The sequence below is a fragment of the Kitasatospora sp. NPDC036755 genome, from assembly GCF_040636595.1.
In the GTDB taxonomy this organism is placed as follows: domain Bacteria; phylum Actinomycetota; class Actinomycetes; order Streptomycetales; family Streptomycetaceae; genus Kitasatospora.
This window is the reverse complement of sequence record NZ_JBEZUT010000008.1, coordinates 1-54,511: the sequence shown is the minus strand read 5'-3', so window position 1 is coordinate 54,511 and position 54,511 is coordinate 1. Positions and strand designations below refer to the sequence as shown.

At 74.4% G+C, this 54,511-nt stretch carries 29 protein-coding genes; 19 read left to right on the top strand and 10 right to left on the bottom strand.

Translation table 11 applies throughout. The features are described from left to right. Positions 1–359: 359 nt before the first annotated feature. The gene (locus AB0E96_RS02545; protein ID WP_359817575.1) at positions 360–1,934 is read left to right on the top strand and encodes an exo-alpha-sialidase; all 1,575 of its coding nucleotides are present in this window, start codon (positions 360–362) and stop codon (positions 1,932–1,934) included. A 96-nt stretch (positions 1,935–2,030) separates the two neighbouring features. Here the strand turns inward: AB0E96_RS02545 and AB0E96_RS02540 are convergent, their stop codons facing one another. Genes AB0E96_RS02540 through AB0E96_RS02530 form a run of 3 tightly spaced genes read right to left on the bottom strand, consistent with a single transcriptional unit; the run spans position 2,031 to position 4,946 of the window. Next, complete coding sequence (locus AB0E96_RS02540) at positions 2,031–2,837, bottom strand: SURF1 family protein (RefSeq protein WP_359817573.1); 807 nt, start codon at positions 2,835–2,837, stop codon at positions 2,031–2,033. A 24-nt stretch (positions 2,838–2,861) separates the two neighbouring features. Further along, a complete protein-coding gene (locus tag AB0E96_RS02535; protein ID WP_359817571.1) occupies positions 2,862–3,482 on the bottom strand; it encodes a TetR/AcrR family transcriptional regulator in 621 nt (206 codons plus the stop codon). A 45-nt stretch (positions 3,483–3,527) separates the two neighbouring features. Continuing rightward, positions 3,528–4,946 carry an MFS transporter gene (locus AB0E96_RS02530; RefSeq protein ID WP_359817569.1) on the bottom strand — a complete coding sequence of 473 codons (1,419 nt, stop codon included), beginning with the start codon at positions 4,944–4,946 and terminating at the stop codon, positions 3,528–3,530. 376 nt (positions 4,947–5,322) lie between these two features. Between AB0E96_RS02530 and AB0E96_RS02525 the strand changes: the two genes are divergently transcribed. From AB0E96_RS02525 to AB0E96_RS02465, 13 genes are all read left to right on the top strand, one after another. Beyond that, a complete protein-coding gene (locus AB0E96_RS02525; RefSeq protein ID WP_359817567.1) occupies positions 5,323–7,572 on the top strand; it encodes an MMPL family transporter in 2,250 nt (749 codons plus the stop codon). Between the two features lie 169 nt (positions 7,573–7,741). Beyond that, positions 7,742–11,359: an amino acid adenylation domain-containing protein gene (locus tag AB0E96_RS02520; RefSeq protein ID WP_359817565.1), complete on the top strand. Its 3,618-nt coding sequence runs from the start codon at positions 7,742–7,744 to the stop codon at positions 11,357–11,359. Next, entirely contained in the window at positions 11,356–15,357 is a 4,002-nt protein-coding gene (locus AB0E96_RS02515; protein WP_359817563.1) for an amino acid adenylation domain-containing protein, read from the top strand. The genes AB0E96_RS02520 and AB0E96_RS02515 overlap by 4 nt, the downstream gene beginning before the upstream one ends. Positions 15,358–15,569: 212 nt before the next feature. Further along, positions 15,570–16,697, top strand: a complete 1,128-nt coding sequence (locus tag AB0E96_RS02510; RefSeq protein ID WP_359817561.1) for an acyl-CoA dehydrogenase family protein — start codon at positions 15,570–15,572, stop codon at positions 16,695–16,697. A 10-nt stretch (positions 16,698–16,707) separates the two neighbouring features. Continuing rightward, complete coding sequence (locus AB0E96_RS02505) at positions 16,708–17,754, top strand: SDR family oxidoreductase (RefSeq protein WP_359817559.1); 1,047 nt, start codon at positions 16,708–16,710, stop codon at positions 17,752–17,754. Continuing rightward, positions 17,751–18,983: an aminotransferase class III-fold pyridoxal phosphate-dependent enzyme gene (locus AB0E96_RS02500; RefSeq protein ID WP_359817557.1), complete on the top strand. Its 1,233-nt coding sequence runs from the start codon at positions 17,751–17,753 to the stop codon at positions 18,981–18,983. The genes AB0E96_RS02505 and AB0E96_RS02500 overlap by 4 nt, the downstream gene beginning before the upstream one ends. Next, complete coding sequence (locus AB0E96_RS02495; protein WP_359817555.1) at positions 18,980–19,435, top strand: SRPBCC family protein; 456 nt, start codon at positions 18,980–18,982, stop codon at positions 19,433–19,435. Before AB0E96_RS02500 ends, AB0E96_RS02495 begins: the two co-directional genes overlap by 4 nt. A 94-nt stretch (positions 19,436–19,529) precedes the next feature. After that, positions 19,530–21,335 (top strand): condensation domain-containing protein, encoded by a 1,806-nt coding sequence (locus AB0E96_RS02490; protein ID WP_359817553.1) that lies wholly within the window; start codon positions 19,530–19,532, stop codon positions 21,333–21,335. Further along, entirely contained in the window at positions 21,332–22,096 is a 765-nt protein-coding gene (locus AB0E96_RS02485; protein WP_359817551.1) for an alpha/beta fold hydrolase, read from the top strand. Before AB0E96_RS02490 ends, AB0E96_RS02485 begins: the two co-directional genes overlap by 4 nt. Before the next feature lie 111 nt (positions 22,097–22,207). After that, entirely contained in the window at positions 22,208–23,536 is a 1,329-nt protein-coding gene (locus AB0E96_RS02480) for a salicylate synthase (RefSeq protein WP_359817549.1), read from the top strand. A 52-nt stretch (positions 23,537–23,588) separates the two neighbouring features. Beyond that, entirely contained in the window at positions 23,589–25,364 is a 1,776-nt protein-coding gene (locus AB0E96_RS02475) for an AMP-binding protein (RefSeq protein WP_359817547.1), read from the top strand. Next, entirely contained in the window at positions 25,346–26,599 is a 1,254-nt protein-coding gene (locus AB0E96_RS02470) for a 3-deoxy-7-phosphoheptulonate synthase (protein ID WP_359817545.1), read from the top strand. The genes AB0E96_RS02475 and AB0E96_RS02470 overlap by 19 nt, the downstream gene beginning before the upstream one ends. Positions 26,600–26,638: 39 nt before the next feature. After that, on the top strand, positions 26,639–27,457 hold the full coding sequence (locus tag AB0E96_RS02465; RefSeq protein ID WP_359817543.1) for an MOSC N-terminal beta barrel domain-containing protein: 819 nt from the start codon (positions 26,639–26,641) through the stop codon (positions 27,455–27,457). A gap of 98 nt (positions 27,458–27,555) precedes the next feature. Here the strand turns inward: AB0E96_RS02465 and AB0E96_RS02460 are convergent, their stop codons facing one another. Together AB0E96_RS02460 and AB0E96_RS02455 are read right to left on the bottom strand one after the other, a co-directional pair. Further along, positions 27,556–28,476, bottom strand: a complete 921-nt coding sequence (locus AB0E96_RS02460; protein ID WP_359817541.1) for a M56 family metallopeptidase — start codon at positions 28,474–28,476, stop codon at positions 27,556–27,558. Next, positions 28,473–28,841 carry a BlaI/MecI/CopY family transcriptional regulator gene (locus AB0E96_RS02455; protein WP_359817576.1) on the bottom strand — a complete coding sequence of 123 codons (369 nt, stop codon included), beginning with the start codon at positions 28,839–28,841 and terminating at the stop codon, positions 28,473–28,475. Before AB0E96_RS02455 ends, AB0E96_RS02460 begins: the two co-directional genes overlap by 4 nt. Positions 28,842–29,063: 222 nt before the next feature. On the opposite strand from AB0E96_RS02455, the gene AB0E96_RS02450 reads away from it, so the two are divergent. From AB0E96_RS02450 to AB0E96_RS02430, 5 genes are all read left to right on the top strand, one after another. Then, positions 29,064–30,407, top strand: a complete 1,344-nt coding sequence (locus tag AB0E96_RS02450; RefSeq protein ID WP_359817539.1) for a GH1 family beta-glucosidase — start codon at positions 29,064–29,066, stop codon at positions 30,405–30,407. Positions 30,408–30,701: 294 nt separating this feature from the next. Next, on the top strand, positions 30,702–32,216 hold the full coding sequence (locus AB0E96_RS02445) for a TIGR02677 family protein (RefSeq protein WP_359817537.1): 1,515 nt from the start codon (positions 30,702–30,704) through the stop codon (positions 32,214–32,216). Further along, positions 32,213–33,427 carry a TIGR02678 family protein gene (locus tag AB0E96_RS02440; protein WP_359817535.1) on the top strand — a complete coding sequence of 405 codons (1,215 nt, stop codon included), beginning with the start codon at positions 32,213–32,215 and terminating at the stop codon, positions 33,425–33,427. Before AB0E96_RS02445 ends, AB0E96_RS02440 begins: the two co-directional genes overlap by 4 nt. A 16-nt stretch (positions 33,428–33,443) precedes the next feature. Then, entirely contained in the window at positions 33,444–37,529 is a 4,086-nt protein-coding gene (locus AB0E96_RS02435) for a TIGR02680 family protein (protein WP_359817533.1), read from the top strand. Next, complete coding sequence (locus AB0E96_RS02430) at positions 37,526–38,752, top strand: TIGR02679 family protein (RefSeq protein WP_359817531.1); 1,227 nt, start codon at positions 37,526–37,528, stop codon at positions 38,750–38,752. The genes AB0E96_RS02435 and AB0E96_RS02430 overlap by 4 nt, the downstream gene beginning before the upstream one ends. A gap of 181 nt (positions 38,753–38,933) precedes the next feature. Here AB0E96_RS02430 and AB0E96_RS02425 read toward each other — a convergent pair whose 3' ends face one another. The 5 genes from AB0E96_RS02425 to vioD form a co-directional block, all read right to left on the bottom strand. Beyond that, positions 38,934–39,893, bottom strand: a complete 960-nt coding sequence (locus tag AB0E96_RS02425) for a GNAT family N-acetyltransferase (RefSeq protein WP_359817529.1) — start codon at positions 39,891–39,893, stop codon at positions 38,934–38,936. Continuing rightward, on the bottom strand, positions 39,890–41,290 hold the full coding sequence (locus AB0E96_RS02420; RefSeq protein WP_359817527.1) for an MFS transporter: 1,401 nt from the start codon (positions 41,288–41,290) through the stop codon (positions 39,890–39,892). The genes AB0E96_RS02425 and AB0E96_RS02420 overlap by 4 nt, the downstream gene beginning before the upstream one ends. A gap of 186 nt (positions 41,291–41,476) precedes the next feature. After that, positions 41,477–52,096: an amino acid adenylation domain-containing protein gene (locus AB0E96_RS02415; protein ID WP_359817525.1), complete on the bottom strand. Its 10,620-nt coding sequence runs from the start codon at positions 52,094–52,096 to the stop codon at positions 41,477–41,479. A 102-nt stretch (positions 52,097–52,198) separates the two neighbouring features. Further along, the gene (gene gntD / locus AB0E96_RS02410; RefSeq protein WP_359817523.1) at positions 52,199–53,230 is read right to left on the bottom strand and encodes a guanitoxin biosynthesis L-enduracididine beta-hydroxylase GntD; all 1,032 of its coding nucleotides are present in this window, start codon (positions 53,228–53,230) and stop codon (positions 52,199–52,201) included. 88 nt (positions 53,231–53,318) lie between these two features. After that, positions 53,319–54,446, bottom strand: coding sequence for a capreomycidine synthase (vioD, locus tag AB0E96_RS02405; protein ID WP_359817521.1), 1,128 nt, complete (start codon positions 54,444–54,446; stop codon positions 53,319–53,321). Positions 54,447–54,511 lie beyond the last annotated feature (65 nt).

The window sequence follows — 54,511 nt, the reverse complement described above, 5'->3', positions numbered from 1 at the left end:
GGTGCCACCGATTTCGATCGGTGGCACCGCCGTTCGGCGTTTCGGCCCAAGTCGGCGTGCTTTCAAGGGTGTTGGTGCCAGGCCCGCGGCCGCACCCCGGCCGCCGGGGGCGGGGCCGTCGTTCCGCCGGATTCGGTCGTACGTCTTGTGCGATGTCATGGCCCGGTTCACACTTCCGATTTGCGACCGTGTGAACACCGTGCGTGATCACTTCTCGTTCCTCGTCTGCCGGAGGCGGTCCCCGGCTTCCGCGCGGCCTCCTCCGGCAGGGTCCGGAGAGCGCCGGCCCGTACCGTCGTGCGCCCCCGCGCGCCCACCCCTCGTCGTCCGTACTCCCACCCCACTCGAAGGAGCTCCGGATGAGGCACCCGTGCACCCCCACGCCCCGGCGGCGGTCGTTCGCCGTCCTGGTGGCCGCCGCCCTCGCGCTGGTCGGCCCGGCCTGGAGCGCCGGTCCGGCCGCCGCCGGTCCGGCCGGCGCCACCCAGGCCGCCACCCCGGCCGCCGTCTCCGCCGCCCCCGACGCCGCGGCCCGCGCCACCGCCCTCACCCCGACCGGCGGCGGACCGCGCCTGGTCCGGGTGAGTGCCGATCCGCTCACCGACACCTCCGCCCAGCACGCCACCGAGGTGGAGCCCGACACCTTCGCCCACGGCGGCACGATCGTCTCCTCCGCCCAGGTCGGGCGGTTCGCCGACGGGGGCGCGGCCGGCCTCGGCTGGAGCACCTCGAAGGACGGCGGCGCCAGCTGGCGGTCCGGCATGCTGCCCGGCATCACCGCCTACCAGGGCGGCAGTTGGGCCCGCGCCTCCGATCCCTCGGTCGCCTATGACGCCAGGCACGGCACCTGGATGGTCGCCGGTCTGGTCATCGACGCGGGGCGCAACCCCGTGGGGGTGACGGTCAGTCGCTCCGCGGACGGTCTGGGCTGGCGGGACGCGGTGCGGGCGGTCGGCTTCGACGGCCGGTTCTACGACAAGGAGTGGATCGTCTGCGACAACTCGCCGGTCAGCCCGTACTTCGGCACCTGCTACATCGAGGTGGACGTCCCGTCCTCCGACAACCTGATGGTCATGTCCGTCTCCCGGGACGGCGGCAGCACCTGGTCCGCGCCGGCCGGCCCGTCCGGTGTCAACCTCGGCCTCGGCGGCCAGCCGCTGGTGCGGCCCGACGGCACGGTCGTGGTGCCCTTCTCGACCGACACCACGTCGATCCGCTCCTTCACCTCCACCGACGGGGGCCGCTCCTGGGGCTCCACGGTCCTGGTCGCCGAGGTCTCCTCGCACGAGGTCGCGGGCGGTCTGCGCGACGGCGAGGGCCTGCCCTCGGCCGAGATCGACGCCGCCGGCCGGGTGTACGTCGCCTGGCAGGACTGCCGCTTCCGTGCCGGCTGCCAGGCCAACGACATCGTCTACGCGACCTCGGCCGACGGCACCACCTGGTCCGCCGTGACCCGGGTGCCGATCGACCCCGCCACCAGCGGCGTCGACCACTTCCTCCCCGGCCTCGGCGTCGACCACGCGACGTCCGGCCGCTCCGCGAAGCTCGGGCTGTACTACTACTTCTATCCGGACGCCGACTGCACGGACGCCACCTGCGAGTTGGAGGTCGGCTTCGTCTCCTCCGCCGACGGCGGCGCCGCCTGGAGCGCGCCGCGGACCGTCGCCGGCCCGATGCCGCTGTCCCGGATCGTCGCCACGGCGGGCGGCGCGATGGTCGGCGACTACCTCTCCACCTCCGTGCTGGACGGCAAGGCGGTGGCGGTCTTCGCGGTCGGCAGGGCTCCGACCGGCGGCCGGGCCTACGACGAGGCGATGTACGCCGTCGAGGGCGGCCTCGCCGTCCGGGGCGGCACCGTCCCCTCCAGCACCGGTCCGGTGCTCTTCGACGTGCCCGACCGGGGGCGGCACCCCTCACCGGTGGTCCGCCACTGAGTGCCCGGGCCCGCCCTCCCGTCCCACCGGGAGGGCGGGCCCTTGCGTCCGCCGGCGACGCTCTCCTCGTCGCCGGCGGCTCCCCGCCACCGGGGGTCAGGTGGCCGGGGAGGGCTCGTCGAGGCCGAGCGCCCGGTCCCGGGCGACCTCGGCCTCGCGCTGCGCCAGGCGGAACCCCATGAAGACGACGAAGCCCGCGAAGACGAACCACTCCAGGGTGTAGCCGAGGTTCTGGAAGGCGCGCAGGGTCAGCCCGCTGCCGTCCTCCGGCCGCAGGCCCGCCACCGAGGTGAGGCCGTCCGGCGCGGCGTCGGCCGCCACCCAGCCGTCGTACACCGGGTAGGGGAGGAGGTTGACCAGGGCGGCCGGGCTGATGGTGCCCAGCTGCCCGGCCGGCAGGCCGCCGGCGATCGCGCCGCGCTTGCCGGCGTCCTCCGGTCCCTGGAGGCGCCCGGTGACGGTGACCGGGCCGGCCGGTGCGGGGGGTACCCGGTCGGCGGCCGGCGGGCCCGGGGCCCAGCCCCGGACCACGGCGACGGCGGGGCCCTCGGCGGTGCGCAGCGGGGTGAGCACGTAGGAGCCCTCCTCGCCCCCGAGGACCCGGGACGGCACGAGCACCTGGTGGGCGGCGTCGTAGCTGCCCGTCGCGAGGACCGTGCGCCCGACCGTGAGCGTGGTGACCATCGGCTGGTCCCGGGTCAGCAGCCGTTCGATCGGGACGGCCTCGCCGGCCGGGCGGTCGGCGGCGTGATGGGTCGTCAACCGGTCCTGGAACCGGCCGAGTTGCCAGGTGCCGAGCCAGAGGCAGACCGCGACGGCCGCCAGGGCGACGAGGACTCCGGCCAGCCAGCGGGGAGTCGCGAGGAAGCGGTACGCGGGCTCACCGCTCCCGCGCGGGCTCACCGTTCCCACGCGGCCCGCCGGGGCTCAGCCGGCCGGGCGGCGCAGCACGGAGACGAGGGTCGCCTCGAGCGCGTCGAGGGCCTCCTCGGAGGTGAAGCGGCCGGACTCGACCTGGTCGCCGGCGGCCTGGACCAGGGTGTAGACGGAGGTGACGAGCCAATGCGCGGGGAGGTCATCCCGAAACGTTCCTTCCTGCCGCCCCCGGGTGATGAGGTGTTCCATCGCCGAGAGGATGCCGGTGTGGTGGCCGTGGACGGCTTCGGCCGGCAGTGCGTGGCGGGCGGCGTGCAGCATGCGCAGATTGCGGTCGAGCAGTTGCCAGGACGACCGGATGAAGGCCAGGAGGGCCTCGTCGGCCGGGCCGTGGGCGAGGTCGGTGGCGTCGACCATGGTGGCGACCTCGGTCAGGGCGCGCTCCATCAGCCGGCTGAGGAGTTCCTCGCGCGAGGAGAAGTGCCCGTACAGGGTGACCCTGCCGACTCCGGCGGCCGCGGCGATCTCGGTCATGCTCGCGTTGGGGTTCTTGCCGAGGCAGCTGGCAGCGGCGGCGAGGATCGCGGCGATGTTGCGCTCGGCGTCGGCCCGGCGGGGGGCGGCGCCGCCCCGCCGGGCCTTCGCGGCGCCGCTGTGGTGTTCGGATTCCATGAAACGGAGTCTAAAGACCGTGGGCGGGTCCTCTCGGTGGACGTGTCAGTGGACGTGGACGCCTGCGGGCATGTCGGCCTTGCCCTTGGGGATGACCAGCAGCCCGATGACCGCGGCGACCGCTCCGATCGCGGCCAGCGTGCTGTAGGCGGCGGAGAACCCGGTGTCGGTGTGGGCCGCGATGCCGGCCGCCGCGACGGTGGAGACGGTCGCGGCGCCGATGGCTCCGCCGACCTCGTGGAAGGTGTTGACCACCCCGGAGGCGATTCCGGCCTCGTGGTGGGAGATGAAGCCGAGCGCCGTGGTGGTCGCGGAGACGAAGACGGGGATGATCCCGACGGCCCCGATGACCAGGCCGACGATCACGCCCGCGGTGCCGCCGGTCAGGGAGAGCACGAGGGCGCCGGAGGCCGAGACGAGCAGCCCGCCCGCGGCGACCAGGCGCGCGCCGGCGTGGCCGATGAGGTGCGCCGCGAGGTGGGCGCCGACCGCCGTCGCCACGGCGACGGGCAGCAGCAGGGCGCCGGTGGACAGGGCGGACAGCCCGCGCACCTCCTGGAGGTAGAGGGAGCCGAGGAAGACGTACCCGAGCAGCAGGCCGGTGGCGATCAGCATCAGGAAGGAGCCGGCGGCGACCGGACGCTTGGCGAGGATGCGCAGGTCCATCAGCGGGGAGGCGGTCTTTCGCTCGACCAGGGTGAACAGGGCGTAGAGCAGCGCGGCGCCGACCAGCGGCACCAGGGTGTCGGCCGAACCCCAGCCCGCGTCACCGGCCTTGATCAGGCCGTAGATGAGCGACCCGGTCGCCGCGGTGGCGAGGACCGCGCCCGGCAGGTCGATCCGGCGCTCGCCGTGGGTGTCGGAGGCGGTCACCAGCCGGGGGATGACGACGAGGATGCCGAGGCCGACCGGGACGTTGATGAAGAAGGCCCAGTTCCAGCCGGGGCCCGCGGTGAGCACGCCGCCGAGCATCGCGCCGACCGCGAAGCCGATGCCGCCGAGGGTGGCCCAGATGCCCAGGGCCTTGTGCCGCTCGGCGCCGTGGAAGGTGCGGGTGATGGTGGCCAGCGCGGCCGGTGACAGCAGTGCCGCGCCGACGCCCTGCGCGAGCCGTCCGCCGATCAGCACGGTCGCGTTCCCGGCGAGCCCGACCACCAGCGAGGCGGTGGTGAACAGGAGCAGGCCGGTGACCAGGAGGCGCCGGGCGCCGAAGGCGTCGGACAGCCGGCCGCCGAGGAGCATCAGGCCGCCGAAGCAGAGGGTGTAGGCGGTGACGGCCCAGGTCAGGGTCTCGCGGCTGAGCCGGAGGTCCTCGCCGATGCTGGGCAGCGCGACGTTGATCACGGTCACGTCCACGATCAGCATGAACTGCGAGAGGCAGAGCAGCGTGAGCAGCAGCCAGCGACGCGGGTCGGGCTCCGCCTGCGGATGGGCGTCCGACGGTGCGTGGGCAGCGTGAGTCATCAGGGGAACCCCTTATCTCAGACAGGTGTGTATGAGTTAAGGGATACCGCAGGACGGCCAAGTTGAACAACCCTGTATGAGTTAATGTCTCCCCCCGGAGAGTCCGCCCCCCGGGCGTCCGGGGTGCCGCATCGGCCGGCCCCTGCTTCCGCCTGGTGATTCCGCCCGCGGTCGACCCTTGACCCTATGCGTCATAGTAGTTAAGTTGGACATTGTGTTCGACTTGATGGTGCGCCAGAGGCGCCGTCGAGCTGACGTGACGACAGGTCGGTCGTTCCGCAGGGCCCTTGAGGACTCTCCGTCGCCTGGGCACATCCCAGCCCGGGTCCGAGCGAGCCGCCCCCGCCGCGGGGCCGCGTCCTTGTGAAGGAGCTTCGTGAACGTCATCGCCAGACTGGCCGTGGCCAGAAGGGGATTGATCCTCGCGCTCACCGTGTTCGTCGCCGCCCTGGCGGGGTTCTACGGGGCGGGCGTCCAGCAGCACCTCGCCAACGGGGGCTTCCAGGACCCGTCGTCGGAGTCGATGCGGGTGGACTCCACCCTGGCCGGGGACTTCGGCACCGGGGCGCCCAACCTCGTCGTCATCGTCACCGGGCGCGACGGCCGCGGCCCGGAGGACCCCGCCGTGGTGGACGCCGCGTCCGGCCTGGTCCAGCGGATCCGCTCCTTCGACGGCGTCGTCTCGGCCGACTCCTACTGGACGTCCGGCCGGTCGGCGGCGCTGCGCTCGAAGGACGGCGAGAGCGGTCTCGTCCTGGTCCGGCTCAGCGGGAACGAGGGCACCTACCAGGCCACCGCGAAACGGATCGTCCCCCGGCTGGGCGACGACCGGCTGGACCTGCGGTTCACCGGGATCGCCCAGACCTACGTCGACGTGGAGAAGGTCTCGGCCGACGACCTGCTGCGCGCCGAACTGATCGTCGCCCCGATCACGCTCGTCCTGCTGATCGCCATCTTCGGCAGCCTCGCCGCCGCCCTCCTCCCGCTGCTCGTGGCGGGGGTCGCCGTGGTCTTCACCACCGGGGTGCTCCAACTGCTCACGGAGCTCACCCCGGTGTCGGTCTTCGCGCTCAACGTGACCACCGCGCTCGGGCTCGGACTCGCCATCGACTACAGCCTGTTCGTCATCAGCAGGTTCCGCGACGAACTGGCCGCCGGGGCCGACGTCGGCCGGGCGGTGCGGACCACCGTGCGGACGGCCGGCCTGACCGTCCTGTTCTCCGGCCTCACCGTGGCCCTCTCGCTCTCGGCGCTGCTGGTCTTCCCGATGTACTTCTTCCGCTCGATCGCCTACGGCGGCATCGCGGTGGTCCTGGTGGCGGCGCTCACCTCGGTGGTCGCGCTGCCCGCCCTGCTCGCCCTGCTCGGCCACCGGGTGAACAGCCTCGACGTGTTCGGGCGGTTCCGGCGGCGCACCCCGAGCGGCTTCTGGCGCCGGCTGGCGCTGGGCGTGATGCGCCGTCCGGTCCCGGTCATGACCGTGATCGTCGCCCTGCTGGTCGTGCTGGGCAGCCCGTTCCTGTCCGCCTCGTTCAGCCTCGCCGACGACCGGGTGCTGCCCGCGTCCTCGCCGGCCCGCCAGGCGGCCCAGTACCTGCGCGACAACTTCGACGTGGGCGAGACCAACCCGATCCCCGTCGTGCTGTCCGGGCTGTCCGACGCCGACGCTCCGCGGGCGCTCCCGCCGTACGCCGAGCGGCTGTCCACCCTGCCGGGCGTGCGGCGGGTGGACACCCTGACCGGCTCCTACGCCGACGGGCGGCAGGTCGCGCCGCCGACGGAGGCGTCCGGCCGCTTCACCGGTCCGGAAGGGAGCTGGCTGTCGGTCGTGTCACCGGTCGAGCCGTACTCCAAGCCGGGCCGCGCGCTCGTGGCGGCCGTGCGCGAAGCGGACGGGGCACCCGTCCCGGCCCGCGTGGGCGGGCAGGCCGCACAGCTGGTGGACACCACCCGTGCCACCGGCGACACCCTGCCGACGGCGCTGCTCATCATCGCGGTGACGACCTTCGTCCTGCTCTTCCTGTTCACCGGCAGCGTCCTCATTCCGGTGAAGGCCGTCCTCTTGAACCTGCTGAGCCTGACGGCTACTTTTGGATCGATGGTCTACGTCTTCCAGGACGGTCACCTGAAATGGCTTGTCGGTGAATTCACGAACACCGGCATGATCGATGCGACAATGCCCGTACTCATGTTCTGCATCGCTTTCGGGCTGTCGATGGACTATGAGGTCTTCCTGCTCTCCCGGATTCGCGAGGAATACCTGCGGAGCGGGGACAACACGCACTCCGTCGCGCTCGGCCTGGAGAAGACCGGCCGGGTGATGAGCGCGGGCGCGCTGCTGATCGGCACCGTGTTCGCCACGTTCGCCTCCTCCGGGCTCACCCTGCTCAAACTGCTCGGGGTCGGCCTGGCGCTGGCGGTCGTCGTCGACGCGACCCTGGTCCGCGGCCTGCTCGTGCCCGCCTTCATGCGGCTGGCCGGCCGGGCGAACTGGTGGGCGCCCGGGCCGCTGCGCCGGCTGCACGACCGGTTCGGCCTGAGTGAGCATTCCGAGGAGATTTCGGAGGAATATCGCGACCGGCCGGATCCGATCGCGGGGCGGGCGCCGGCGGAACGCTCGGCCTGACCTGGGTGCGGGCGGCTCCCGCTGCCGGGATCCGCCCGTTCCGGTGAAATTCGTTGACGCTCGACCGGGGCCCGGCTAGGGTTCCGACGGTAGAAATTCCGAGCGAATGGAAATGGCTCGGAACGCGCTATGGAGATTTCGAAAAGTGTCATCACGGGGAGAATGGGAAATGGCGTCGAACCTGCTCAGAGAAATGCCCGGCGAGGGAATCGAACTGCGGATCCCGAGCCGGGCCGAGGGCCCCGAACTGCCGGCCGCGCCGCACTCGGCGGCCGACGAGGAGCAGGCCGCGGTCACCGCCCACGCGGGGCGGATCGGCCGGGAGGCCTGGACGGCCCTGCGCCGCGAGGCGGAGCGCCGGGGGCTCGCCCCGGCCGACGTCCTGACGGCAGTCTGCGCCGAGGTGGTGCGCCTGTGGACCCCCGCGGACGAGTTCACGCTGGACCTGGTGCGGTCCGGCCGGGCGCTGCCACTGACCTTCGACACCCTCCCCGACGACACCTTCACCGCGCGGGTGCGCCGGATCCGGCAGCAGCTCGACCGGGCCGGGGGCGACGCCACGCGCCGGGCGGACGAGCCGGACCGATGTCGTCCGACCTGGCAGGCCACCGAGGAGGCCGGCGGGCTCTCCTTCGCATGGAACGTTCACGAAGCACTGCTGCCCGACGGCCTGCCGGCCGACCTGACGGCGGTCTGCGCCGCCGCCCTCGACCGGCTGGCGACCGACCAGGACGCCTGGGACGGCCGGGCCCGCCTCACCGCGCTGCCGCACTGGCAGGCCGCCGAGCGCGCCGAGGCCAACAGCACCGCCGAGCCGATCCCCGTCACCACCCTCGGCCGCCTGGTCGAGGAACGGGCCGCCGAACGCCCCGACGCCCTCGCCGTGATCGCGGACGACGGACAGCTCACCTACGGCGAGACCGTGGCCGAGGCCCGGCGCCTGGCCCGCCGTCTGACCGCGCTCGACGCGAAGCCGGGCAGCCTGGTCGGCGTCGTCGTGGAGAAGGGCCGGGCCCAGGTGCCCGCCGTCCTCGGGGTCGCCCTCTCCGGCGCCGCCTACCTGCCCGTCGACCCGCAGTGGCCGGCCGCGCGCCGGGCCCAGGTCATGGAGCAGGGCGGCGTGCGGATCGTGGTCACCACTCCCCGGCTGCGCGACGAACTGGCCTGGCCCACCGGCGTCCGGCTGGTCACCCTCGACGACGCCGAGGTGCGCGAGGCCTCCACCGGGCCGCTCCCGACCGGCCCCGCACCGGAGGACCTGGCCTACGTCATCTTCACCTCCGGCTCCACCGGCCGGCCCAAGGGCGTGATGATCGACCACCAGGGCGCCGCCAACACCGTCCAGGACGTCAACCGGCGCTTCCGGATCGGCCCCGAGGACCGGGTGCTCGCCCTGTCCTCGCTCAGCTTCGACCTCTCCGTCTACGACGTCTTCGGCACCCTGGCCGCCGGCGCCACCGTGGTCATGCCCGCACCCGGCCGGGCCCACGACCCCGAGCACTGGTCCGAGCTGGTCCGGCGGCACGGCGTCACCGTCTGGAACTCCGTCCCCGCCCTGATGCGCGTCTGGCTGGACGCCCCCGCCCCGGCCGCCGCGGACGCCGCAACCCCGACCCTGCGGGTGGTGCTGCTCAGCGGCGACTGGATCCCCGTGTCGCTGCCGGACGCGATCCGCGCCGCCCACCCCGGGGCGCGGGTCAACAGCCTCGGCGGCGCGACCGAGGCGTCCATCTGGTCGGTCACCTACCCGATCGGCGAGGTCCCGCCGCAGTGGAGCCGCATCCCCTACGGCAAGCCGATGGCCAACCAGACGCTCCAGGTGCTCGACCGCCGGCTCGACCCGTGCCCGGTCTGGGCCACCGGGGAGATCCTCATCGGCGGCGTCGGCGTGGCCAAGGGCTACTGGGCCGACCCGGAGCGGACCGCCGAGCGGTTCGTCGTCCACCCGGTGACCGGCGAGTACCTCTACCGGACCGGCGACGTCGGCCGCTACCTGCCCGGCGGCGACATCGAGTTCCTCGGCCGGGAGGACACCCAGGTCAAGCTCAACGGGTACCGCATCGAGCTGGACGAGATCGCCGCGGTGCTGCGCCGTCAGCCCGGCGTGGGCGACGCGCTCCTCACCGTCGACACCAACCCCGCCACCGACCGCCGGCAACTCGTCGCCTACCTCCTGCCCGAGGAGCGGACGGAGACGGCCGCCGCCCCGGACGGCGACGCCGCCTGGTCCGCCGCACGGGCGGCCGGCGAGGCCGAGCTCGGCCTCGCCGTGGCCGAACTCGCCGACGACATCGCGACGTTCGAGAACCTCTGGCAGCGGCTTGAGGCGCTCGCCCCCGCGGTCATGGCCCGCGGCCTCGCCCGGCTCGGCGCCTTCACCGCCGCCGGCGACACCGCCACCGCCGACGAGGTCGTCACCCGCAACGGCCTGCGCCCGCTGTACCGCGGCCTGGTCGCCCAGTGGCTCGCGGTCCTCGCCGCCGAAGGCCTGCTCAGCGCCACCGGGGAGCCCGGCCGCTACCGCGCCGAGCGGCCGTTCGACCCGGACGCGCTGGACGCGCGGATCGCCGCCGAGCTGGCCGCGTTCACCGTCTCCGGCCCCGACCGCGTCCTGCTGGACTACTTCACCGAGTGCGTGGACCAGCAGCTCCCGATGCTCCGGGGCACGGTCCGGCCTCTCCAGCTCCTGCTCCCGGACGGCGACTGGCGGGTGACCGAGGCCCTGTACGCCGCGAACCCGGCCGCCCGGCTGCAGAACCGGATCGCCGCCGCCACCGTGCGCTCCTTCGTGGAGCGGTTCCCCGCCGACCGGCCGGTCCGGATCCTCGAACTGGGCGCCGGCACCGGCTCCACCTGCGACCGGATCCTCCCCGAACTGCCCGCCGACCGCGTCCGGTACCACTTCACCGACCTCTCCACGGCCTTCACCACCGAGGCCCGCCGCCGCTACGAGAGCGTCTACCCCTTCGTCAGCTACGGCCTGTTCGACATCGACCAGGAGCCGGCCGCCCAGGGCCTGGCACCCGGCAGCGCCGACGTCGTCGTGGCGGCGAACGTCCTACACGACGCGAAGGACCTGGGACGCGCCCTGGCCACCGTCCGGAGCCTGCTCGCCCCCGGCGGGCTGCTGGTGCTCATCGAGGGCACCGTCAACTCCCCGCTGAACATGATCAGTTTCGCCTTCCTGGAAGGCTTCGGGAACTACCAGGACCAGCGCGAGGCCACCCTGCTCGCGGTCCGGGAGTGGCAGGAGCAGCTGACGGCCGCCGGCTTCACCCGCTTCGCCTCCGTCCCCGACACCGGACCGGCCGTCCGCGCCCTGGTCCAGCACGTGCTGGTCGCGGGCGCGCCCGCCGGGCGGGAGGCCCTGGACCCGGCCGCCCTGCACAAGGTGCTGGGCGACCTGCTGCCCGAGTACATGGTCCCGCACCACTACCTGGTGCTCGACCGGCTGCCGCTGAGCGCCAACGGCAAGGTCGACCGGTCGGCGCTGCCCACGCCCTGGCGCGAACGCGCCCCGGAGGACCGCACGGCGCCGCGCACGGCGCTGCAGGAGCGGCTGCTGGAGATGTGGGTCGACGCGCTCGGCCGCGACGACTTCGGGGTCGACGACAACTTCTTCGACCTGGGCGGCGACTCGCTGCACGCGGTGCGCGTCATCGGCCGGCTCCGCGCCGAACTGGGCATCCGGCAGAGCGGTGACGAGGCCGTCGACCTGCTGTTCCAGGCCCCGACCGTCGCCGAACTCGCCGCCGTGCTCGCCGAGCAGCTGGAGGCGGCCCGGTGACCCGGACCGACCCGGTGTCCCGGCACGCCCCCTTCCCGCTGACCCCGCTCCAGGAGGCCTACCTGGTCGGCGCCTCCCGGCTGGTCGAACTCGGCGGCTTCCTGCCCGCCTACTACGTCGAACTCGACCTGGTCGACTTCGACCCGGCCCGCGCCGAGGACGCGCTGAACCGGCTGCTGCGCCGGCACGACCACCTGCGCACCGTGGTCGAGGACGCCGGCGCCCAGCGGGTGCTGACGGACGACCGGACCCCGCCCGTCCGGCTCACCGTGACCGACCTGACCGGCCTCGACGAGCCGGCCCGGCAGGCCGAACTCGCCCGGACCAGGGAGCGGATGTGCCGCGAGGGGGTGGACCCCACCCACTGGCCGCTGTTCGCCCTCGTCGTCAACCGCCTGCGGCCGCACCGCGTCCGGGTCCACCTCGCGATGAGCCTGCTGCTGCTGGACGGCCGGGGGATCCGCCAGGTCGTCGACGAGTGGCGGGCGTACTACCACGACCCCGCCGCCGAGCTCCCCGCCCCGGCGCTCGGCTACCGGGACTGCCGGCTGGAGCTGCTCGCGCACGAGGACAGCCCCGAGTACCGGGAGCAGTGGCGGTACTGGGAGGAGCGCCTCGACCGGCTGCCCGACGCGCCCCGGCTGCCGCTCGCCGGTCGGCCCGCGGCCATCGGCACGGTGCGCTTCACCCGCCGCACCCACCGGCTGACCCGGCAGCAGTGGCAGCGCCTGTCCGCCGCCTTCCGGCAGCACCGGGTGCTGCCGACCACCGCGCTCTGCCACGTCTTCGCCGAGGTGCTCGGCGCCTGGGCCGCCTCCCCGCACTTCAGCCTGAACCTGCTGCACCAGAACTGGGCGACCACCCGGCCCCACATGGCGGGCGTGGTGGGCCAGTTCGGCGCCACCCTCCCGCTGGAGGTGGACCTGGCGGGGTCCGGCGACTTCTGGGAGCGGGCCCGGCGGCTGCAGCGCCGGGTCTGGCAGGACCTGCAGAACGCCGACGTGGCCGGCGTGCGGATCACCCGCGAACTGGCCGCCCGCCGCGGCTGGACCTCCCGCGCCGCCCTGCCGTACGTCTTCACCAGCATGCTGAAGGCCGGGACCGCCACCGGGCCGGCGCCGACCGGCTCCGGCCGGGGCCGGCTCGCCTGCCGCGAGGTGTTCAGCGACCTGCGCACCCCCCAGGTGCTGGTGGACAACCAGCTCCACGACGGGACCGACGGCGGCGTCGACTGCGTCTGGGACGTCGTCGACGAGGCCTTCCCGCCCGGCCTGCCGGAGCTGATGTTCGAGGCGTACGGGCGGATGCTCGACGAGCTGGCCGGGCCCGCCGGGGCGACGGCAGCGCCGGACCCGGTCTCCGCCGGGCACCACGCCCGGATCGCCGAGCTGAACGGGCCCGTCGCGGCCCCGCCGGCCGAGCGCCTGGAGGACGGCTTCCTGCGCCAGGCGGCGCTGCGCCCGGCCGCCCCCGCCGTGCTGACCGCCCACCGGTCGGTGACGTACGGCGAACTGGAGGCCCGCTCCCGGGCGGTGGCCTGCCGGCTGGGCGCCCTGGGGGTCGGCCGGGGGGACGTGGTCCCCGTCGTCATGACCAAGGGCTGGGAGCAGGTCGCCGCCGCCCTGGGCGTGCTGCGGGCCGGCGCGGCGTACTGCCCCGTCGACGCCGGCCTGCCGGACGAGCGGATCGCCCACCTGCTGGAGGCCTGCTCCGCGCGGGTCGCGCTGGTCCAGTCCCCGGCCGAGGAGCGGATCGGCGCGCTCGGCGAGCGCCCGGTGCTCTCCGTGGACGCCCTCGAACCGGCCGCCGGCCAGACCTGCGCCCGGGTCGGCGATCCGGCCGACCTCGCGTACGTCATCCACACCTCGGGCTCGACCGGCCTGCCCAAGGGCGTCATGATCGAGCACCGGGCCGCGGTCAACACCGTCCAGGACGTCAACCGGCGGCTGGCGCTCGCCCCCGAGGACCGGGTCTTCGGGATCTCCTCGCTGAGCTTCGACCTCTCCGTCTGGGACGTCTTCGGCGCGCTCGCCGCCGGCGCCGCCCTGGTGCTCCCGGAGGCGAGCCGCCGCCCCGACCCGCTCGGCTGGGTGCGGGCCGCGGTGCGGCACGGCGCGACGGTGTGGAACTCGGTGCCCGCGCTCGCCCAGATGCTCGCCGAGGTCGTCGAACAGCGGCCCGAGGCGGGCCTGCCGCCGGTGCGCGCCTTCCTGATGAGCGGTGACTGGATCCCCACCGAGCTGCCGGACCGCCTGCGGTCCGTCTGGCCCGGCACCCGGGTCGTCGCGATGGGCGGCGCCACGGAGGCCTCGATCTGGTCGAACGTCTTCGAGATCGAGCGGGTCGACCCGGCCTGGCGGAGCATCCCGTACGGGGTCCCGCTGCGCAACCAGACCATGCGGGTGCTGGACCACCGCCTGGACCTCCGCCCGCCGTGGGCGGTCGGCCGGATCCTCATCGGCGGCGTCGGGCTCAGCCGGGGCTACTGGCGGGACGCCGGGCGCACCGACGAGCGGTTCATCCGGCACCCCGGGACCGGCGAGCGCCTGTACGTCACGGGCGACCTCGGCCGCTACCGGCCGGACGGCACCATCGAGTTCCTGGGCCGCGAGGACCGCCAGCTCAAGATCCAGGGTTTCCGGGTCGAACCGGGAGAGGTGGAGACGGCGATCCGCGAACACCCCGCGGTGCGGGAGTGCGTGGTCAGCGGCGCGCCCACCCCGGGCGGGCAGCGGCGCCTGGTGGCGCTCGTCGTCCCCCGCGAGGGCGAGGCCCTCGACGGCCGGACGGTCCTCGCCCACCTGCGGACGCGGCTGCCGCACTACCTCGTCCCCGCGCGGCTGCACGTCCTGGAGAAGCTGCCGCTGACGGCCAACGGCAAGGTGGACGTCGCCGGGGCGCTGGCCGAGCTCGCCGCCCAGGCCCCGCCCGCCGGGCAGGCCTCCGCCGCGGCCGGGGGCACCGGCGGCGAGCTGGTCGACCGGCTGTGCGCGCTCTGGGCCGACCTGCTGGAACTGCCCGCGGTCGCACCGGACGACGACTTCTTCGCGCTGGGCGGCAACTCGCTGCTCGCGCTGCGGCTGATCAACCGGGTCCGCGCCGAGCTGGCGGTCGAGCTGCCGTTCGGCCAGGTCTTCGAGGCGGCGACGGTGCGGGCGCTGGCCGGGCGCATCGCGGAGCAGGACCGGCCGGCCGGCTGCCGGGTCGCCCTGGCCGGCGGCCCGGGCGGGACGGCGGGGCGGGAGCTCTTCCTGTTCCACCCGGTGGGCGGCTCGGTGAGCAGCTACACCGCGCTGGCCCGGTCCTGGCCCGGCCCCGTCCACGCCTTCCAGAGCCGGGCGCTCGCCCAGGGCACCACCGCCGTCCTCGACCCCGACGTGGAGACGATGGCGACGGCCTACCGCGAGGAGCTCCAGCAGGTGTCGGCCGAAGGCCCGTACCTGCTGGGCGGCTGGTCGATGGGCGGCGTCCTCGCCCACGAGGTCGGCCGGCAGCTCGCCGAACGGGGCCACGAGGTCCGGGTGTTCATGGTCGACAGCGACCTCACCGAGTCCCGGGAGACCGCCACCGAGACGGCCGGGCACCTGGAGTTCCTCGCCGACCTCGCCGGCGGGCGCCTGCCCGAAGCGGTGCGCGCCGCCGTCCTGGACGCGCCGCCCGCCACGCTGACGGGGACGGCGGCGCGGGCGTCGGTCGCCCACGGGCTGCTGCCCGCCGGGACCGACGTGCGGCAGTACGAGCTGCTGATGCGCGTCCACGCGCACAACCTGGCGGCCCTGGGCCGCCACCGGGCGGACAAGTCCGACGTGCCCACGCTGCTCCTGGTGGCCGGCGCGGTCGACCGCCCGGACCCGGTCCCCGCCTGGCAGGACGTCTGCCCCGGCCTCGACGCCGAGGTCTGGGACGAGGACCACTACTCGATCGTCACCGACGACCGGCCCGCGGCGATCGCCGACCGGGTCGCGGCCTGGCTGGGGGAACCGCTCGACCAGCGGTAGCCGGCCCACGTCCCACCACCGGGTCCCGACCGGGCGGATCTGCCGGCCGGGCCCCGATCGACCCACCTCTCACCAGCGGTCCCGACCGGGCGGACGCCCGGCCGGGGCTCTCTCCACCCTCTCCACCCGACCCTCGGTCAGATCCTGGACCGAGGCGTCCCTCGACCGGAATCCGGTCGAGCCGAACCACCTACACACGGGGGAACTTCACCATGCGGTTCTTGGAAACCGAACGGGCGACCCTTCAGCGGTTCATGCCCGGCCTCGACGCCGACCTCGCCCGGATCCCGCTCGCGGACCTGGAGCGGCCCGGCAACCCCGCGCTGGCCCTGTTCAAGGCCGCGGGCGGCACGGGCCTGCTGATCCCGGCCGAGCAGGGCGGCGCCGGCGCCACCGCGCTGGAGGCGGTCCGCGTCCAGCGGGCGATCGGCGCCAGGACCCCCTCGCTCGGGGTCGCCACCACCATGCACCACTTCTCCGTCGCCAGCCTCGCCGAGGCCGGCCGCGGCGACGGCTGGGAGTGGATGCTGCTGGAGGGCATCGCGACCGGCCGGCTGCTGGTCGCCTCCGGCTTCGCCGAGGGCCGCACCGGGGCGGCCATCCTCTCCCCGGCGCTGCGCGCCGTGCGGCACGGCGACGGCCTGCGGGTGACCGGCTCCAAGAAGCCGTGCTCGCTGTCGGGCTCGATGGACCTGCTGACCGCCTCGGTGGCGGTCGCCGACGAGGACGGCCGCGACCGGATGGCCGTCGTGGTCGTCCCGTCGGACAGCCCCGGGCTGGAGGTCCGGCCCTTCTGGAACAACTTCGTGCTGGCCGGCGCCGAGAGCGACGAGGTGGTCCTCAAGGACGTCGAGGTGCCCGGCCGGCTCGTCGTGATGACCGACAACACCGAGGACCAGCAGCCCGACGCGCTCCAGACCAGCGGCTTCATCTGGTTCGAACTCCTGGTCACCGCCACCTACCTGGGGGCGGCCGGCGCCCTGGTGGAGGGCGTGCTGGAGGCCGCGCGGGCGGACGCGGTCGAGCGCGCGGGGCTGGTCGTCGAGGCCGAGGCCGCGGCGGCCATGCTGGAGGGCGTCGCCCGGGCCGTGGACGCCGGGGAGCGGGGCGCGGAGATGCTCGCCCGGGTGCTGTGCGTGCGCTACGCCGTCCAGGACGCCATCGGCCGGATCAACCGCAAGGCGGTGGAACTGCTCGGCGGCATGGCCTACATCGGGTCGGGCGACGGGGCGTACCTGACGGCGGCCTGCGCCGCCCTGATGTTCCACCCGCCGTCCCGCACCCACATGTCCGGGCAGCTGTGCGACCACTTCGCCGGCCGTCCCCTGCGCGTCGGCTGAGGGAACCGCGATGACTCCCACTTCGAAGCCCGGCCCCGTCGTCCTGCTCACCGGAGCGAGCGGCGTCGTCGGCCAGGCGGTACTGGAACGGCTGACCGACCGCACCGTCGTCTGCCTCACCCACAGCAAGCCGGTGACCGGACCGCGGGTGGTCAACGTCCGCGGCGACCTCACCCGGCCGTACTTCGGCCTCGACCGGGCGGCGTACGAGGACCTGGCCGACCGTGTCGACGCGGTGGTGCACTGCGCCGCGATCACCGGGTTCAGCGTCGACCCCGACCTGACCAACGAGCTGAACGTGCGCGGCAGTTCGGCCGTCCTGGCGTTCGCCCGCCGGGCGTCCGCGCCGCTGCAGCACGTCAGCACCGCCTTCGTGTCCCGGCAGGACCTCGCCCGGGAGGGGTGCGGCGGCGCCCGGCCGGAGATCTACCTGGACAGCAAGCGCACCGCCGAACGGGCCGTCCTGGACTCCGGGGCGGCCGCGAACATCATCCGGCCCTCGGTCGTCATCGGCGACACCGTCACCGGGCGGATCTCGCAGTTCCAGGGCCTGCACGCGATCGCCGGCGCGATCCTGCGGGGCGCGCTGCCGATGCTGCCGCTCCCGCCGGAGACCCGGATCGACTTCGTCCCGCAGGACCTGGTCGCCGAGGTGATCGTCGGCCTGGTCCGGGCGGGCACGACCGGCGGGGAGTACTGGGTGACCGGGGGAGAGGCCGCCCCGACCGCCGGGCGGATCGTCGAACTGGCCCTGGAACTCGGCCGGCGGTTCGGCCCGGAACCGCACGCCCCGCGGTTCGTCTCCGCGGACATGGTGGAACGGCTGATCCGGCCGGTCTTCATCGAGTCGCTGCCGAAGGCACAGCAGCGCCGGTTCGACGACATGCTGGCCATGACCGCCCTGTTCCGGACCGCCGAGCCCTTCCGCAGCGACTACCCGCTCGTCCCCGGCGTGCGCCGGCCCGGCACCGGGGACCTGGAGGACGCCTTCACCGCGTCCATGCTCCACTACGCCCGGGTCAAGGGCCTGGTCCGCCCCCGGGAGGTGGCCGCATGACCACCGGAACCGAACCGGCCGTCGCGGAGCTCTACCGCCGCCACCTGAGCAAGGGCCGGGCCAGTCTCGCCGAGCTCACCGGCGGCGACCAGGAGGTCTCCTCGCACGCCGCGCACGTCCTCGGCGCCGACGGGCGGCGCTTCCTGGACTGCGGCGGCTACGGCGTCTTCCTCCTGGGGCACACCCACCCCGCCGTCGTCGAGGCCGTGGTCGCCCAGGCCCGGTCGCACCCGATGTCGACGCGGCTGCTGCTGGAGCCCACCGCGGCCCGGGCCGCCGCCGCCCTGGCCGGCGTCACCCCCGAGGGCCTCGACCGGGTCCACTTCGTGAACTCCGGCGCCGAGGCGGTCGAAGCGGCCGTCAAACTCGCCCGGACGCACGGCAAACGGCGGCTCGTCTCGGCCATTGGGGGCTTCCACGGCAAGACCATGGGTGCGCTCTCGCTCACCGCCAAGGAGCTCTACCAGGAGCCGTTCCGCCCCCTGCTGGCGGACGTCTCGCACGTGCCGTACGGCGACGCCGCCGCGCTGGCCGGCGCGATCGACGCCGACACCTGCGTGGTCCTCGAACCCGTCCAGGGCGAAGGCGGCGTGATCATCCCGCCGGAGGGCTACCTCACCGAGGTCCAGCGGCTCTGCCGGGCGGCCGGCGCCTTCCTGGTGCTGGACGAGATCCAGACCGGCCTCGGCCGGCTGGGCTCCTGGTGGGGCGCCGACCGCGAGCGGATCAGCCCCGACGTCCTGCTGGTCGGCAAGGGCCTGAGCGGCGGGGTGGTGCCCGTCGCGGCCATGGTGGCCACCGACGCCGCCTACGAGCCGTTCAGCCGGGACCCGTTCCTGCACACCTCGACCTTCGCGGCCTCGCCGATCGCCATGGCCGCCGCCCGCGCCGCCGTACGGACCATCGAGGCCGAGGGGCTGGTCGAGCGCGCCGCCGCGCTGGGCCGCACCCTGCTGGACGGGCTGACCCGGATCGTCGCCGAACGCTGCCCCGGCCTGGTCGCCGGGATCCGCGGGGCCGGACTGCTCATCGGCGTCGAGTTCAGGGACGAGCACACCGCGGGCGCCTTCGTCCTGGAACTGCACGACCGCGGCGTCCTGGTCAACCACAGCCTCAACGCCCACCGGGTGATCCGGTTCACCCCGCCCGCCGTCCTCACCCCGAGCGACGTCGACTGGCTGCTCACCGCCTTCGACGACGCGGCCACCACCCTGGAAGGAACGCTGTGACGCGACAGGTCACCCTCGAGGCGTACGTCCCGGAGACCGACATCGACACGGTCTTCGCGCGGCTGTCCGACTTCGGGCGCTACCCCGAGTTCACCGACGCCGTCCGGGAGGTGAAGGTCACCGAGCGCGCGGACGGCGTCGTCGACACCGAGTGGGCGGTCAACTTCCGCAACGGCGTGATGCGGTGGTCCGAGAACGAGGTCATCGACCCGGCCGACCGCTCCATCACCTTCGCCCAGACCACCGGGGACTTCGCGTCCTTCGACGGGGCCTGGCGGGTCGAGCGGGCCGGCGACCGGGTGGTGATCCGGTTCGACGCCGAGTTCGACCTGGGCATGGCCAGCCTGGCGGCGATCCTCGACCCGATCGCCGAGCGCACCCTGGTCGAGAACCTCCAGCGCATCCTGACCGGCCTGAACGGACCGGCCACCACCTTCGGCGAGCGGACGTGACCGGCCCGCGGGAGATCCCGCGCCCGACCCGGACGGCCGCCGGGCCGTCCACGACCGGCCCTTCCGTCGAGGCCGCACACCCGAGGGACCGCCGATGACCGGAAAGCAGCTCGGAAACCAGCCCGGAAAGCAGCTCGGAAACCAGCCCGGAAAGCAGCTCGGAAACCAGCCCGGAACGAAGCCCGGAACGAAGCCCGGAACGCCCGCCGCGGAGCTGTCGCGGGACGACGTCCGGCGCACCGTGGCCGGCCTGCTCGGCGTGGCCGCCGACACCGTCCCCGACACGGACAACCTGATCCGCCACGGGATGGACTCCATCCGCATGATGAAGCTCGCGGGCGGCTGGCGCCGCGCGGGCGCCGACGTCACCTTCCAGAAGCTGGCCGAACACCCCACCGTCGAGCGCTGGCACGCGCTGCTGACGGCCCGTCCGGCCGCCGGGGCCGCCGGGGCCGCCGATGCCGTGCCGGCCCGGCGGGCGGTCGACCCGGGGGCCGCCTTCGACCTCACCCCGGTCCAGCGGGCCTACTGGATCGGCCGCGGCGACGAGATGACCCTCGGCGGGGTCGGCTGCCACGCCTACCTGGAGTTCGACGGCGGCGCCGTGCGGCCCGACCGGCTGGAGACGGCCGTACGCCGGCTCCTCGCCCGGCACGAGATGCTGCGCGCGCGGTTCCTCGACGACGGACGGCAGCAGATCCTCGACCGGAGCCCCTGGCCCGGCCTCACCGTCCACGACTTCCGCGCGGCCGAGGAGGCGCGGGTCGAGCAGGGCCTGGCGGAGGTCCGGTCCGGGCTGTCCCACCGCCGCCTCGACGTCGCCGCCGGCGAGGTCTTCGACCTGCGGCTCTCGCTGCTGCCCGGCGAGCGCAGCCGGCTCCACGCCAACATCGACCTGCTGGTCGCGGACGTCGCCAGCATCGAGGTGCTGCTCACCGACCTCGCCAAGGCCTACCGCGACCCCGACCGGCCGGCCCCGGCACCCGGGTACGGCTTCGCCCAGTACCTGGAGGACTACCGGGCCTGGAGCGGAACCCCCGGCACGGCCGGCAGCCCGGCCGCCGAGTCCCGCGCCCACTGGGCCGGCCTGATCCCCGAACTGCCCACCAGCGGGCCCAGGCTGCCGCTGGCGAAGCAGCCCGAGGAACTCGCCGCGACCCGCTTCTCCCGGCGCGCCTTCGACCTCGGAGCCCAGGAGTGGGAGCGCATCACCGGGCGGGCCCGCGCGCACGGCCTCACCCCCGCCATGGTGCTCGCCACCGCCTACGCCGAGGTCCTCGGTGCCTGGAGCGCGGAGCGGAACTTCCTGCTCAACGTGCCGCTCTTCGACCGCCAGCCGCTGCACCCGGCGGTCGGCGAACTGGTCGCCGACTTCACCAACCTGGTCCTGCTGAACGTCGACCTGCGCCGGCCGGCCCCGTTCGCCGAGCGGGTCCGCGGGCTCCAGCGGCAGGTCCAGCAGAACGCCTCGCACGCCCAGTACTCCACCCTGAACGTGCTGCGGGACCTGCGCCGGGCCCACGGCGGCCGGCGGGTCGGCGCCCCCGTGGTCTTCGCCTGCAACCTGGGATCCGACTTCGTCGGCCCGGAGTTCCGCACCGAACTGGGCGAGCTGACCTGGATGCTCTCCCAGACGCCGCAGGTCTGGCTCGACCACCAGGTGTACCGGACGGAGGACTCCGTCCGGCTGGCCTGGGACGCCGTCGACGAGCTGTTCCCCGCCGGCCTGGTGGACGACATGCTGGAGGCCTACCGGGACCTGCTGAACCGGCTCGGCTCCGCCGTCGACCTCTGGGACCGGCCCGTCGAGGTCACCGCCGCCGACCTGTGGGACGGCTCGGCGGGCCCCGTCGGTCCCGCCGGAGCTGCCACCGACGCGACGGCGGGGGCCGCCCGATGAGCCCCGCCCTCGCGACGGACTCCCGCTGGATCAGGCGCTTCCACCTGGCCGCGGACGCCCCCGTCCGCCTGCTCTGCCTGCCGCACGCCGGCGGCGCGGCCGGCTTCTGGTTCCCGCTGTCCGCCGCGCTCGCCCCGGCGGTGGAGACGCTCGCCGTGCAGTACCCGGGACGCCAGGACCGCCGGGCCGAACCGGGACTCGACTCCGTCGGGGCGCTCACCGACGGGATCGTCCGGGCCCTGGTGCCGCTGCTCGACGACCGGCCCCTGGCCTTGTTCGGCCACAGCATGGGCGCCGTCCTGGCCTACGAGACGGCCCGGCGGCTGGAGCACGAGGCCGGCGCACCCCCCGCCGCGCTGATCGTCTCCGGCCGCCGGGCTCCCTGCCGGGTCCGCGAGGAGAACGCCCACCTGAAGTCCGACCGGGAACTGGCGGCCGAACTCAGGGAACTGGGCGGCACCGACCCCGGCCTGCTGGACGACCCGGACGTGCTGCGGCTGCTGCTGCCCGGAGTCCGCCGCGACTACCGGGCCATCGAGACCTACCGGCACCGGCCCGGCCGGGAGCCCGGCTGCCCGGTCACCGTCCTGACCGGCGCCGACGACCCCAGGGTGACCGTCGCCGAAGCCGACGACTGGAAGCGCCACACCACCGGCCGCTGCACCCTGGAGGTCTTCCCCGGAGGGCACTTCTTCCTCGGCGAGCACACCGCCGGGATCGCCCGGCTGGTCCTCGGCCGACTGCTCCCGTCCGCGCGGTAGGGCGTGCCCCGCGGGTCCCCGCCGGGTGCGCCCGACAAGACCCGCAAGAGACGCCCGGCCCACGACTTCCCGCCACAGCGTGCCCGTGCGGGCACCGGAAACGAGGCACAGATGAACCCGTACCAGCACACCACGCTCACCGGCGAGTTCGACCCGCTGGTCGCCGCCACCGCGCTCGCCCGCGCCGGTCTCCACGACCGGCACGTCGTCTACGAGCGCGGACCGCAGTGGTGCTACGCCGGCGGCGCGCTCGGCGAGCTCGTCCTCGACGCCGAGGGACTCAGAGTCCGCTGGGGCGGCGAGGAGAGCGTCGAACCGCTCGGCGAACGCCCGCTCGCCCAGGTGGCGGCGGCCCTCGGGCGCCTGCCGATCAGCGACTGGAACGTCTACGGCTGGGCCGCCTTCGAGCTCAGCTACCTGGTCCGCCGCCGGATCGAGGTGCCCTCCGGCACCCCGCTGCTCCACCTGATCGTGCCGCGCACCGAGGTCCGGCTGCGGGCCGACCGGATCCTGGTCCGGGCGGCCGAACAGGCCTCCGCCGAGCGGGTCCGCGAGGTCGTGGAGACCGCCCGGCCCGAGCCGGACGCCACGCCGACCCCCGTCCCGGTCGACGCGTACGGGGCCGAGATGTACCAGAAGGCCGTCGCCGTCGCGGTGGACGACATCCGGCGCGGCGAACTGCAGAAGGTGATCATCTCGCGGCCGGTGCCGATCGCCGGGGCCGTCGACATTCCGGCGACCTACCTGCACGGCCGCCGCCGCAACACCCCCGCCCGCTCCTTCCTGCTCGACCTGGGCGGCTGGAAGGCGATGGGCTTCAGCCCCGAGACGGTGGTCGAGGTCGACGCCACCGGGGCGGTCTCCACCCAGCCCCTGGCCGGCACCCGGGCCCACGGTCTCGGCGCCGAGCGGGACGCCCGGCTGCGGGAGCAACTCCTCACCGACGCCAAGGAGATCTACGAGCACGCCATCTCGGTGAAGCTCGGCCACGAGGAACTGCTCACGGTCTGCGACGAGGACTCGGTCGCCGTCAGCGACTTCATGAGCGTCAAGCCGCGCGGCAGCGTCCAGCACCTCGGCTCGCGGGTGGTCGGACGGCTGGCCCCGGACCGGACCGCCTGGGACGCCCTGGAGGCGCTCTTCCCCGCGATCACCGCGTCCGGCATCCCCAAGGAGCCCGCCTACGAGCGGATCGCCCGGCTGGAGCCCAGCCCGCGGGGGCTGTACTCCGGAGCCGTCCTCACCGCCTCCAGCGACGGCTCGATGGACGCGGCGCTGGTCCTGCGCGCGCTCTACGAGAAGGACGGCCACGCCTGGCTGCGCGCCGGCGCCGGCATCGTCGCCGACTCCGTCCCCGCCCGGGAACTGGAGGAGACCCGCGAGAAGCTCTCCAGCGTGGCCCCCCACGTGATCGCCGCCGCCCCGGCCGACCGGCCCTGACGAACCACCCGCGACGACCCGACAGACCAGCGACGAGAGGGAGGACGAACACATGCTTGCGGGTTTCGTGCCGTGGCCCGAGGAACTGAGCCGGAAGTACCGGGAGGAGGGCTACTGGCAGGACGTCACCATCGGCGGCCTGCTCACCGGCTGGGCGGAGGCCTACGGGGACGGCGTCGCCGTCACCGCCGGCGAACGGCGGGTGACCTTCCGGGAACTGGACGCCTGGGCCGACCGGCTCGCCGGCGGACTGCTCCGGCTCGGCATCTCCCCGGGCGACCGGGTCGTCCTCCAACTGCCCAACGTGGTCGAGTTCCTGCCGGTGTTCTTCGCCCTCTGCCGGATCGGCGCGCTGCCGGTGCTGGCGCTGCCCGCCCACCGGGAGCACGAGATCGGCGCGCTCAGCGCCCTGACCGAGGCGACCGCCTACGTCATCGCCGACCGGGACCTCGGCTTCGACTACCGGGAACTGGCGCGCCGGGTCCGGCGGACGGTCCCGGGCCTCGAGCACGTCATCGTGGCCGGCGACGCGGCCGAGTTCGTGCCGCTGGCCGACCTGGCCGACCTTGCCGGCTTGGCCGACCCGGCTGACCTGGCTGACCTGGCTGATCGGAAGGACCCGGACGGTCGGGACGGGGCGCCGCTCGCGCGGCCGGCGCCGCCGAACCCCGAGGACGTGGCCTTCTTCCTGCTCTCCGGCGGCACCACCGGGCAGCCGAAGCTCATCCCCAGGACGCACACCGACTACGCCTACAACCTCCGCGCCAGCGCCGAGGTCTGCGAGCTGGACGGCGACACCGTGTACCTGGCCGCCCTGCCGGTCGCGCACAACTTCGCGCTCGGCTGCCCGGGCGTACTCGGCACCCTGCACGCCGGCGGCCGGGTGGTGCTCACCACCGACCCGAGCCCGGATCAGGCCTTCGCCCTCATCGAGCGGGAGGGCGTCACCATGACGGCCCTGGTCCCGCCGCTGGCCCTGCTCTGGATGCAGGCCGTCGAGTGGCTGGACGACGACCTGTCCACGCTCCGCCTGCTCCAGGCCGGCGGCGCCAAGTTCCCGGCCGAGGCCGCCCGCCGGGTACGGGGGAGCCTGGGCTGCGCGCTCCAGCAGGTCTTCGGGATGGGCGAGGGGCTGCTCAACTACACCCGGCTCGACGACCCGGACGAGCTCGTCGCCACCACCCAGGGCCGGCCGCTGTCGCCCGCCGACGAGCTCAGGGTGGTGGACGAGAACGGCCGAGAGGTGCCGCCCGGAACGGCGGGACAGCTGCTGACCCGCGGCCCGTACACGCTGCGCGGCTACTACCGGGCCGGGGAGCACAACGCCACCGCCTTCACCCCGGACGGCTTCTACCGCACCGGCGACCTCGTCCGGCTGCTCCCCGGCGGCCACGTGGTCGCCCTGGGCCGTACCAAGGAGGTCATCAACAAGGGCGGCGAGAAGGTCGCGGCCGAGGAGCTGGAGAACGAACTGCTGGCCCACCCGGCCGTCCTGGAGGCCGCCGTCGTCCCCATGCCGGACCCGGACTTCGGGGAGCGGATCTGCGTGTTCGCCGTCACCCGCGACGGCGGGCTGAGCCACGCGGAGGCGGTCGACTTCCTCGTCTCCCGGGGCCTGGCCACCTACAAGCTGCCCGACCGGGTGGAGTGCGTCGGCGCGCTGCCGCTCACCACGGTGGGGAAGGTCGACAAGCGGGCGCTGACCGAGCGGCTCGCCGCCCCGGTGGGCGGTCCGGCAGGTGGTCCGGCGGACGGTCCGGCGGGTGGTCCGGCGAACGTCCCGGTGCGGCCCTCGGAAGGAGACACCCCGTGTCCTCCCTCCCGATAGAGGAACCGGACCTGTTCGTCGCCGACGAACCCCTGGTCTGGGACCTCCTGCCGGCCGGGCAGCAGCCCGACTGGCAGGACCACCCCTCCTACCCCGCCGTCCGGCGCGCCCTGCTCGCGGCCGCACCCCTGGTGCGGCCCGAGGAAGTGGCCGAACTGCACCGGAGCCTGGCGGTGGTCGCCGCCGGCGGGGCCCGGCTGCTCCAGGCCGGCGACTGCGCGGAGAGCCTGGCCGAACAGGACGCCGAGCACCTCGCCGCCAAGGTGTCCGTGCTGGACGCGCTGGGCGACCACCTCGCCGCCCGGACCGGCCAGGAGGTCGTCCGGATCGGCCGGCTCGGCGGACAGTTCGCCAAACCGCGCTCCGCGCCCACCGAACGCCACGGCGACCTCGAACTGCCCGTCTTCCGGGGCCACCTGGTCAACTCCGAGGAGCCCACGCCGGAGGCCCGACGGCACGACCCCCGGCGGATGCTGCTGGCCCACCGGGCCGGCCTGCGGGCGTTCGACCACCTCCGCCGCCTGCGCGGCGAGCGCGCGGCCGGCGCGCCCCGCGGGCTGACCCCCGGGCTGCTCCCCGGGCTGATCACCGGGCCGTGGGGCAGCCACGAGGCCCTGGTCATCGACTACGAGGGCCCGCTGGTGCGGCCCGCAACCGAGGGCGGGGCCGAGTACCTGGCCTCCACCCACCTGCCCTGGATCGGCGAGCGGACCAGGCAACCCGACTCCGCGCACGTCGAGATGATGGCCACCGTCCGCAACCCCCTCGCCTGCAAGATCGGACCGACCGCCCGCCCCGACGAGGTCGTCCGGCTGTGCGACCTGCTCGACCCGGAACGCACGCCCGGCCGGCTGACACTCGTCCTGCGGTTCGGCCGGGCGCGCGTCGAGGAGGTCATGCCGGGGCTCGTCGACGCCGTCCGCCGGGCCGGCCACCCGGTCGTCTGGCTGACCGACCCCATGCACGGCAACACGGTGCGGACCGCCGACGGCACCAAGACCCGGCAGCTGCGCGCCGTCACCGAGGAGGCCGCGGCCTTCCTGCGGATCCTCGAACGGCGCGGGCTGCACGCCGGCGGCCTGCACCTGGAGACCGCGGCCGCCGACGTCACCGAGTGCCTCGGCGGGACCACCGGGGACGAACGCGCCCTGCACCGCCGCTACGAGACGCTCTGCGACCCGCGGCTCAATCCCGAACAGGCCCACGAGCTCATCGAGACGCTCTTCCGTTCCTGACGGAACCGGGCCGCGGACGACGGAGGGGAGAGGACCGCGATGGCCGGCACGGCACAGCGGGTGGGAACGGTCGGGGCGCTGTGGCGCTACCCGGTCAAGTCGATGCTCGGGGAGGAACTGCCCGCCGCCGACGTCACCGGACGCGGCATCGACGGCGACCGGCGGTTCGCCCTGCTCGACCGGGCGACCGGCAAGGTCGCCAGCGCGAAGGACCCGCGCCTGTGGCGGCGGCTGCTCACGCTCACGGCGACGACGACCGGCGACGGCGTGCGCGTCACCGGGCCGGACGGCGCGGAGCTCGACGCCGACGCGCTGACGGAGCTGCTCGCACGCCCCGTCGCCCTCACCGCCGAGCCGCCGCCCGCCGCCTCGATCGACCGCGCCGACCCGGAGGAGGTGCTGCGCCGGGGCGAGGCGGCCGACAGCGCGGTGCACGCCGTCGAACTGCCCGCCGGCACGTTCTTCGACCACTCCCCGCTCCATCTGCTCACCACCGCCACGCTCGACCGGATCGCGGAGCTGAGCCCGCGTCGGACCGTCGAGGCCCGGCGCTACCGGCCGAACCTCGTGATCCGCCACGAGGGCGCCGGAGGCTTCGTCGAGAACCACTGGATCGGCCGGGAGCTGACGATCGGCCCGCGGCTGCGGCTGCGGATCACCGTCCCCACCCCCCGCTGCGCCGTGCCGACCCTCGCCCACGGCAGCCTGCCCCGGGACCCGGAGGCGCTGCGCGTCCCCGCGCGGCACAACCCGCTGGAGCCGTTGGCCGGCATGGGGCCGCGGCCCTGCGTGGGCGTGCACGCCCGGGTGCTCGCCGCCGGTCGGGTCGCCCGGGGGGACGCCGTGCTGCTGCACTGAGCGGGGCGCGGCGGGGCCTCTTCGTGGTCGGGCGGTGTCGGGCGTGGTCGGGCGATGTCGGGCGTGGTCGGGCGGGGCTCTTCGGGGCCGGGCCGCCGTCACACCGGTCCGCAGGTCACGAAGTACGGGAGCACGGTGGCGCCGACGCCGAGCAACAGGATGGCGAACCGCGTCGCCGGGTGGAGCGGCGCGCGGGGCCGCAGCAGCCGCCGCATCCGGACCAGAACGGCGTCGCCGCCGGCCGCGAAGGCCGATCGCGGGGTGCCGCCCGTGGCGACCTCGCACATCGCGACCGCGAGGGCCCGGGGGGAGGTGACCCGCGCGGCGCGGTCGTCGCAGACCATTTCGAGCAGGACCGCGGTGCTCTCCCGCGCGGCGCGGGCCAGCGGCACGATCCGGCACGCGCGGTCGAACGCCTCGGTGGCCGCCGTGAGCAGGTGGTGGTGGCCGGTCAGGTGGGCGCGCTCGTGGGCCAGCAGCGCCTGCAGCTGGTCGGTGGTCAGGGACTGCACGGCCGCGCTGGTCAGGACGACGCGGGCCGACCGGCCGGGAAGGCAGTAGGCGGCCGGGACGGCGTGGTCGAGGATCACGGCGCGCAGCTCGGGCGCGGGCCGGCCCACCAGGTCCAGCAGGGCGGCGTGGCGCCGTCGGCGCCGGCGGGCCGAGACGGCGACCGTGACGAACCAGGCGGCCGGCCAGAGCAGGGTGACGCCGATCGGGAGCAGCAGCCCCAGGCCCTCCGCGCCGTCGGAGGGTTCGGCGGCGTCGGTGTCGGCGACCGGGTCCGGCCCGAGGAGCCACTGCTCGGTCGCGCCGAGGAACCCGTGCAGGTGCCGGCCGGTGGGCGTCAGGTGGTACCAGGCCAGCGCGACGGAGACGACGAACGTCAGCAGCAGCGCCTGCCAGAGCAGCAGCGCCGTCCTGGGGGAGCGCAGCGGCCACTTCGCCCGGGCGAGCAGGGACGGGACGACGAAGCCGATGACCGCAGCGTAGCCGCCCAGGACGAGGGGCCCGATCACTCCTGGTCGTCGCTGGTGAGCGAGCGCAGCGCGCGCCGGATGGCGTCCTGTTCGTCCGGGGTGATCTGTCCGACGAAGTGGGCCAGGGCGCTGGACCGGTCGGTGGTGACGGCGAGGGCGTCCTGCATGAGCGCCGCGGTGTACGACTCACGGGTGCGGGTCGGCTCGTAGAGCCAGGCCCGTCCCTCCTTCTCCCGGCGCACCATGCCCTTGCCGTGCAGGACGTCGGCGACGGTCATCACCGTGGTGTACGCGAGCGGGCGGGACCGGTTCAGGTCGTCGACGAGTTCGCGGACGGTCGCCGGGTGGCCCCAGCTCCACAGGCGGTCCATGATCTCCGCCTCCAGTTCCCCCAGTCGGCGCACGCTCACTGCTTCCCCTCCCGGGCACTCGCGTTCGACGCTCATCGTAGACGGTGCGGTTCGCCCCCCGGAAGACGAGCGGGTGGACGCCGAGCGGGTGGACCGTCGAGCGGGTCGACCGTCGAGCCGTGCGCCGTCGAGCCGTGAACCAGGCGCCGGACCCCTGGCGCTGTGACGCAGCGTCAGTAACATGAGTCCTCCTCACATTCATGTCAGGAGGCTGCCATGCCGGACCGCTTCGACCTGCCGGCGGACTTCCGCTGGGGTGCCGCCACCGCCGCCTACCAGATCGAGGGGGCCGTCGACGAGGACGGCCGCGGCCCGTCCGTCTGGGACACCTTCTCCGCCCGCCCCGGCGCCGTCCGCGACGGTCACACCGGGGCGGTGGCCTGCGACCACTACCACCGCTACCCCGAGGACATCGCCCTGATGAAGGGCCTCGGACTCGACGGCTACCGCTTCTCCGTCGCCTGGCCCCGGGTGGTGCCCACCGGCGCGGGCGCCGTCAACCCCGCCGGACTCGCCTTCTACGACCGCCTGGTGGACGCCCTGCTGGAGGCGGGCATCACCCCGCTCCCCACCCTCTTCCACTGGGACCTCCCGCAGGGCCTCGAAGACCGCGGCGGCTGGCTCGACCGCGACACCGCGTACCGCTTCGCCGAGTACGCGACCGCCGTGACCGACCGGCTGGGCGACCGCGTCCCCGCCTGGATCACCCTCAACGAGCCCTTCGTCCACACCGTGTTCGGCTACGCCCTCGGCACCCACGCCCCCGGCCGCGCCCTGATGTTCGAGGCCCTCCCCGCCGCCCACCACCAGCTCCTCGGGCACGGCCTGGCCGCCTCGATCCTGCACGAGCGGGGGCTGGAGGTGATGCTCTCCAACAACCTCACCCCCGTCGAGCCCGCCTCCGACTCCGCCGCCGACGCGGCCGCCGCCCAGGCCTACGACACCCTCCACAACCGGCTGTTCACCGACCCCGTCCTGCTCGGCCGCTACCCCGACCTCTCCGCCCTGGGCGTCCCCGACGACATCTTCGGCGCCGTGCGCGACGGCGACCTCGACCTCGTCCACAGCCCCGGCCTCGACGGCCTCGGCCTCAACTTCTACAACCCCACCCGGGTCGCCGCCCCCACCGAACCCGGCCTGCCCTTCGACCTCGTCGACATCCCCGACGTCCCCCACACCGCCTTCGGCTGGCCCGTCGTCCCCGACGCCCTCACCCGCCTCCTGCTCGACCTCCGCGACACCTACGGCAAGGCCCTGCCGCCCGTCACCATCACCGAGAACGGCTGCTCCGTCGAGGAGTCCACCGTCCCCGACCAGCCCCGCATCGACTTCATGTCCGCCCACCTCGACGCCCTCGCCCGCGCCGCCGCCGAGGGCATCGACGTCCGCGGCTACTACACCTGGTCCCTCCTCGACAACTTCGAATGGGCCGAGGGGCTGTTCAGGCAGCGCTTCGGCCTCGTCCACGTCGACTTCGCGACCCAGCAGCGCACCCCCAGGGCCTCCTACACCTGGTACCGCGACCTGATCGCCACCCACCGGGCCGGGCGGGCGCGGTAGTCGGCCTGCCGACTGGTGAAGCCGGGTACGCCCGCTCCGGCGGGGACCCGGATGCTCCGAGTGGCCGGGACCGATTCGGCTCCGCGCCGCCCGCAAGCAATCCGGCGAGGAGGCGGCGAGCCACCGCCCGGCTTCGTGCCCCAGCTGCTCCACCGTACGCACGGACCGGCGCCGTCTATCACACCAGAGCTGCGCGGACGCGATGTCGAGGGTTCTGGCTGGGGCCCCGGTGCGTCCGCGTACTGTTGTGCCGGGCAGAGGGGAGAGCAGCCGTTGCGCAGGGTGCCGCCGGAGATGTTCCGGTTCACGACGGGGGAGAGGGCCGAACTCTACGGTGCGATCCTCCAGGCCTTCGGAGCGGCCAACGAGCGGTTGGAGACCGCGCTCGGGCTGGACGACGTACGAGCCCGGTTGCGAACGGTCGGCTGGCTCGACGCGATCCACGACGAGGACCTCCAGGAGGCGCTGCGCAAGCTCAGGGAGTGGCAGCTGCTGGACGTCGTCCAGAACCACGCGGAGAACTACCGCACCGCCGAGGAGTACGAGCGCCGCAACCTCCAGTACTCGCTGACCCGGCGCGGCGAGGCCGCGTTCGCCGGGGTCGAGCACGCCCTGTCCGTGCTCGCCTCGACGGGGGCGCTCCAGACGGCGGTCCTGGAGGCGATCACGGACCGGCTCGACGAGCTGTACGTCCTGCTGGGCGACTCCACGTCCTCGGACCGTCGGGTCTTCACCACGTTGCAGGAGCTGGAGGGGCACCTGGAGGCGCTGCTGGCCAATACCAAGGCGTTCAACGGCGAGTTGCAGCGCCTGCTGCGCGCCGAGGGCACGGACCTGGCGACCTTCCGCGAGGTGAAGGCCGCGACGGTGGCCTATCTCCAGGAGTTCCTCGTCAACCTCGACCAGCGGGGACAGACGGTCTCCTCCGCCGTGGAACGGCTGGAGCAGCGCGGAGTGAGCCTGCTGCACGCGCGGGCGCTGCGGGGCGCCGAGCTGCCGCCGGCCGCCGACGGCGACCCCGCGCCGGCCTGGCTGGAGCGGCGCCGGGCGCGCTGGGAGGGGCTTCAGGCGTGGTTCCGGCCGGCCGACGGGGCGCGGCCCCGGGTGGAGCAGCTGCACGACGTGGCACGGAGGGCGATCGTGACGCTCCTCCAGGTCCTCGACCGGATCACCGAGTCGCGGCGCCGCTCCTCCAGCGCGGTCCAGGACTTCCGGGAGCTGGCCCGCTGGTTCGCCGCAGCACCCGGTGAGGACGACCTGCACCGCCTGTGGTCGGCCGCCTTCGGCCTGGGCCCGGCCCGGCACGCTCATCTCGCGCACCCCGACCCGGAGTTGGTGCCGTCGTCGGCCAGTTGGGCGGATACCCCGCCGGTGGAGGTCTCGGCGCTGCTGCGCACCAGCGGCCGTACCGAGCGGTTCACCCGCACCGGAAGGGTGCGCGACATCGGTGGCCTCAAGGCCGCCCGGGCCGAGCGGGCCCGGAAGGAGCGGGCCGAACTCGAAGCGGCCTGGGACGTCCTGGGCGCGGACGGCCCGGTGTCGCTGTCCGGCTTCCGCACGCTCGACCACACCGTCTTCGAGCGACTGCTCGACCTCCTCGGCCGGGCGCTGGCCGTACGACCGGACGCCGGTGGGGCGCGTCGGGCGGTCACGTCCGACGGCCGTGTCGAGATCGTGCTCCGGCCGTCTCCCGACGGCGGACGGGCCGTCCTGCGGACCTCCCGCGGCCGGCTGGAAGGGCCCGACTACCTGGTGGAGATCCGAAGCCCGGGCGCCCCGGGGGCGGTCACCCGTGAGGGCACCGCATGAGCACCCTGGCCAACCAGCTGGTCCTGGCCGAACGGCAGGACGTCGCCCGGGGCATCAGGCTCCTCCTCGGCCGACCGCTGATCACCGAACGCGGCGACCCGCCCGCCTTCGAGCTGATCCGCCGCCGCCAGGGTCCCTTGACGAAGTGGTTCGACTACCACTGCGGCTGGCAGCTGGTGGTGGAGCCGCGCCTGGGGTACGCGCGCCTGCTCAAGATCCGCACCGTGTCCGACGCCTCGCGCCCCGCCCGCCGACTGCGGTCCGGCAGGGCCCCGTTCGACCGCCGCCGCTACACGCTGCTGTGTGTCGTCGCGGCCGAGCTGCTCCCGGTCCCGGTGACGACGGTCGGCCTGCTCGCCGACCGGGTGGTTCAGGCCTGTGCCACCGACGAGGCGCTGCCGCCCTTCGACACGGCGGGCAAGCCCGAGCGGATGGCGTTCGTGGACGTCCTCAAACTGCTGGAGTCCTACGGTGCGCTCCTCACGGTGGACGGCGTCACGGACAGCTTCGTCGACTCGGCGCAGGCCAAGGTCCTCTACCGGGTGGACGCCACCGTACTGATGCGCCTGCTCGCCGCGCCCGTCGGGCCGTCCCGGCTGGCCGTGCCGGCGGAGGAGATACCGCTGCGCTTCGAGGGACTCCTTCGGGGCACGGTGCGCGAGAGCAGGTACGGCGGTGCCGAGGCCTCCGACGCGCAGCGCAACCTCCGGCTGCGGCACTCGGTGCTGCGCCGGCTCCTCGACGATCCCGTCCTGCACCACGACGAGCTCAGCGCCGACGAACTGGCCTACCTGACCTCGCCGACCGGGCGCCAGATCGTCCGGCGGGCCGCCGAGCAGGGCGGCTTCGTCCTGGAGGACCGGGCCGACGGCCTGCTGCTCGTGGACCCGGAGGGGCTTGCCACCGACAGCCGCTTCCCCGACGACTCCGCGACGGCCCGCGTCGCCGCCCTGCTCCTGCTGGAACCGCTGACGGCCGCTCCGGACGGCCTGACACCGGAACAGCTCACCGTCGAAGCCGCCGGGCTCCTCCGGCGCTTCCCCCAGTGGGCGAAGAGCTACCAGTCGGAGGACGGAGCCGAGCGCCTCGGGGCCGACGCGGTTCGTGTCCTCGGCGACTTCGGCTTGGCCCGCAGGATCGGTGAACGCGTCGTTCCGCGACCGGCCGCGTTCCGGTACCGGACCACCGTGACCGAAGGCCTCGCAACCTGACCAGGGAAGACTTCCGATGACCGTGACACAGCTCCCGCAGCGCTCGGCGCTCCCGACAGCGGCCGCGGCAGCACGATGGCAGCCCTCGAGGGCCGGCATCCTCAACGTCTGGCGCTACTACGACGAGACCTTCACCTTCCACGAGGGCCGCCTGCTCCTGCGGGGACAGAACGGCACCGGGAAGTCGAAGGCGCTGGAAGTGCTGCTGCCGTTCCTGCTCGACGCCAGCCTGCGTCCCAACCGGCTGTCCACCTTCGGCGGTTCCGAACGCACCATGCACTGGAACCTGATGGGCGAGGGGACATCGGGCAAGACCCGGGTCGGGTACGTGTGGCTGGAGTTCGTCCGCGGTGACGGCGAACCCGTCCACTTCACCTGCGGCGCCAGACTCCAGGCCAGCGTGCACACCACCGGTGTCACCGTCGACTACTTCACCACCGGAGCGCGCGTCGACCGGCCCGGCGGCCTCTCCCTGGTCAACGACGCGGGCCAGCCGCTCACCCGCGCCGCTCTGGCCGAAACCCTGCAAGACCGGGGCGAGCTGCACGGTTCACCCACGGACTACCGCAACGCCGTCCGGGGCACGCTCTTTCCGGGGCTGAGCGAGCAACGCTACGACGCCCTGATCACCGCACTGCTCCAGCTCCGCACCCCCAAACTCTCCGAGCGCCTGGACCCTTCGCTGTTGTCCTCCCTGCTCTCGCGGGCCCTGCCCCCGCTCGGCGAGGGCGAGATCGCCGAACTGGCCGAGGGCTTCGAACGCCTCGACCGCCAGCGGGAACACCTGAAGACCCTGGACGAGGAGGTGGCCGCGGCCACTGCCGTCGCGCATCAGCAGCGCGGCTACGCCCAGCGCGTCCTGCGCGCCGGGGCGGCGGCGCTCATCTCCGCGACGACCGAGATGGACAACCTCACCCGCATCGCCAGGGAGAGCGAGGGCGAGCTCGCCGAAGCCGTGCGCCGACGTGATGAGGACAGAGCGGTACGGGCGGAGCTCGAACACCGGCGGCAGGAGATCGAGGGCGCCATCGAGGGCCTGCTCGACTCCGAGGCCTACCGGCAGGGACAGGAACTCGACCAGCTCCGTCGCCGGACCGACCAGGCGGCCCGGACCGCCGCCCGCGCCCGCGCCGCCGCCGACCGGAAGGCTCAGGTGGCCGACGAGGACGCCGGGCGTGCCGACGACGCGGGGCTGCGCTCCGAGCAACGGGCCGAACACACCCGTGCCGCCCGGGAGCTGGCACGCGGTGCGGCGCGGCGTGCGGCCATGGAGTCCGTCTGTGCCGAGGTGCAGGCGCTGCTCGACGTCGGGCCCGGCCCGTCCGGCGACACCCCGGAGCACGGGCGCACGGCACGCCGTCTGCTGCGCGGCGCCGTCGTCTCACGACACGGTCAGATCGCCGAGGTCCGCACGGCGGTCGAACGCCACGAGCGTTCCCTTTCGGGCCGGACGGCGGCGGAGCAACACCTCGACACGGCGCGCGAGCGCCTGGCCGACTCGATCACGCGGCGTGAGGGGAACGCCCACGCCTACCAGACCGCTGTGGACGCCCACGCCGACCTGCTGCGCCGGTGGGCGACAGCCGACTGCACCGAGCTGTCGATCGACGACGCCGAGGAACTCGCCTCCCGCGCCGCCGTCGAGACCGAGGTCCTCGCGTTGGTCGAAACCGCCGCCAGGGCAGCGGAGAGTTCCATCACCGCCGACGAGACGACCGCCCGCGCCGGCCGGGACGACGCCCGCGCCCGGCGTGACGCGGTCGTCGGGGAACTGGAACGCACCGCGGCCACGGCCGATCTCCCGCCGGTTCCACCGCGGACCCGCACAACCGACCGGTCGGTCCTGCCGGGGGCGCCGCTGTGGCGGCTGCTGGCCTTCCGTCCGGACGTACCGCCCGGCGACCAGGCAGGCGTCGAAGCGGCCCTGGAAGCGGCCGGTCTGCTCGACGCCTGGATGACCCCGGACGGCGGCCTCGTCGTCGCCGGACACGACACGCTGGCCGACCCGGCATCGGCCGTCCCCACGCCGGGGCCCTCGCTACTCGATGTCCTCGTTCCGGAACCCGACGGCCCCGTGCCGCCCGACCGGGTCCAGCGGCTGCTGGCCGGCATCGCCTACGGTCCCACGCTCCCGGCGGGCCACCCGGCCGCCGTCGCGGCGGACGGAAGCTGGCGGCTGGCGACGGCGGTCGGTTCCTGGACCAAGGAGGAGTCGAGCCACATCGGCGCCGCGGCCCGGGAACGCGCCAGGCAGCGGAGGATCGCGGAACTCACCGCCGAACTGGCCGAGGCCGAGATCGGCGTGACCGGATTCGAGACGGAACTGCGCGCCCTCGCCGACCGCCGGACGCGTCTCGGCGCCGACCTCCGATCCCGGCCGCACCACCGGGAGGTGGAGCAGGCCAGGCGCGTCTGGGAACGCTCCGAGTCCGAGGTGGGCGCACGCGAGGACGCCGCACGCGAAGCCGTCGAACGGCTGGCGCGACAGGAGGACGCGGTCGCGGACGCGCTGCGCGCACTCGCCGTCGCCTCGGCCGAGCACGCCCTGCCGACCGAACGCGCCGCCCTGGAAGCGACCGCCACCGCAGTCGACGCGCTGCGCGAGCGGGCGGACGTGTGGCTCGACGCCCACCTCGCCTGGACGGCCGCCCAGCAGGCTTGGGACACCGCCCGCAGCCACGCCGAGGTGTCCCGGGGCGCGGCAGCCGAGAGCCTGGACGAGGCCGAGGACGCCGAAGTCGCCGCCCGCGGGCTCCGGTCCGCGCTCCAGGCCGTCGAGAGCGCAGTCGGCGAGGACTATCGCCACGTGGCGGACCGGATCAGCGACTCCCGGCAAGCGCTTGACCGGATCCGCCGTGAGATCGACACCGCGACCCAGGCACTCCTCGCCCTCGAAGGCCGGATCGGTGCCCTGGGCGCCGCCGTGGAGCAGGACACGGCCCGGCGTGACGACGCCGTGGCGGCACGGAACGCGGCCGCCCACGGCTTCCGGCGCCTGTGCGTCCTCGGATTCCCCGAGGACGCGGGCCTCGGCCTCGTCCTCACCGCCGTGGACGGCACCCGTGCCACCCTCGAAGCGGCGCGAGAGGCCGCCGCCGCGTGGCCCAACCTGCCACACGGCACCAGGAACCTCGGCGACTCCCTGAACCGTCTCTCCGAGGCCGTCCACCGAGCCCGCCAGAGCCTCAGCAGCCGTGCCGACCTCGAACTCGAAGCCGAGGAGGACATCCACGTCCTCACCGCCACCGTCGACGGCATCAGGGTCGGTGCGACCGGCCTTCTTGCCATCCTCACCGGCGACCGTGACCGCAGCCAGGATGACATCACCGCCGCCGAACGCAGCCTCTTCGACCGGACCCTCACCGGCGACACCCGCCGCCACCTCGCCTCCCGGATCCGCCAGGCCGGTGAACTCGTCGAGCGGATGAACGGCCACCTCGAACGGGTCCGCACTGCCTCACGGGTGGCCGTCCGCCTGGTGTGGCAGATCCATCCCGACCTGCCCGCGGGCACCCGGACGGCCCGTGAGCTGCTGCTCAAGGATCCGACGCGGATCACCGAAGCCGACCGCGAGGCCCTGCACGCCTTCTTCCGGGGCCGCATCGAGGAGGCCAAGACCCGCAACACGGCGGCGACCTGGGAGGAGCAGCTCGCCGAGGTCCTCGACTACACGGCCTGGCACCAGTTCGTCGTCAAGCTGGACCGTGCCAACGGCTCCGGGTGGCAACTGCTCACCAAGAAGCTGCACGGCGCGCTCTCGGGAGGTGAGAAGGCCATCGCCCTCCACCTGCCGCTGTTCGCCGCCGTGGCCGCCCACTACGAGGCGGTGCCGGAGTCCCCGCGGCTGATCCTGCTCGACGAGGTGTTCGTCGGCGTTGACACCGTCAACCGTGGGCAGGTCTTCGGCCTCCTCGCGGCACTCGACCTCGACCTGCTGCTCACCTCCGACCACGAGTGGTGCACCTACAGAGAGCTCTCCGGCATCGCTGTTCACCAGCTGATCACCGGAGGCGACGGTGACGACGCCGTCACCAGTGCGCGCTTCACCTGGACGGGCACCGAGCTGCTGCCCGACGAACCGGAGACGGAAGAGCCGGCATGACGGCCCGCCACCCCCTCGATCTCCCCGAGCTCCGACCCCTCTGGTCGGCCGTCCACGACCGCCTCTCGTCCGGCCGTCCTGTCAGCCGGGTGCGGTGCGGCCCGCTCGACGACATCGGTCGGGAAGCGTTGGCCGATCTCCTCGGGCTCGACCGGCTCCCCGGCGTCGAGCCGACGATCCCGCTCGCCGGACTCGACCGTGCGGTGCTGGACGCCTGCGGCCGACCCGTCCGGGAGGTGGCGGCCCTGATCCTCGGTCCGATCCACGACCGGGCCGCCGAGCGCGAACGTAGGACCGGCCAACGCGACGCCCTGTGGGAGTGGTTGGCCGGCCACGAGGTTGTCACGGCCCAGCCTGCGCTGCTGGAATGGGTCGGCCACCTGCGGGCCACCGGCCTCATCGACGGCTCACCCGACCGGACCCGGGGCCTGACGGCCGCTGCGCTGGCCGTCCTCGCAGCCCTCCCGGCCGATGGCGAGCCACTGCCGGTCCTCGCCGCCCGTCTCCTCGACGGCGACTCCCATGCCCTCGACGACGGGACCCGGCTGTCCTCCCTGGTCCTGCGCGCACTGTCGGTCCTGTACGGCACCGACATGCCCGACGCCGCCGAGGCGAGGCGCGCACTCTGGAGCCGTGCCGGCGTGGCCGACGACGAGCTGTCCGCCACCGTGCTCGCCGTCGGGCTGCGCCCCGGAGGAGAAGGGCCGGTCGCCAAGGTCTCCCGGACCTGTGCCGGAGCCGGGCACCCGGTCAGCCTGACCCTCGCCCAACTGCGCTCACCGGGCGAATTCACCGGTCCCGCCGGACCGGTGCACATCACTGAGAACCCCAGTGTGCTCGCCCTGGCCCTACGGCGGTTCGGTCACCGATGCCCGCCGCTGGTCTGTACGTCCGGCTGGCCCAACACCGCCGTGATCCACCTGCTGCGCCGACTTGCTGAGGGCGGCGCAGTCCTGTACTACCACGGCGACCTCGACGGGGAGGGGATCCGGATAGCTGCCCATGTTCTCGCCAAGACCGGGGCCGTGCCCTGGCGGATGTCGGCCGACGACTACCGGTCCGCCGCGCTACGGGTCCCCTCGGGCCCTGACCCGGGCCGCCTCACGCCCGCCCCGTGGGACCAGGAGCTCGTCGACTCCATGGCCGAACTGCGCATCGCGGTGGTCGAGGAGGTGGTCGCCGACCTCCTCCTCGATGATCTGGCAGAACACCGCCACGGATGACATGACAGGGTGCTCGACGGGCCGAGGGGCTGTTCAGCCGGCGCTTCGGCCTCGTCCACGCCGCTTCGTGACGCAGATGCGCACCCCCAGGGCCTCGTACGGAAGGCCGAGGCCGCGGCCGAGGCCGGGCGCCGCCGGGTGGGGTTCGGTGGTGCCCGGCCTTGGTGCGGGCGGGGTGGGGTCAGTGGGGGGAGAGGACCAGGCGGCGGGAGTCGTTGCGGTAGCCGAGGCGGGTGAAGGCGGCGGCCATGGGGGTGTTGGTCAGGTCGGTGTCGGCGCGAACGCGTTCGGGGGCGGTCTCCTCGGCGAGGATCCGGGTGATCCCGGCGAGGATGTCGTCGGCGTAGCCGTGGCCGCGGTGCTCCGGGAGGACCCCGAGGTAGCCGACGACGGGGAAGGTGTGGTTGCGCGAGGGGATGCCGAAGCCGACCGGGGTGCCGTCGGGGGTGCGGGCGACGCGCCACCAGGAGCGGTCGCCGAGCATGGTGTCGCGGTAGAAGGCGACGTCGGAACGGGCCTGGGCGTCGGCGCCGAGGCGCTCGGCCTCCTTGCGGGAGTCGGTGTCCAGGGTGCCGGTCAGGACCCGGCGGAACAGGTCGACGAAGACCTCGTCGTCGGGCTCGGGCTGGAGGAGGAGGCGGTCGGAGGCCTCCGGGAGGCCGTCCGCGGGCGTCCACTCGTAGCGCAGGCGCTCCAGGTCGGCCGGGAGGCCGGCCCGCCGTGCCGCCTCCTGGCGCCAGGCGACGGCCGCGACGGTCTCGGGGTGGTCGCGCCAGTCGCCGGGGAGGAAGAGGTGGTACTCGGGGGCGGCGTCCGCGCCGGCCTCGGCGTAGGCCGCGTGGGCGGCGGTGAGCAGCTCGGCGGCCAGGTCGGTGCGGTCGGCGTCCGACCCCACCGAGGGGTGGACGAACACGCCGTCGAGGGCGCCGGGCAGCTCGTCGTCGGGGTCGCCCCACCAGACGGCGAGTGCGAGCGGCGTTCCGTCGGGGGCGTCCTCGGCGACCCAGGTCCAGGCGGGGCGGTACTCGCCGTCGGCGAGCCGGGTGCGGTAGTCGTCGGCCGTCAGCCGGGTGGCCTGGTCGGGGACGATCAGCGGGAGGACCCGGTCGAGCTCGGACGGGAGAGTGGGACGAACGATCACATCGGCTCCGAATCAGTGGAGTTGGAGGGAATCCCGGTCAGAACGGTTCTATCGCACTCGACCGGTTCCGGGGGCGGGGGTACCTCGACGGTGTGACGGCGCCCGGCCAGTCCGGTGACGGCGAGGAGCAGGCCGGTGCAGCAGAGCAGCAGGGCGCTGCCGCGGTCCCGGGCGGTGCCGAGGAGGCGGCCGAGGGTGGAGCCGAGCGGCCCGTCGGGGGCCACCAGCGGCTCGCAGACCTGCGAGGCGAGCGGTCCGGCCAGCAGGTAGCCGAGCAGGGTGCCGCCCTGGGTGAACATCCGGCGCAGTGCGAAGACCCGCCCCTGGGCCTCGGCGGCGACCGCCGCCTGCCAGAGCACCTGGGCGCAGCTGGTCACCACCGGCAGGCCGAGGAAGAAGGTGAAGGCCGCCGCCGCCAGGACGCCGGGCCGCGGGTGGAGGCCCGCGACCAGGACGGCGGCGCCGCTGAGGACGGTGGCCGAGGTGACCCAGGCGAGCGGCCGGCGCGGGCCGGACCAGATCGACATGGCGACGCTGCCGACGGCCAGGCCGAGGCCTCCGGAGGTGCTGACCATGGCGACGGCGGCGTTCTGGTCGGCGGCCGGGACGCCGGCCAGGACGAGGGGCAGCAGCAGCGCGGTGGCGGCGGCCTCGGCCCCGTTGAGCACGGTGACCACGCGGAGCAGGTGCCGCAGTCCGGGCTGGCCGGTGAGGAGTTTCCGCCCTTCGCTCAACTCGGCCCACCAGCCTCGGCGTTGTCCTCCTCCGCCGGGGCTTCGGGTCGGGTCGGGGTGGTCCGGGCCGTCGTCCGGGCGCAGTGGGCGGCCCCGGCGGCCGGTCGGTTCGGGGAAGCGGGCGACCAGCAGGGTGAGCAGCCCCAGCGCGAACGAGACGACGTCGACGATCAGGACGGCGCGCAGTCCGCCCGCGCCCAGCAGGACGGCGGCGAGCATCGGGCCGAGCAACTGGGCGCCGGCCAGGGCGGTCTGGGTCATGGCGCCGGCCCGGCCGCGCTGCTCGGGCCGGACCATGCCGGTCACGGCGGCGGCGAGCGCGGGCCACTGGAAGGCGGCGCAGCAGGACTCCACGACGGTGGCCGCGTAGACCTGCCAGACGGCCAGGTGGCCGGTCAGCTCGGCGGCGGTCAGGGCCACGGCGGTGAGCATGGCCGCCGCGTCCGCGCAGAGCAGGACGGTCCGGCGGCGGTGGCGGTCGACCAGGACGCCGGCGGCCGGGGCGGCCAGCATGCCGGGGGCGAAGCCGAGCAGCAGGCCGGTGGCGAACTGGGTGACGGAGCCGGTCTGTTGGTAGATCCACAGGCCGAGGGCGAAGCCGGAGATGCCGGAGCCGAGCGCGGTGGCCAGCCGTCCGGCCCAGACGATCAGGAAGGTGGTCACGGCACCTCCGGAGGGGGCGGCGGGGGTGTGGCGGCGGGCAGGGGCATGGCGGGGCTCCGGTGCGAGGTGGCGATGGGCGAGGTGGCGATGGGCGAGGTGGCGACGATGGGTGAGGCGGTGCGGGCGAGGCGGCGATGGGCGAGGCGGTGCGGCCGGGGTCGGCCGCACCACCACCGCTCGGCCGGGTCAGCGCAGATGGGCGGCGAGGATCGGGCCGATCACGTCCAAGGCCTCCGGCGTGGTGAAGCGGCTGTGCGGGATGTCCAGCGGGTGGTTCTCGATCGGGCCGTCCACGTGCTCGGCCCAGTGCTCGGTCAGCGGTGTACCGTCGGCGCCCCGGCCGGGCAGCGCCTCGAAGAACAGCACCGGGCCCCGGTAGCGGCCGGGCTGCTCGCCCTGGGCCAGGGCGAGGTTGTTGGCGGTGACCCGCACCAGCCGGCCGAGTGCGGCCTCGTCGAGTCCGCCGAGCACGCTGCCGCGTTCCCGCAGGAGTTCCAGGACCGTCGCGGCCCCGGGGAGTCCGGCCCCGAGGGTCCCGGTGCCGAGGGCTCCGGTGCCGGCCGCCGGGGAGTCCGTCGAAGCCGGGGCAGTCGGAGTGGCCGCGGCGGGGACGCCCAGCTCGTCGAGGTCGAGGCCGTCCAGGGCCAGCGAGAGGATCTCGGCGTCGCTGGGCCGGCCGGCGTGCCGGTGGCGGCCGGTGGGGTGCGAGTCGAGCATGGCGAGGAGCGCGACGCTCTCGCCGTCCTCCTGGAGGAGGCGGGCCAGCTCGTGGGCGACCGTGCCGCCGAAGGACCAGCCGAGCAGGTGGTACGGGCCGCTCGGCTGCACCTCGCGGATCAGCCCCAGGTATTCGGCGGCCATCTCGGGGACGTTGCCCGGCAGTTCGGTGTCCCCGTCCAGGCCGCGGGCCTGCAGCGCGTACAGCGGCCGGTCGCGGTCCAGGTGGCGGACCAGGCCGGAGTAGCACCAGCCGAGGCCCCCGCCGGGGTGGACGGCGAACAGCGGCGGGCGGCTGCCGCCCGTGCGCAGCGGCAGCAGCCGGCCGAGCCCGTCGCCGGATTCGGCGCCGCCCTCGGCGGTGAGCCGTTCGGCGAGCCGGGCCACGGTCGGGGTCTCGAAGAGGGCTCGCAGGCCGATCCGGACGCCGAGTTCGTCGTGGATCCGGGCGGTGAGCCGGGCGGCGAGCAGGGAGTGGCCGCCGAGGTCGAAGAAGTTGTCGTCGATGCCGACGGCCGGGGTGTTGAGGGTGGCGGCGAAGAGGTCGCAGAGGAGCTCTTCGTGGGGCGTGCGGGGGCCGCGGCCGACCGTTCCGGCGGCGGCGGGGTTCGGTGCGGGCAGGGCGCGGCGGTCGAGCTTGCCGTTGGGGGTGAGCGGGAGGGTGTCGAGGAGCACGACGGCGGAGGGCACCTGGTAGGCGGGCAGTCCGGCCGCGGCGGTGGACCGGAGTTCGGCCGGGTCCGGCGCGGGGGTGTCGGCGGACGGGACGAGGTAGGCGACGAGTCGCTGGTCGCCGGGGTTGTCCTCGCGCAGCAGCACGGCGGCCTGGGCGATGTCCGTGCGCGCGGTGAAGTGGGCCTCGATTTCGGCGGGTTCGATGCGGAAGCCGCGCAGCTTGATCTGGTCGTCGGTGCGGCCGAGGAACTCCAGTCGGCCCTCGCCCCGCGCGTCGTGCCGCCAGCGGCCGAGGTCCCCGGTGCGGTACATCCGGGTGCCGGGCTCGCCGTACGGGTCGGGCAGGAAGCGCTCGGCGGTCAGGCCGGGGCGGCCGAGGTAGCCGCGGGTCACCAGGTCGCCGGCGATGTACAGTTCGCCGCCGACGCCGATCGGCAGGGCGCGGAACGCCTCGTCCAGGACGTACATCCGGGTGTTCCAGACCGGGCGGCCGATGGTGATCACGCCGGAGGGGGCGGTGTCGCCGGGCTCGATGCGGAACTCGGTGCAGCCGACGGTGGTCTCCGTCGGGCCGTACTCGTTGATCACGGTGGCGCCCGGGTGCCGTCGGCGCCACTCGTCCAGCACCTCGCCCATCAGCGACTCGCCGCCGAGGACCAACTGCTCGCTGGGCGAGAAGCGTTCGGGCAGCGCGGTGAGCAGGGCGAGGTGGCTCGGGGTGGCCTTGACGAAGGTCGGGCGCTCGAACTCCCGTGCCGTGGGGGCCTCGTCGTCCAGTTCGATCAGCTGGACGGTGCCGCCGCTGGTGAGCGGGGCGAACAGGCCGGTGACGGTGAGGTCGAAGGAGACCGGGGAGTGGACCAGGGCCCGGCCGGACACGCTGCCGTAGGCGTCGCGGGCCCACGCCAGGTAGGCGTCCAGCGAGTGGTGCTCGACCACCACGCCCTTGGGGCGCCCGGTGGAGCCGGAGGTGTAGATCACGTAGGCGGGGTTGCGCAGTGACAGGGGCGCCGAGCGGTCGGCGTCGGTGAGGTCGTGCGCGGGGAGGGCGGCGAGGGCGGCGGTCGTGTCCGGGGCGTCGAGCAGCAGGCGGGGGTGCTCGGTGGCGGGCAGCAGGCCGGCGGCCTCGGTGGTGGTGAGCACGCACAGCGGCTGGGCGTCGTCGAGGGTGTAGGCGATCCGCTCGCCCGGGTGGGTGAGGTCGATCGGGAGGTACGCCGCGCCGGACTTGAGTACCGCGAGCACGGCCACCAGGGTCTCCACCGAGCGGGGCACGGCCAGTGCGACGAGCCGTTCGGGGCCGGCCCCCTGGGCCACGAGGTGGCGGGCGAGGCGGTTGGCGGCGGTGTCGAGCCGGGCGTAGCTGAGGGTGTCGGTGCCGCTGACGACGGCGGTGGCGTCGGGGGTGCGGGCGGCCTGGGCGGCGAACAGCTCCGGCAGCGTCCGGCCGGGGAGTTCGCGGGTCGGGCCGTTCCAGTCGGTGAACAGGGCTCGGCGCTCGTGCTCGCCGAACAGGTCGATGTCGTGGATGGGGGTGTCGGGGTGGTCGGCGGCGCTGCGCAGGATGCGCTGGAACTGCTCGGCGAGCCGCTGGATGGTGGCGGGCTCGAAGAGGTCGGTGGCGTATTCGATGGTCAGAGTGAGGCCGTTCGGGGCGTTGTCCTCGGTGTGGTGCTCGATCACCGTGAAGGACAGGTCGAACTTGGCCGTGCGGAGGGTGTCGTCCTGCTCCTGCGGCAGCGGCTCCGATGCCCAACCCTCGGTGCCGGGTGCGGTGTTGTTGAGGGTGAGGATGGTTTGGAAGAGGGGGTGGCGGTGGGGGGTGCGGGTGGGGTTGAGGTGTTCGACGAGGAGTTCGAAGGGGAGGTCCTGGTGGGTGAGGGCGGTGAGGTTGAGGTCGCGGGTGTGGTGGAGGAGTTGGGTGTGGGTGGGGTTGTTGGTGGTGTCGGTGCGCAGGACGAGGGTGTTGATGAAGAAGCCGATGAGGTGGTCGAGGTGGGGGTGGGTGCGGCCGGCGGTGGGGGTGCCGATGGGGAGGTCGGTGCCGGCGCCGTTGCGGGTGAGGAGGGTGGCGAGGGCGGCGTGGAGGGTGTGGAAGAGGGTGGCGTGGTGGGTGTGGGCGTGGGTGGTGAGTTTGTGGTGGGTGGTGGGGTCGGTGTGGGTGGTGTGGGTGCGGGCTTGGTGGGTGGGGTTGGTGGGTCGGGGGTGGTCGGTGGGGAGGGGGATTTCTTCGGGGAGGTCGGTGAGGTGGTGGGTCCAGTGGGTGAGTTGGGTGTGGAGGGGGGTGTGGGGGGTGTCGGGGGTGCCGAGGTGGTGGTGTTGCCAGAGGGTGTAGTCGGCGTACTGGATGGGGAGTTCGGGCCAGTCGGGGGTGTGGTGGTGGGTGTGGGCGTGGTAGGCGGTGGTGAGGTCGTGGGTGAGGGGTCGCATGGACCAGCCGTCGCCGGCGATGTGGTGCAGGACGAGGGCGAGCAGGTGCTGGTCGGGGGCGAGGGTGAACAGGGCGGCGCGCAGGGGGAGTTCGGTGGTCAGGTCGAAGGGCTGGGCGGTGAGTTCGGCGATCCGGGCGCGGGCGTCGGGCTCGTCGGTGGTGACGGTGGTGAGCGGGACGAGGCCCGGGGCGGCGGGGCGGATGGACTGGCGGGGTTCGCCGTCGGTCTCGGGGAAGAGGGTGCGCAGGGTCTCGTGGCGTTCCACCACGTCGTCCAGCGCGGCCTGGAGGGCGGTCGCGTCCACCGCGCCGGGCAGCGGCAGCACCACCGGGATGTTGTAGGAGGCGCGCTCGGTCTCGTCCATCCGGTTCAGGAACCAGAGCCTGGCCTGGGCCCGTGAGAGCGGGATCCGCTCGGGGCGCTCCGCCCGGACCAGCGGCGGCAGCGCGGCGGCGGGCCGGGCCTGCTCCAGCCGCTCGGCGAGGGCGGCGACGGTGGGCGCCTCGAAGAGGTCGCGGACGTCGATCTCGGCGTCCAGTTCGGTGCGGACGGCCGAGACCAGGCGCATCGCCAGCAGGGAGTGGCCGCCGAGGTCGAAGAAGTTGTCGTCGATGCCGACCGTCTCCGCGCCGAGGACGGCGGCGAAGACCTCGCAGAGCCGCTGCTCGCGTGCGGTGCGCGGGGCCCGGGTGGCGGGGGACTCCTGGCGAGGCGGGGCCGGCAGGGCGCGGCGGTCGAGCTTGCCGTTGGGGGTGAGCGGGAGGGTGTCGAGCAGGACGACGGCGGAGGGCACCAGGTAGGCGGGCAGCCGGGTGGCGGCCGTGGCCCGGAGCTCGGCCGGGTCCGGTGCGGCGGCGTCGGCGGACGGGACGAGGTAGGCGACGAGTCGCTGGTCGCCGGGGCGGTCCTCGCGCAGCAGCACGGCGGCCTGGGCGATGTCCGTACGCGCGGTGAAGTGGGCCTCGATCTCGGCGGGCTCGATGCGGAAGCCACGCAGCTTGATCTGGTCGTCGGTGCGGCCGAGGAACTCCAGCCGGCCCTCGCCCCGCGCGTCGTGCCGCCAGCGGCCGAGGTCCCCGGTGCGGTACATCCGGGCGCCGGGCTCGCCGTACGGGTCGGGCAGGAAGCGCTCGGCGGTGGCGCCGGGGCGGCCCAGGTAGCCGCGGGCCAGGCCGGCGCCGGCGATGAACAGCTCGCCCGGCACGCCGATCGGCAGCTGCCGCAGCCCGGCGTCCAGCACCTGGACCCGCATGTTGTCCAGCGGGCGGCCGATCGGCACCGTGGTGCCGAGGTCGTCCCCGGCGGCCATCGGGTGCCGGGTGGCGAACACGGTGGTCTCGGTCGGGCCGTAGCCGTCGACGACCCGCAGCCCCGGGTGGGCGTCGAGCACCCGGCGCACGGCGGCCGCCGGGACGACGTCGCCGCCGGTCAGGACCTCGCGCACACCGGCCAGGCTCTGCGGCGCGTCCTCGGCGAGCAGCCGGAACAGGCCGGCGGTCAGCCAGAGCGCGGTCACCCGGTGGTCGGCGATCAGGCGCCCGATCCGCTCGGCGTCCAGGTCGCCGGGCGGCGCCACCACCACCTGGCCGCCGCTCAGCAGCGGCACCCACAGCTCGTAGGTGGCCGCGTCGAAGGCGTGCGGGGAGTGGAACAGCACCCGCTGGTGGTGGCCGTCCCGCTGCCACCAGCGGTCGGTGGCGAGGGCGGCGACGTCCGCGTGGGTGACGGCGATGCCCTTGGGCGTGCCGGTGGATCCGGAGGTGTACATCACGTAGGCGAGCTGCTCCGGCCGGACGGCCGGGAGGGCGCGGGCGGGGGTGTCCGGCAGCGGGGCCGAGACGTCCACCACCGGCAGGCCGGCAGCGGCCCGGGCCCGGACGAACGGCAGGTCGCGGGTGGCCGCGTCGACCAGGAGCAGCTCGGCGCCGGTGTCGGCCAGCACGAGGTCCATCCGCTCGGCGGGCCAGTTCTCGGCGAGCGGCACGTACGCGCCGCCCGCCCGCACCACGGCCAGCGTGCTGACCACCAGCGACGCCGAGCGCTGCTGGAGGACGGCGATCCGGCTCTCCGCGCCCGCGCCGAGGGCGATCAGGTGCCGGGCGAGGCGGTCGGTGGCGGTGTCGAGCCGGGCGTAGCTGAGGGTGTCGGTGCCGCTGACGACGGCGGTGGCGTCGGGGGTGCGGGCGGCCTGGGCGGCGAACAGCTCCGGCAGCGTCCGGCCGGGGAGTTCGCGGGTCGGGCCGTTCCAGTCGGTGAACAGGGCTCGGCGCTCGTGCTCGCCGAGCAGGTCGATGTCGTGGATGGGGGTGTCGGGGTGGTCGGCGGCGCTGCGCAGGATGCGCTGGAACTGCTCGGCGAGCCGCTGGACGGTGGCGGGCTCGAAGAGGTCGGCGGAGTATTCGATGGTCAGAGTGAGGCCGTTCGGGGCGTTGTCCTCGGTGTGGTGCTCGATCACCGTGAAGGACAGGTCGAACTTGGCCGTGCGGAGGGTGTCGTCCTGCTCCTGCGGCAGCGGCTCCGATGCCCAACCCTCGGTGCCGGGTGCGGTGTTGTTGAGGGTGAGGATGGTTTGGAAGAGGGGGTGGCGGTGGGGGGTGCGGGTGGGGTTGAGGTGTTCGACGAGGAGTTCGAAGGGGAGGTCCTGGTGGGTGAGGGCGGTGAGGTTGAGGTCGCGGGTGTGGTGGAGGAGTTGGGTGTGGGTGGGGTTGTTGGTGGTGTCGGTGCGCAGGACGAGGGTGTTGATGAAGAAGCCGATGAGGTGGTCGAGGTGGGGGTGGGTGCGGCCGGCGGTGGGGGTGCCGATGGGGAGGTCGGTGCCGGCGCCGTTGCGGGTGAGGAGGGTGGCGAGGGCGGCGTGGAGGGTGTGGAAGAGGGTGGCGTGGTGGGTGTGGGCGTGGGTGGTGAGTTTGTGGTGGGTGGTGGGGTCGGTGTGGGTGGTGTGGGTGCGGGCTTGGTGGGTGGGGTTGGTGGGTCGGGGGTGGTCGGTGGGGAGGGGGATTTCTTCGGGGAGGTCGGTGAGGTGGTGGGTCCAGTGGGTGAGTTGGGTGTGGAGGGGGGTGTGGGGGGTGTCGGGGGTGCCGAGGTGGTGGTGTTGCCAGAGGGTGTAGTCGGCGTACTGGATGGGGAGTTCGGGCCAGTCGGGGGTGTGGTGGTGGGTGTGGGCGTGGTAGGCGGTGGTGAGGTCGTGGGTGAGGGGTCGCATGGACCAGCCGTCGCCGGCGATGTGGTGCAGGACGAGGGCGAGCAGGTGCTGGTCGGGGGCGAGGGTGAACAGGGCGGCGCGCAGCGGGAGTTCGGTGGTCAGGTCGAAGGGCGTGGAGGCGAGGGCGGTGACGCGGCCGCGGGCCTCCGCCTCGTCCCGGACGTCGAGGTGCTGGAGGGGCACCAGGCCCGGGGCGGCGGGGCGGATGGACTGGCGGGGCTCGCCGTCGGTCTCGGGGAAGAGGGTGCGCAGGGTCTCGTGGCGTTCCACCACGTCGTCCAGCGCGGCCCGCAGCGCGGCGGTGTCGACCTCCTCGGTCAGCCGCAGCACCACCGGCATCGCGTACGCGCTCGTGCCGCGTTCCATCCGGTTCAGGAACCAGAGCCGGCGCTGGGCGAAGGAGAGCGGCAGCACCTCGGGGCGCTCGGTCCGGGCCAGCGGCGGCAGCGCGACGGCCGGCCGGGCCTGCTCCAGCCGCTCGGCGAGGGCGGCGACGGTGGGCGCCTCGAAGAGGTCGCGCACGCCCAGTTCCACGTCCAGGCCGGTGCGGACGGCCGAGACCAGGCGCATCGCCAGCAGGGAGTGGCCGCCGAGGTCGAAGAAGCTCTCGTCGATGCCCGGTTCGCGGTCGGCGCCCAGCACCTCGGCGAAGATCCGGCAGAGCGCGGCCTCCCGCTCGTCGCGCGCGGTCCGGCCGGGGGCGGACTCCCGGCGGGGCGGGGCCGGCAGCGCCCGGCGGTCGAGCTTGTTGTGGGCGGTCAGCGGTAGCGCGTCGAGTTCCACCAGCGCGGACGGCACCATGTAGCCGGGCAGGGCCTTGGCCAACTCCTCGCGCAGGGCGGCCGGTTCGAGCTCGGCGCCGGGGGCTGGCACGAGGTAGCCGACCAGCTGGCGGTCGCCCGGCCGGTCCTCGCGGACCACCGCGGCGGCCGCCGCCACTGGCTCCAGCGCGGCCAACGCCGCCTCGACCTCGCCGAGTTCGATCCGGAAGCCGCGGATCTTCACCTGGTCGTCCATCCGGCCGAGGAACTCGATCGCCCCGTCCGGCAGTCGGCGGGTGAGGTCGCCGGTGCGGTAGAGCCGGGCTCCGGGCTCGCCGTACGGGTCGGGGACGAAGCGTTCGGCGGTCAGGCCGGGGCGGCCCAGGTAGCCGCGGGTCACCTGGGCGCCGCCGATGAGCAGTTCGCCCGGCACCCCGACCGGGACGGGCTCGCCGCGGTCGTCCAGCACGTACGCCCGGACGTTGCCGAGCGGTCGGCCGATCGGCACGGTCGAGGTGGTGGTGAGTTCGCCGGCCCGCGGGCGGTGGGTGGTGACGCCGACGGTGGTCTCGGTGGGGCCGTAGTGGTTGAGGACCTCGCACCCGGCCCGGCCCAGCAGGTCGCGCACGAAGGTGGTGGTGGAGCCCTCGCCGCCGAGGATCAGGCCGCGGCGGGGCAGCACCCGGTGCTCGCCGCCCGGCCCTTCCAGCGCGGACAGGTGGGAGGGGCTGATCTTCAGGTAGTCGATCGCGTGCTCGGCGAAGTAGGCCGCCAGCAGGCGCCCGTCCGAGGCGGTGTCGGAGTCCACCATGTGCAGGGTGCCGCCGCCGAGCAGGGCGGCGGAGAGCACCGTGACGCAGGAGTCGAAGGTGAACGGCTGCACCATCGCGTAGCCGGCCTCCGCCGCCAGGCCCAGCGCGGACACCACGGCGGTGCGGTAGTTGAGCACCTGGCGGTGCTCGACCACGACGCCCTTGGGGCGACCGGTGGAGCCGGAGGTGAACAGCACGTAGGCGGCCTGGCCCGGGTCGACGGCCACCTCGGGGGCGGTGTCGGGCAGGGCGTCGAGGTCCAGCTCCTCCACCACGACCGCCCGCACGCCGTCCGGCAGCAGACCGGCCGTGGCGGCGCGGGTGATCACCAGGGGCGCGGCGGTGTCGGCGAGCATCATCGCCATCCGCTCCCGGGGCTGGGCCGGGTCGATCGGGACGTAGCACCCGCCGGCCTTGAGCGCGGCCAGCAGCGCCACGACCGTCCAGGTGCCGCGCTCCAGGCAGATGCCGACGGGGGTCTCGCCGGCGACGCCGCGTGCGCGCAGGTGGTGGGCCAGCCGGTTGGCCTGCCGGTCCAGTTCGGCGTAGGTGGGGGAGCCGTCGGCGCCGATCACGGCGACGGCCCGCGGGGTGCGGGCGGCCTGCTCGGCGAAGCGGCCGTGGAAGGTGCCGGCCGGCACGTCCAGGGCGGTGGCGTTCCAGGTGTCGAGCACCTGCTCGCGCTCGGCGGCGGTGAGCAGCGGCAGCCGGCCGATCGGGCGGTCCGGGTCGGTGCAGGCCTCGCGCAGCAGGGTGGCGTAGTGGGCGAGCAGGCGCCCGGCGGAGCGCTCCTCGTAGCGGTCGGTGCGGTGGACGAGGGTCAGCGCGAGGGTGTTGCCGGTCTCCGAGACGGTGAAGGTGAGGTCTCGCTTGGCGTCGGCCGGGCCGGCTCCGTCCAGCGGGCGCAGGGTCAGCGGGTCGGAGCCCTCGGGGGTGCCGGGGGAGTCCGCGGCGGTGGCCTGGTCGAGCACCAGCATGGTGCGCGCCAGCCCGTCCGGGGAGCCGGCCCGCAGGCGGGCGGCCAGCTGGTCGAAGGGCACCTCCTGGTGCCGGAGGTCCTGCCGGGTCGCCTCGGCGGTGCGGTCCAGCAGTTCGGCGAAGGTGGGCTCGCCGGAGGTGTCGCCGCGCAGCAGCAGGGTGTTGACGAAGCAGCCGACCAGGCCCTCGAGTTCGGTGCGCTCGCGGCCGCCGACCGGGGTGGCGATCAGCGGATCGGGGCCGCTGCCGTAGCGGTGCAGCAGGGTCTGGAGCGCGGCCAGGGCCACGGTGAAGAGCGTGGTGCGGTGCCGCGCCGCCAGGGCCCGCAGGCCGGCCGTCACGTCGGCGGGCAGTTCCAGGCTGTGCGATCCCGCGCCCGCGCCGCCGCCGGCGCGGCCGGTGACGGTGGCGGCCGGGGGAGTGTCGGTCACGCCGGAGAGCCGCCGCTGCCAGTGGTCCAGGCTCTCCTGGTAGGCGGCGCCGTCGAGCCGGCCGCGCTGCCAGGCGGCGAAGTCGCCGTACTGTACCGGCAGCGGGGGAAGTTCGGTGCCGGCAGGCCCGTCCGCGAGCCGGTAGGCCGCCGCGACCTCGGCCAGCAGGACGTTCACCGACCAGGCGTCGACGGCGATGTGATGAACCGTCAGCAACAGGACGTGCTCCTGTTCGCCGGTGCGCAGCAGCGCGGCCCGCAACAGCGGCCCGGACGCCAGGTCGAACGGGGTGTGGGCCTCCTCGGTCAGCCGCGCGCGGACCAGCGCCTCGGCCCCGCCCGGCGCCGAGCGCAGGTCGGTCACCGCCAGCGTGAACTGCGCATCCTCGCACACCAGTTGGACGGGCGTGCCGTCCGGTCCGGCGGTGAAGACGGTGCGCAGCACCTCGTGCCGGGAGATCACCGTGCGGAACGCCCCGGCCAGCCGCTCGGCGTCCAGCGGGCCGGTGCAGGCGACCGCCATCGGCACGTTGTACGCCGCCGACTCGGGGGCGAGCTGCTGGGCCAGCCAGATCTGCTCCTGGGTGAAGGAGAGCGGCACCGGGACGCCCGGGGTGCGGCGCGGGATGCCGGTGGCGGCGGCCGGGCGCCGGGCCAGCCGCTCGCGCAGCCGGGCCTCCAGACGGGCCCGCTGCTCGGGGGACAGCTCGGCGATCCGGCGGGCGGTGTCGGTGGCGGTGGTGGCCTCGGCGGCGGTGCCGTTCGACGGCGCGGCGGCGGCGGACTGGGTGGTGCTCACGGTGCTCTCCCCGGAGAAGGTCAGGCGGGCCCGAAGGCGCTGGACGGAAGGCGGAGTCGGGATGGCGGCGGGCGGGGCCGGCGGTCGGCGCTCAGCAGGCGCTCAGAACAGGACGCGGGAGCCGGCGGTGGCCCGGGAGTCGCGGGACTTGCGCAGGTCGCGGGCGACGTTGACCCGCTTGAGCCAGCGGTCGGTGCCGTCGAAGCGCGCGGCGAAGGAGTTGCGGCCGTGCACCGCCCGGTAGTTGTCGACGAAGACGATCTCGCCGGGGGCGAGGGCGGCGCCGCCGAGCCGGCGGTCGATGTCGTCGGAGAGGCGCTGGAGCGCGGCCCGGGCCTCCGGGTCCAGCCGGTCCAGGTCCATGAAGTACGGGTCCAGGCAGAGGTAGGGGTCGCCGGGCGAGCCGAACAGCACCGGGACGGGCGCGGCGGCGTCGCGCATGGTCTTCAGCCGTTCGTACGCCTGGTCGAGCAGTTCCGCGCCGCCGGCGAGGGCCCGGCCGGGGCCGCTGTCGAGCATCTGGAGGTGCGAGTTGTCCGGCAGCATGTAGAACCGCGGCTCGGAGAGCACCCGGCGGTCGGCGGCCGAGATGTCGAGGTCCTGGACGCCGACGAAGGTGGTCGGCACGCGGTCCGGGTTGCGCAGGCACAGCAGGCCCACGTAGTCGCCCCGGTAGGGGTGGAAGGCGTCCTCGACGTGCCAGAAGATGGTCTGGTTGCTGCCGGTGCCGATCTGCTCCTCCTCGTGGCCCCGCACCGGCAGGACGTCGTGCACCAGGTAGCCGTCCTGCTGGGTGGCCCAGGCGACCGGTTCGCCGAGCAGGGCCGCGCACAGCAGCAGGAAGATCTCCTCGCGCAGGGCCGGGGAGGTCCCGGTGCGGTCCTGCCAGTGGGCGGGGGTGGCGCCGATCCGCTCCTGGTCGACGCGGTAGCCGGAGATCACGCAGACGCCGCTCGGCTCGTGCAGCCGGAAGTCCGTCAGGAAGCGGCGCAGGGCCAGGGGCAGCCGGTGGGACTGGACGGTCAGGTCGTCCTGGAGGGTCTGGTCCTCCACGCTGCCGTGCCGGGCGGCCAGTTCGTCGAGCAGGACGGCGACCTCGTCGGCGTCGGCGGGGTCGAGCGTGAGGGCGTGCATCGGGTGTCACCTCGGGTGGTCGGTGGTGCGGAGGGCTCGGTGGAGCCCGGACGGGAGGGAGAACGGCGGGGAGGGCCCGGACGGGCCGTCAGCGGGCCTCGGGCAGCAGCGCGGCCAGCCGGTCGAGGCCGGCGGTCAGCTCCTCGGAGGCGCCGCCGAAGCCGAGCCGGATGTGCCGCGGGGCGCCGAAGCAGGCGCCGGGCACGACCAGCACGCCGTGGTCGCGGTCGAGCCGGTCGGCGAACTCGGTCACGTCCGCGACGGTGGTCAGCTCGGGGAAGGCGGTGACGCCGCCGGCCGGCAGGTCGGCGGTCACCCGCTCGCGGTGCTCGGCCAGCCAGTCGGCCAGCAGCTTCCGGTTGGCGGTGGCCTGGGCGAGCCGGGGGCGCAGCAGTTCGTCGGCGTGCCGGACGGCGTGCGTGGCCACCGCCTCGACCAGCGGGGACAGCGCGAGGCTGGTGTAGTCGCGGCGGCGCACGCAGCCGGCCAGCACCTCGGGCGCGGCCAGCGCCCAGCCGACCCGCAGGCCCGGCAGGCCGTACGCCTTGGACAGGGTGCCGAAGGAGATCGCCCGGGGGTAGCCGGGGGCCGGGTCGGGGAGCGGCTCGCGGTCGTAGACCAGGTGCTGGAAGGCGTTGTCCCAGGCGAGCCAGGTGCCGTACCGGGCGCAGGTGTCGACGATGGCGGCCTGCTGGTCGGCGGTCACCGTGGCGCCGGTCGGGTTGTGCGGGAAGTTGACCACGACCATCGCGGTGTCCGGGCCGACCAGCGCCAGCAGCTCGTCCTCGTTGGTGACCACGCCGTGCTCGGTGCGCATCGCCCAGGGGACGATCCGGCAGCCGAGCGAGGCGGCCACCTCGACCAGCGCGTGGTAGGCGGGCGTCTGCACCACGACCTCGTCGCCGGGCTTCAGCAGGGCCTGCATGACCAGGTAGATCGCCTCGCTGGAGCCCTGGGTGGCGATGATCGAACCGGGGTCGGTGCCGTGCCGCTCGGCGAGGGCGGCGCGCAGCGGCTCGCCGCCGAGGGAGTGGCTGTCGCGGAACATGATGTCGCCGAGGGAGGCGGCGCTGGTGCCGGCCAGGGCGAGGACCTGGTCGACGGTGTAGTTCTCGACACCGCTGCTGCTGATGTCGTAGGTGGTGGTGAAGTACCGCTCGCGCAGCCAGTCTTCGAGCAGGGCGGGGGCCCGAAGCCCCGGGTGGGGATTCGACACCGCGCAACGGACTTGGAACAGAGGCCTTTCACGCCGGAGGACGGTCGCCCGGCCGAGCGCTGGGG

Coding starts and splice junctions, on each gene's coding strand:
- AB0E96_RS02545 (WP_359817575.1), top strand. CDS start 360: ATGAGGCACCCGTGCACCCCCACGCCCCGGCGGCGGTCGTTCGCCGTC.
- AB0E96_RS02535 (WP_359817571.1), bottom strand. CDS start 3,482: ATGGAATCCGAACACCACAGCGGCGCCGCGAAGGCCCGGCGGGGCGGC.
- AB0E96_RS02530 (WP_359817569.1), bottom strand. CDS start 4,946: ATGACTCACGCTGCCCACGCACCGTCGGACGCCCATCCGCAGGCGGAG.
- AB0E96_RS02520 (WP_359817565.1), top strand. CDS start 7,742: ATGGCGTCGAACCTGCTCAGAGAAATGCCCGGCGAGGGAATCGAACTG.
- AB0E96_RS02510 (WP_359817561.1), top strand. CDS start 15,570: ATGCGGTTCTTGGAAACCGAACGGGCGACCCTTCAGCGGTTCATGCCC.
- AB0E96_RS02505 (WP_359817559.1), top strand. CDS start 16,708: ATGACTCCCACTTCGAAGCCCGGCCCCGTCGTCCTGCTCACCGGAGCG.
- AB0E96_RS02500 (WP_359817557.1), top strand. CDS start 17,751: ATGACCACCGGAACCGAACCGGCCGTCGCGGAGCTCTACCGCCGCCAC.
- AB0E96_RS02490 (WP_359817553.1), top strand. CDS start 19,530: ATGACCGGAAAGCAGCTCGGAAACCAGCCCGGAAAGCAGCTCGGAAAC.
- AB0E96_RS02485 (WP_359817551.1), top strand. CDS start 21,332: ATGAGCCCCGCCCTCGCGACGGACTCCCGCTGGATCAGGCGCTTCCAC.
- AB0E96_RS02480 (WP_359817549.1), top strand. CDS start 22,208: ATGAACCCGTACCAGCACACCACGCTCACCGGCGAGTTCGACCCGCTG.
- AB0E96_RS02475 (WP_359817547.1), top strand. CDS start 23,589: ATGCTTGCGGGTTTCGTGCCGTGGCCCGAGGAACTGAGCCGGAAGTAC.
- AB0E96_RS02465 (WP_359817543.1), top strand. CDS start 26,639: ATGGCCGGCACGGCACAGCGGGTGGGAACGGTCGGGGCGCTGTGGCGC.
- AB0E96_RS02450 (WP_359817539.1), top strand. CDS start 29,064: ATGCCGGACCGCTTCGACCTGCCGGCGGACTTCCGCTGGGGTGCCGCC.
- AB0E96_RS02445 (WP_359817537.1), top strand. CDS start 30,702: ATGTTCCGGTTCACGACGGGGGAGAGGGCCGAACTCTACGGTGCGATC.
- AB0E96_RS02440 (WP_359817535.1), top strand. CDS start 32,213: ATGAGCACCCTGGCCAACCAGCTGGTCCTGGCCGAACGGCAGGACGTC.
- AB0E96_RS02435 (WP_359817533.1), top strand. CDS start 33,444: ATGACCGTGACACAGCTCCCGCAGCGCTCGGCGCTCCCGACAGCGGCC.
- AB0E96_RS02430 (WP_359817531.1), top strand. CDS start 37,526: ATGACGGCCCGCCACCCCCTCGATCTCCCCGAGCTCCGACCCCTCTGG.
- gntD (WP_359817523.1), bottom strand. CDS start 53,230: ATGCACGCCCTCACGCTCGACCCCGCCGACGCCGACGAGGTCGCCGTC.